Genomic DNA, 56,920 nt, shown 5'->3' with positions numbered 1-56,920 from the left:
GAGCGCGAAGAAGCGGGCGCCGCGGTCGGTCCAGAAGCGCGCGAGCCGACGCTGGAAGAAGTAGTCCGACCAGCCGTGCACGTACAGCACGTCCACGTCCTCGAGCAGCCGCGGCCGGCTCCAGAGCCGGCGCCGCGCGGGCAGGTGCCGGACCAGGGTGGCGACGACCTCGCCCTCCTCGTCCGCACCCAGCGGGAGGGTCCGCTGCTCGAACCCCTCGCCGAGGACGTCGGCGACCCACACATCGGACACGGGGTTCAGCCTACGAGCCCGCCGTCGTCACCAGCCCAGCCGGCGGGCGACGGCGTCGGCGGCCGCGCGGGGGAAACCGGGCCCGCCGTCGTCGAGCGCCTCGCGCGCGATTGCGAACAGCTCCCGCGCCGCGTCCTCAGCGGGAAGCGCGAGAGCGTCCGCGATGCGCGCCGCCCAGTCCGGGAAGTCCAGCTCGAACCGGCGCAGCGCGTCGATGCGGTCGCGCGCGTCGCTCGAGCGCTGCGGGAAACGCCCGCGGAGCGCGCGGGCCAGCGACTGCACCGCCCAGCCGCGGATGAACTGCCCGCCCACGAGCACCTCGCCCCGCCGCACGCGACCCACCCCGATCAACAGCTTCACGAGCACGAGGCGCGCCTCGTTGCCGACGTCGATGCGGTCGCCGGCCGCGGCATTCGCCCGGCCGCGCTCCACGAGCGCGGCCGTGGTGCCGTCCTCGTCGTCCACCGCGACGGTCGCCTCGTTCACGAGGGCGCCGACGAGCTCATCCGGCTCGGCGACCGCGAACTCCATGACGTGCCCGTCGTCGTACACCGCGACGAAGCCGATCTCGCCCTCGCGCGCGGTCAGGACGAGCGCGTCCTGGTCGGGCAGCCACGACAGGTCGGGCCGCACGGAGCGTCCCGCGCCCGGCCGCACGAGCGCGAAGAAGTCGTGATCCGACCACTCGTCGCGGCGCGCGACCGCCTCGTCAGAGGCCGAGCCGAGCAGCACCAGCCCGATGAGGTCGGGATGCGCGCGCACCGCCTCGGCGAGATCCGCGCTGCGGCGCTCGTAGCGGTCGTTCGCCGTGCTCACGCGGCACCGCCTTCCGGGACCGCGACGCCCGGGAGCGCCCAGGCCGCGAACGCCGGCCCGCCGGCGCGCACGACGCCGCCGTCGAGCTCGAGGTCGCCGTACAGCCGCTCGGCGCGCGCGAGCCCGGGCACGAGGGCCTCGTCCAGGGCGGCCTCGAACGATCCCGACGCAGCCACGACGAGGACGGTCTCCTCGGCCGACTCGCGTACGAACGCGAAGCCCTCGTCGCCGACGGCCAGGATGCGCAGGCCGCCCGTCCCGAGAACCGGGTGCGCGCGGCGCAGCGCGATGAGGTCGCGGTACAGCGCCAGTCGCTCGGCGGTGCCGGGGGCATCCTCGGTGCCCCACGGGATCGGGGTGCGCGCGATCTCGCCGTCCTCCCCCACCAGGCCGAACTCGTCGCCGGCGAACAGCACAGGGACACCCGGCAGCGTCATCGACAGGCCCACCGCGACCGGCACGACGTCGTCCGGCGCGTTCGTCGCGAACCGCGCGGTGTCGTGCGTGTCGAGCGCCTGCATGTTGCCGAGCCGGACGCGCCACGGGATGCCGGCCGTGAACCGCGTCATGGCGTCGACGAAGTCGCGAGCGCTGTAGCGCGGGATGCCGCCGATCGGCTGGCCGAAGAACCACGGCTCGGTGCGCTCGACGCCCTGCGCGTCGAGGTACGGCGCCCCGGTCGGCCGGCACAGCCAGCCCCACAGCGGGCGGGTGAACGCCGGGTACGTCATCGCCCCGTGCCATCCGTCGCCCTGCAGGTCGCTCGCGGCGTCGTTCGTGGACTCGCCCAGGAGCACCGCGTCGGGGTTGATCTCGAGCATGGTCTCGCGCAGCAGCTGCCGCACCTCGGCGTTCAGGTCGACGTCGCCGAGGCGGCCGGTCATGTTGGCCACGTCGATGCGCCATCCGTCGATCCCGAACGGCGGCTTGAGCCAGCGCGCGACGACCGAGTCGCCGTCCGTGATGAAGCGCTGGCGCAGCTCGATCGACGACCAGTCGAACTTCGGCAGGGTCGGCGTGCCGAGCCACGACTCGTACTCGGTGTTGCCCTCGTCGCGGAAGTAGTAGAACCGCTCGGAGTGGGCGCCCGGGTTGCCCAGCGCGTCCTGGAACCACTCGTGCCGATCGCCCGAGTGATTGCTCGTGAGGTCGCCGATCACCCGCATGCCGCGCGCGTGCGCGGCCTCGATCAGGCGGACGTACGCCTCGTCCCCGCCGAGCAGCGGGTCGACGCGCTCGAAGCTCGCGGCGTCGTAGCGGTGGTTCGACGCGGCCGGGAAGACCGGGGTGAGGTAGATCAGATCGACGCCCAGCCGCTCGAGGTGGTCGAGGTGCTCGACGATGCCGTCGAGGTCGCCGCCGTAGAACTGCTGGCTGCGGCCCGGCATCACGGGGTCGACGGGCTCGTCCCACGCCGCCGCGATCGCCCACTCGGGCGTCTCGCGCTCGTCGGCCGCGGCCGAGCGGGCGAACCGGTCCGGGAAGATCTGGTACATCACGGCGTCGTTGAGCCACGCCGGCGGGGCGGGGTACGCGACCAGCGCGAAGTCCTCGGCGTCGAGCGTCTCGATCCGGTGCAGACCGGTCTGGTTCAGCCACTCGACCGTGCCGTCCTCGTGCACGAGCAGCCAGCGATACCCGTGACGGCGGTTGCCCACCGTGACGGGCGCCTCCCACCACGTCCATCCGTCGGCCTCGCCGATCACCTCGGCGTCGGTCCACTCGGGCTCGTGGTCGGGGTTCGAGCGCGTGCGCACCGCGCGCAGCGGCCCGTAGCCCTCGGGCACGCGCAGACGGACGCGCACCACCTCGCCCAGCTCCGGGGCGGAGTTCGACACGTAGAGCGGCGAGCCGTCGTGGTGCGGCAGGAGGAGCGACATGCGGGGCCTTTCCGGGCGCGCGGGACGCGCCGAAGTGAAGCGGGCGGAGTCTCGGGAGGGTCGGGCGGGCGCGGCGGTCACTTCACCGAGCCGGCCGTGAGGCCGCCCACGATGAAGCGCTGCAGCGCCAGGAACAGCGCCACGGGGATGATGGCCGCGAGCACGGCACCGGCGGCGAACACGCTCCAGTTCCGCGAGGTCTCCTGCGAGATGAACTGATACAGGCCCACCGCGAGCGTCTGCTTCTCGGGGTCGACGAGGATGACCGACGCGATCACGAACTCGCTCATGGTGCCGAGGAACGACAGCAGGCCGACGACCGCCAGGATCGGCGCGACCAGTCGCAGGATGATCGTGAAGAAGATGCGCGCGTGCCCCGCTCCGTCCAGCTTCGCGGCCTCGTCGATCGACGCCGGCACGGTGTTGAAGAAGCCGTACATGAGGTAGGTGTTCACGCCGAGCGCGCCGCCGAGGTAGATCATGATCAGGCCGATCTGGCTGTTCAGGCCGAAGCCCGGGAAGATCTCGTCGATGGCCGACATGAGCAGGAAGATCGCGACCATCGCCAGCAGCTGCGGGAACATCTGCACCAGCAGCAGCGTGATCAGGCCGAACCGGCGCCCGGTGAAGCGCATGCGCGAGAACGCATACGCGGCGAGCGCGCCGAGCAGCACCGTGCCCGCGGCGGACACGAGCCCGATGACCAGCGTGTTGAGGAACCATGCGGCGTACGGCTGCTGCGGCCGGTTGAACAGCTCGACGTAGCTGCCGAGGCTGAGGTTCGAGAACAGCGCGTTCGCCGTCACGAGCGTGCCGCCCGGGTTGAGCGACGCCGACAGCACGTACAGCAGCGGGAACGCCGCGAACACGAGCATCGCCAGACCGATGATGTGGCGCCATCCGGTCTGCCTGAACCACACCTTGAACGGACGCTTGGGGTGCGGCGCGCCGCCCTCGTCGACCGTGGTCAGCAGGCGGGTGGCGTCGCCGCCGGCGGGAGCGCTCTGCGCGAGGTCGCGCGTGATCGAGATGTCGGCCATGTCAGTTCAGCTCCTCGAGCGTCTTGGTGCGGCGGAACGCGATGACCGAGATGGTCGCGACCAGGACGAAGATGATGATCGAGAACGCGCTCGCGAGCCCGTAGTCGCGGTTGGCGCCCACGAACGCGACCTTGTAGACCATCGAGATCAGGATGTCCGTGCTGCCCACGTTGATGCCGGCGGCCACGTCGCGCGGCCCGCCGCCCGTGAGCATGTAGATCAGGTTGAAGTTGTTGAAGTTGAACGCGAACGACGAGATCAGCAGCGGCGCGACCGAGACGAGCAGCAGCGGCAGCTTGATCATCCGGAACGCCTGGAACGGCGTCGCGCCGTCCATCTGCGCGGCCTCCGTCAGCTCGTCCGGGATCGACTGAAGCGCGCCGGTCGTCACGAGGAACATGTAGGGGAAGCCGAGCCACAGGTTCACGATGATGATGCTGAGCTTGGCCAGCCACTCGTTGGTGAGCCACGGCACGTCGGCGCCGCCGAGCAGCACCGTGTTCACGAAGCCGAACTCCTGGTTCAGCATGCCCGCCCACACCAGCGCGGACAGGAAGCCCGGGAAGGCGTACGGCAGGATCATGATCACGCGGTAGTACTTCTTGCTCTTCATGCGCGGATCGTTGAACACGATCGCCAGGAACAGGCCGAGCAGGAAGGTCGTCGCGACCGAGAGGAACGCGAAGACGAAGGTCCACACCGTCACGCCGAGGAACGGGCCGCGGATCGATTCGTCGCTGAACGCGCGCACGAAGTTGTCGACGCCGACGTTGATGCGCCATCCCGGCAGCAGCTCCGTGCCGTCCTCCGCCACGAACGCGCCCGTGCCGCGGTCGCTGTACACGGCCCCGGTCTGCGAGTCGGTCATGGTCTCGGCGGCGTCGTCGTAGACGTAGCGCGAGACGTAGGAGAACGCGGTCAGGCCGTCCTGCGTGCGCAGCGTGCCGTCGTTGGGGTCGTCGCTGAGCGGCACCGCGAGCGACGTGATGTCTCCCTGGCGGGCCAGCAGGCCCTGGAAGTCGAGGGACGTGTACCCGGGGGCCGCGACGGCCTTGCCGCCGTCGAACTCGGCGTCGGGCACCTCCTCCAGCGGCCGCTCGGCGCCGCCGAGCATCGCCTCGCCGTCCGGCGTCGTGACGAGGAAGGACAGCTCGCCCGCGAAGCCCTCGACGACCGTGAGCGGGTAGGAGGGCGAGTCGGGCACCCGATCCTGGTTCTGCAGCAGGATCGCCTCGACCGCGTCCTCCTTGGTGCTGTTGTGCCCCGTGCCGTAGTTCGTGAAGGCGACGTAGCCCGAGTAGAGCACCACGAAGATCTGGAAGACCAGCAGGAAGATCAGGCCCGGGATGAGGTACTTCGCCGGAAGGCTGCCGCGCCGGAAGTAGACGACGTTGATGAGGATCGTCGCCAGCACGACGATCGTGCCGACCACGACGTCGCCGCTCGCGAACAGCACGAGGGCCGCGTACACGGCGATCGCGTCGATGATGCCGAGCGCGATGATCTTGAACAGCACGAGCTTCCAGCCGCCGCTCGCCGCTTCGGCGATGCGGGCGGCGCGGCGGGAATCGCGCTCGCGGGTGGCGAGAGGGGCCGAGGTCATGCGGGTCTCCTGTGCCGAGGGATGGGGTGTGGCGGACGGATGGCGGGGCCCGTGGAGGCCCCACCATCCGGTCGATGCGCGCTGCGGCGGATCAGCCCGCGACGGCTGCGGCGATGTCGTCGGACATCTTCTTCCACAGCTCGGCCGGGTCGCCCTCGCCCTTGATGATGGCCGTCTCGGTGACGCCCCAGAACTCCCACACGGCACCCATCTCGGGGATGCTCGGCATGGGCACGGCCGCCGCACCCACCTGGCCGAAGCCCGCGACGATCGGGTCGTCGGCCACGGCGGCCTCGAACGCCGCCGTCAGCGCCGGAGCGCGTCCGCCGACCTCGTAGAGGGCCGTCTGGACCTCCTCGGAGCCCACGTAGTTCGTGAGGAAGTTGGTCGCCGCGACGACGTTCTCGCTCTTCGCGCTCAGGAAGAAGCCCTGCACGCCCACGAAGGGCTGCGCCGGGTTCGGGCCCGGAGCCGGGATCGGGTCGACCGCGACGTCGATGCCGGCCTCCTGCGCCGACGGGACGTTCCACGGGCCCGTGACGTAGAACGGGGCCTTGCCCGCGTTGAACGCCTCGCGGGCCAGGTCGCCGTCGAGGTTCGGGTTGAACACGCCGGCGGCGCCCTGCTCGGCGAGCCACTGGGCGAACTGCGTGCCGCCCTCGTTGCCGATCTGCAGGTCGTCGGCGTTGTAGGTGCCATCGGCGTTGGTGCCGAAGACGGGGGCGCCGAACGAGGTCTGGAACGGGTACATGTGGTACGGGTCGCCCGCGGCCGGGTCGAGGCCCACGAGCACCTTGTACTCGGTGCCGGCGGCCTCGGCCATCTGCACCATCTCGTCGAACGAGCCGGGCGCCTCGGGCGCGAGCTCGGTGTTGCGGATCAGGGCGATGTTCTCGATCGAGTACGGCACGCCGTAGACCTTGCCGTCGTACGTCCACGCGTCGGTGGCGACCTTCTCGAACTCCTCGGCCTTGTCGCCGAGCTCGATCGGGGCGACCACGCCGTTGGTGACGAGCGTGCCGAGCCAGTCGTGCGCGCCCACGGCGATGTCCGGGCCCTTGCCGGTGGGGACCTGCGACACGAACTGGTCGCGGATCTCGCCGAAGTCCTTCTGCACGAGCTCGACCTTGACGCCGGTCTCGGCCTCGAAGTCGGCCGCGGGGTCCGCGAGGACGCCGGCGCGGTCGGCGTCGACCCAGACGGTCAGCGTCGAGGTGGCTCCCCCGCCGTCCGCGGGAGCCGAGGTCTCGCCGCCCTGCGGCGCCGCCGACGAGCAGCCGGCGAGACCGAGCGTCGTCGCGACCGCGAAAGCCGCGATGGCGCGGCCCCTGCTGTTCACCTTCATTGGTGTGTGCCCTTCCTTTTCGCCCCGGCAGCCCTGCCAGGTTTCTGCAAGCGGTTACAGGGTTGCATGCCGTGGGGCGATCCGCAAACCACCGGATCTGCGCAATCGGCCGTTCGATACGGATTCGTGATGCACACCTGGGCGAACCTGAACTGCAAGCGTTTCCATACACCGGGAGTTTCCCGTAGAGTCCGATTCCATGACTTCCGTGGAACTCAGCGTCGAGTCGGCGCCGGCCGCCCAGGCCTCCCCCCGCGAGTGGTGGCGCACCGCCGCGATCTACCAGATCTATCCCCGCTCCTTCGCCGACGCGAACGGCGACGGGATCGGCGACCTGCCGGGCATCACGTCGCGCCTGGACGCGCTGCGCGACCTCGGCGTGGACGCCATCTGGCTCTCGCCCTTCATGACCTCGCCGCAGAAGGACGCCGGCTACGACGTCGCCGACTACTGCGACGTCGACCCGCTGTTCGGCACCCTCGCCGACTTCGACGCGATGCTCGCGGCGGCCCACGAGCGCGGCATCCGCGTGATCGTGGACCTCGTCCCCAACCACTCGTCCGACCAGCACGCGTGGTTCCAGGCCGCGCTGGCGGCGGCGCCCGGCAGCCCCGAGCGCGCGCGGTACATGTTCCGCGACGGCCAGGGCGAGGACGGCGAGCTGCCCCCGAACAACTGGCAGTCCGTGTTCGGCGGCCCCGCGTGGACCCGCATCACGGAGGCGGACGGCCGGCCGGGCCAGTGGTACCTCCACCTGTTCGACTCGTCGCAGCCCGACTTCGACTGGGCGAACCCCGAGGTCCAGGAGGAGTTCCGTCGCATCCTGCGCTTCTGGCTCGACCGCGGCGTCGACGGGTTCCGCGTCGACGTGGCCCACGGCCTCGTCAAGCACGACGAGCTGCCCGACTACATGCCGCCGGAGGACTCGGACTCCATGGGCGGTCAGGAGCCCGTGCCCTACTGGGGCCAGGAGGGCGTGCACGAGATCTACCGCGACTGGCACCGCCTGCTCGAGGAGTACCCGGGCGACCGGGCGCTGTGCGCCGAGGCGTGGATGCCGACGGCCGAGGAGACGGCCCTCTGGGTCCGCCCCGACGAGATGCACCAGGCGTTCAACTTCCCGTACCTGATGGCGGAGTGGGACGCCGAGCAGCTGCACGAGGTGATCGACGTGTCGTTCGAGGCATTCGGCGGCGTCGGCGCCCCCACCACCTGGGTGCTCTCGAACCACGACGTGATCCGCCACGCGTCGCGCCTTGCGCTCGGCGCCGAGCACCCGCAGGGTCACGGCATCGGCCCGCTCTCGAAGGGCAAGCCGGACCCCGTGGTGGGTCTGCGCCGCGCCCGCGCCGCGACCACGCTCATGCTGGCGCTGCCCGGATCCGCGTACCTGTACCAGGGCGAGGAGCTGGGCCTGCCCGAGGTCATCGACCTCCCCGACGACGCCCGCCAGGATCCGACCTGGTTCCGCACCAAGGGCGAGCGCTACGGGCGCGACGGCTGCCGAGTGCCGATCCCGTGGGAGGCCGACGCCCCCGCGTACGGCTTCAACGCGACGGGCGCGTCGTGGCTGCCGCAGCCGGCCGAGTGGCACGGCCTCGCGCGCGACGCCCAGGACGCGGACCCGGCGTCGACCCTCAACCTGTACCGCGCGCTGCTGCGCCTGCGTCGCGAGCACGGCGTCGCGGCGGCCGAGTTCTCCTGGATCGAGGACGCCCCGGCCGACACCGTCGCGTTCCGCAGCGGGCCCGTCACGGTGATCGCGAACCTCGGCGCCGAGCCGGTCGCCCTGCCCGCGGGAGCCCGCGTGCTGGTGTCGAGCGCGCCCCTCGAGGGCGACGCCGTGCCGACGGACACCGCCGTCTGGCTCGCGAACGACTGATCCGGAACGGGAGGGCGCGGGACATGAGCATCGCCGAGGTGGCACGGCTGGCCGGGGTCTCCACGGCGACCGTGTCGCGCGCCCTCTCCGGCCGCGGGCACGTGTCGGCCGCGGCGCGCGAACGCGTGGTCGCGGCGGCGCGCGAGCTCGGATACGTGGTCTCGCAGGCCGCGTCGAGCCTGGCCAGCGGCCGGACCCGCAACGTCGGGATCGTGCTGCCGTTCCTGAACCGCTGGTACTTCACGACCGTGCTCGAGGGCGCCCAGCAGCGCCTGATGCGCTCGGGCTACGACGTCACGCTCTACAACCTCGCGGGCGACGGCGACGAGCGGCGCACGGTGTTCGAGCACTTCCTGCTGCGCCAGCGGGTCGACGCCGTGATCGCGGTTTCGCTCGAGCTCACCGAGCCCGAGGTGACGCGCCTGCACACGCTGGGCAAGCCCCTCGTCGGCGTCGGCGGGCCCATCCCGGGCGTGCGCACGCTCGCGATCGACGACGTCGCCGTGGCGCGGCTCGCGACCGAGCACCTGATCGGCCTGGATCACCGCCGCATCGGGCTGATCGGCGGCGACCGCGCGTCCGATGCCGACTTCCACCTGCCCACCAAGCGCCGCCATGGCTGGGAGTCCGCACTGCACGAGGCCGGGCTCGACGCCTCCCCGCGCCTGATCGCGAACGCGGACTTCACCGTGCAGGGCGGCTACCGTGCCGCCAAGCAGCTCCTGGGGGCTCCGCTCCGCGACCGTCCCACCGCGATCTTCGCGGCGTCGGACGAGATGGCGTTCGGAGCGATGCTCGCCGCGCGCGACCTGGGGCTCAGCGTGCCTCACGACGTGTCGATCGTCGGGGTCGACGACCACGACCAGTCCGAGTTCTTCGGCCTCACGACCATCGCGCAGTTCCCGCGGGAGCAGGGCGCGCTGGCGGTCGACATCCTGATGGCGCAGCTCGAGCCGGGCGAGGACGACGCGGTCGCCTCGGACCTGCCCCTCCCCTTCGAGCTCCGCGTGCGCGACTCGACGGCCCGCCCGCGCGACTGACCGGGCGGCACGTCAGAGGCGAGGGGCTCAGCGCTCCACCGGCAGCCACTGCATCGGGTCGACGATCTGACCGTCCACGCGCACCTCGATGTGGAGGTGGTTCGCCGTGGAGTTTCCGGTCGAGCCCATGTAGCCGATGATCTGGCCCGCCACCACGCGCTGCCCGGCGCGCACCGGGGGCGTGTTGATCATGTGCGCCGAGCGTGTCTCGACGGGCTTGCCGTCGACGACGTGCCGGACGGTGACGAGGTTGCCGTAGCCGCCGGACCATCCGGTGAAGGACACCACCCCGTCCGCCACCGCGTGGATCGGCGACCACGCGGGCTGAAGCAGGTCGGCGCCGTTGTGCGTCTCGGTGATGGTGCGGCTGAGCCGGTACTCCCCCGCCAGGGGGAACACGACCGACGACTTGGGCACGGAGGTGGGCTGCGGGAGCGAGGAGGGGGCCGGCGGGGGCGCGGGCAGCGCGAGCCGCCACGTGCCGACGCCCACGTCCACGATCGACGGCCCGGCGGCGAGGGTGCCGGATCCGGATGCGGCGCGCACCCCCGTCACGACCGTGCGGCGCTCGTCCGGGTACAGCGGCGCGAGGGACCCGGCCGCCGGGCGCCGCGACACGTACTGGAGGACCTGTAGCGATCCGTCGGCCGAGTGCGTCGCGGTCAGCGCTCCGCCGTAGAGCGCGAGCTCGCTGCCGTCGCCGGCGCTCTCGAGCGCTTCGAGGGAGCTCACCGGGTGGAGCGTGACGACCCACGCGCCGGTCGACGAGATCCGGATGGAGCGCGCGTCGCCCCCGGCCGGGTCGCCCCACAGCGCCGTGCGGGCTCCGGCCACGCCCCCGACGATCCGCTGGGCGGTGCCGTCGGCCGCCACGACGTCGACCGTCAGGCGCGTGTCCGCCGACGCGATCGTGACGAGTCCTCGGCGCGCCGACGACGGCAGCGCGATCGTGCGGTTCCCGGATCCGATCGTGGTGGTGGCGCCGAACGCGCCGTACGTGCCGTCGGCCCACGACACCACGTTGGCCGCGGGGCGCGATCCGCGCCGCACGCCGAGCGTGTCGGCGCCGTCGCCGTTCCAGTCGCCCACGAGCGTGGCGTCGCCCGGGCGGCCGTACGTGAGCACGCGGTCCGCCTCGCCGCCAGTGAAGTCGTCCTTCACGAAGTACCGCGCCTCGCGGCGCACCGCCAGGGTGTCGACGCGGTCGCCGTTCCAGTCGCCGACGTAGACGACGTCCTCGGCCTTGCCGTACGGCACGCGGATGTCGGCCTCGCCGCCCGCGAGAACGTTGCGCAGGTAGAACACGTTGCCGCGCCGCACGCCGAGCGTGTCCCGCCCGTCGCCGTCCCAGTCGCCGACCAGCACCTGGTCGTCGGCCCGGCCGTAGCGGATCACCGCGCTCGCGTCGCCGCCCGTCAGCTCGTCGTTGAAGTAGTAGGTGTTGCCGCGCCGGACCGCGAGCGTGTCACGGCCGTCGCCGTTCCAGTCGCCGACCAGCGTCACGTCCGCGGGGCGCCCGTAGATGAAGCTGTGCGCGGGGGCCTCCACGCCGTGGCGGTCGGCGAGCAGGTAGAAGCTGCCGCGCCGCACGCCGATCGTGTCGACCCGGTCCCCGTTCCAGTCGCCGACGACGGCGCCGTCGCCGGGCAGTCCGTAGTCGTAGACCTGGTTGGCGGTGCCGCTCCAGCCGTCGTTGAGGAAGTAGTCGTCGCCATAGCCGCCGATCTCGGGGCCGGCTGCGGAGGCCGGGGCGGGGGCGAGGAGGGCGGCGACGACCGCGATCGCGGCGGCCGTCGTCGGGAGCAGGACGCGCATGGTCGACAGCCTAGGGGTGCGGAGGGGCGCGGCCGGGACCGGCTGCTCACAGGGCGCCCGCATCCCCGCGTGCTAGCCTGGCCACTGCGCGCGGATCTCGCGCGCATCGTCGTGTCTCGACAGGTCTCCCCGAGACCAGGGCGCGCCGGCCACGGCCCGCGCTCCACACTCCTGCCGCGGCGAACGGATCCGGCATCCGCCGAGTTCGCCTCCCACCGGCCCTGCAGCGCCTGACGGCGCCGCGCCCCTGCGCGCGATCCCGGCCGGCCCATCGGAAAGACAACACATGACCTCTGCGCCCACGCAGAACCCCACCTTCGCCGACCTCGGCGTCCCCTCGGTGCTCGTCGACGCGCTCGTCGCGATGGAGCGCCCGACCCCCTTCCCCATCCAGCGCGAGACGCTGCCGTCGACCCTCGCCGGGCGCGACGTGCTCGGCCGCGGCAAGACCGGATCGGGCAAGACGCTCGCCTTCGCGATCCCGCTGGTCGCGCGCCTCGCCGCCGCCCGCGTGACCCGTCGCGCCGGCACGCCCTCCGCGCTCGTCCTCGCCCCCACGCGCGAGCTCGCCACGCAGATCACCCGCACGGTCGAGCCCCTCGCGAAGGCGGCCGGCCTCACCGTCACCACGGTGTTCGGCGGCGTCTCGCAGAAGCCGCAGGAGGCCGCGTTCGCCCGCGGCGTGGACATCGTCGTGGCCTGCCCCGGCCGCCTCGAGGACCTGATCGGCCAGGGCATCGTGAAGCTCGACCGCATCGCCGTGACCGTCCTCGACGAGGCCGACCACATGGCCGATCTCGGCTTCCTCCCGGGCGTCACCCGCCTCCTCTCGAAGACGCCGGCCGGCGGCCAGCGGATGTTCTTCTCCGCCACGCTCGACAACGGCGTGGACAAGCTGGTCAAGAAATTCCTGTCGAACCCGGTCAGCCACGCGATCGATCCGGCGGAGTCGCCCGTCCCGGCGATGACGCACCACGTGTTCGAGTCGTCCTCGCCCGAGGCGAAGACCGAGCTGGTCAAGGCGCTCGCGTCGGGCACCGCCCGCCGCATCCTGTTCACCCGCACGAAGCACCAGGCGAAGAAGCTGGCCCGCCAGCTCACGTCGGGCGGCATCCCCGCGGTCGACCTGCACGGCAACCTGTCGCAGAACGCCCGCGACCGCAACCTCGCCGACTTCTCGTCGGGCGCCGTCAAGGTGCTCGTCGCGACCGACGTCGCCGCGCGTGGCGTGCACGTCGACGGCGTCGACCTGGTCGTGCACGTCGACCCGCCGGCCGAGCACAAGGCCTACCTGCACCGCTCGGGCCGCACGGCGCGCGCGGGCGCGGCCGGTGACGTCGTGACGCTGATGCTGCCGTCGCAGCGCAAGGACACCGAGGTGCTGCTGCGCCGCGCCGGCATCGGCGCCAAGCCGCAGGCGGTCACCACCACCAGCCCGCAGGTCGTCGAGCTGATCGGCGAGGTCGCCGAGCGCGTCGCTCCCCGCCCGGGCGGTCCGGGCGTGGGCAACGCGCCGGAGGCCACGGCTCCCGGCACGTCGCAGGGCGCCAACGCGCGCCGCAAGCGCGCCGCGCGCAGCGAGCGCCCCGGCGAGACCGCGGTCCGCCAGGGCGGCCGTCGCGGCGGTCAGGGCCAGCGCTCGGGCGAGCAGCGTCGCCAGGGCCAGGGCTCTTCCCAGGGCCAGGCGCGCGGCGGCCAGCCGGCGCCGATGTACAGCACGTCGACCGGCCAGGGCGCCCAGCGCCCCGCGTCGTCGGCGACGACCCCGACCCGCCGCGGCCCTCGCCGCGCGTCGTCCGCCGGCACCGCGCGCTGACGTCGCATCCGCCCGCGCGAGATCCCATGTGGCCGGCGACGTCACATCCGGATACGGGTGACGTCGCCGGTTCCGTGTGATCTCACCGGATGGAGGAAGCGCCCGGTTCCTGTGGAAGGGACCGGGCGCTTCGTCGACTCAGCGGATCACTCGCCGCGCGAGATCCGGATCATCTCGTCGCGCGGGACGACCTTGATGCGCGCGCGGCCCTCCGGCGCGCCCAGCGCGATCTCGTGCTCGTCGAGGCGGTGCCAGCCCTCGAGGTCGGTCCAGGCGATGCCGCGCTCGGCGAGGAGCCGCGGGATCGCCTCCTCCGACGGGTCGGCTGGCTGCCACCACGAACCCTGGCCGTTGACCAGGTGCTGGATGGTCTCCATCGCGTCCGACTTGGTGTGGCCGATCAGACCCACCGGGCCGCGCTTGATCCATCCGGTCGCGTACATGCCGGGGATGCGCTCGTTCGAGTCCGGCGAGAGCACCTGGCCCTCGTGGTTCGGGATCACGCCGTGGCGCTCGTCGAACGGGACGCCGGGCAGCGGCGAACCGAAGTAGCCGACGGCGCGGTACAGCTGACCCATCGGGATCTCGCGGATCTCGCCCGTGCCGACCACGCCGCCCTGGCCGTCGGGCCGGGTGCGCTCGTACACGAGCGCGGCCACGCGACCCTGCTCGTCCTTCTTCACCTCGAGCGGCTTGGCCCAGAAGTGCAGGTGCAGTCGGCGCGACGCCGTGCCGCCCGCGTTGTTGACGGAGTCGCGCTGGCGCCACGACTGCAGGATGCGGTCGATGACCTTGACCTGCTTGTTCGTCTCGACGGCGGCCTTCGACGCCTCGTCGTAGTCGAAGTCCTCGTCGTACACGACCATGTCGACGTCGCGCAGCTCGCCGAGCTCGCGCAGCTCGAGCGGCGTGAACTTCACCTGCGCGGGGCCGCGGCGTCCGAACACGTGCACGTCGGTCACGGGCGAGGCCTCGAGGATCTCGTAGACGTTCTGCGGCACCTCGGTCGGCAGCAGGTCGATCGCGTGCTTGGCCAGGATGCGCGAGATGTCGAGCGCCACGTTGCCGTTGCCGATCACGCCGACAGACGAGGCGGTGAGCGGCCACGTGCGCGGCACGTCGGGGTGGCCGTCGAACCAGCTCACGAAGTCGGCCGCACCGAACGAGCCCTCGGCGTCGATCCCCGGGATGTTCAGGTCGGCGTCGCGCACGGCGCCGGTCGCGAAGATCACTGCGTTGTAGTGGTGCTTGAGGTCGTCGAGCGTGATGTCCTCGCCGAAGCGGACGTTGCCGAAGATCCGGATGTCGCCCCGGTCGAGCACCTCGCGCAGCGCGTTGATGACGCCCTTGATCCGCGGGTGGTCCGGCGCGACGCCGTACCGGACGAGACCGTAGGGCGCGGGCAGGTGCTCGAACAGGTCGATCGAGACGTCGAACTTCCGCTCGGTCTTGAGCAGGATGTCCGCGGCGTAGATGCCGGCGGGTCCCGCGCCGACGATGGCCAGCCTCAGCTTGGTCATGGAGAGGTCCCTTTCGTGGATCTGCGTTCACAAGTCTCGCGCGGCCGGCTGAGCGGATGCCGCGCCGCGGGACCGGTCAGCTGCTGCGGTCGACGAGCGACTCGGCGAACCGCGTGAGCGCCTCGCGCACTCCCCCGCGGGGCAGCGGGGCGAGCGCCTCGATGGCCTCGCGGGTCCAGGTGAGCGCGAGCTCGCGCGTGCGGGCGGTGGCCTCGTGATCGCGCAGCGCGGCGAGCGGCTCGTCCAGGATCGCCGGGTCCTCGCCCGCGGCGATCCGGTCCACGCCCTCGTCGATGCGCTCGGTGAGCGAGCGGGCGTCGGCGCCCCCGTCCTCGGCGAGCAGGAGATACGGCATGGTCGGGACGCCCGCGCGCAGGTCGGTGCCCGGCACCTTGCCGGTCTCGGCCGGATCGGCGGAGAGGTCGATCACGTCGTCCAGGAGCTGGAACGCGACGCCGACCTTCTCGCCGTAGACGCGCAGCGGCTCGCGGTAGGCCTCGTCGGCGTTCGCGAAGATGGCGCCGGCCTGCGCCGAGGCGGCGATGAGCGATCCCGTCTTGTCCGCCAGCACCTGGATGTAGAACTCGATGGGGTCGTCGCCAGGCTGCGCCCCCACGGTCTCGTGCATCTGGCCGAGGACCAGGCGCTCGAACGTGTCGGCCTGCAGCGCCATGGCCCGCTCGCCGAGCCGCGCCATGATCTGGCTGGCGCGCGAGAAGAGCAGGTCGCCGGTGAGGATCGCGATGCTGTTGCCCCACACCTGATGGGCGCTCGCGACGCCGCGGCGCCGGTCGGCGCCGTCCATGACGTCGTCGTGGTACAGCGACCCGAGGTGCGTGAGCTCGAGTGCCGTGGCCGCGTCGATCACGGCCGGGATGGCGCCGTCGCCGAGCTGCGCGGACAGCATCGTGAGCATGGGTCGCACGCGCTTGCCGCCGGCCTCGTAGAGGTAGCGGCTCGTCGCGTCGACCAGTCGATCCGTGGATCGCAGCTCCTCGGCCAGCTGACGCTCGACGGCCTCGAGCCCGTCCTCGATCGTCGCGATGAGCTTCTTCGCTCCCGGGCCGGCGAACACGCGCTCGCTGAGGCCGAAGCGGCTCGCGATGCGCGAGCCCGGGATCGAGGGCTTCGCCATCGGCGAGCCCGGCGCGGATGGGCTCGGAGTCACGCGTCCAGCCTACCGGCGGGGTCCGCCCCCTGGTCGCCGTCGCCCGCGGACGCGGCGACCTCGGCGGGCTTGATCGCGCGGTGCAGCGCGACGATGCCGAAGCTCAGGTCGCGCCACGCGACGTCCGTCCATCCGGCGTCCCGGATCCAGGACGCGAGCGTGCGCTGATCCGGCCAGGCCCTGATCGACTCGTTGAGGTAGTCGTACGCCTCGGTGTTCGAGCTGATGGCGCGGGCGATCCGCGGCAGCACGCGGTCGTTGTAGAAGCGGTAGAGGCCGCGGAACGCGGGCCGCGGCGGGTGCGAGAACTCGCAGATCACGAGGCGGCCGCCGGGCTTGGTGACGCGCAGCAGCTCGGCGATGGCCTGCTTCGGCCGGTCGACGTTGCGGAGCCCGAACGACATGGTCACGGCGTCGAACTCCCCGTCGGCGAACGGCAGGGCCGTCGCGTCGGCCTCGACGAAGGTCAGGTTGCGCACCGCGCCGTGACGACGGCGGCCCTCCGCGATCATCCCGGGCGAGAAGTCGGCGGCGACGACCTGCGCGCCGCTGCGCGCCAGCGAGACGGACGACGCGCCGGTCCCGGCCGCGAGATCCAGGATGCGCTCGCCGGGCCGGGGCGCCACAGCCCGCGTCGTGGCGGCGCGCCACAGCTGGTCGTTGCCGACGCTGAGCACGGTGTTGGTGACGTCGTAGCGGGCGGCGACCTGATCGAACATGCCGCTCACGCGCGCCGGGTCCTTGCCGAGATCGGCGCGGTTGGCTGCGGGGCGGGGGTCGCGGTGCTTCACGCCCTCGAGTCTAGGCGCGGGCGGTCAGGCGGTTCATCCGTGGAGACGGCGGCCGCGGCATCCGGACGGCGCTCAGCGCGCGAGCCCTGCCAGCACCGCGAACCACCGTTCGGCGGTGGCGTCGTCGAACGGCTCCTCGTGCGCGCGCACGCGCGCCGCGAGGTCGTGCGCCGTGGCCTCGAGCAGCTCGATCACGCGCGCCGGGTAGCCGTAGCGGACGCGGTGCTCCTCCCACTCGTCCTCGTCGTCGATGTACACGCCGCGGTAGTCGAGGCGGCGCACCACGTCGAGGTCCATGTCGATCGCGACCGGCTGGTCGCCGTCGTCCCAGCCCACGGCCCACGCGATGTCGATGTACACGCGCGTCAGCTCCGGCTCGCCGTTGAAGGTCAGCACGTAGTCCTCGCGCCCGGCGGGGAGCAGGACGACGCTGGGCGCCCGCAGCGTGATCTCGCGCCCCGGGCGGAAGCTGTGCGACCCCGGAACCTGCCCCAGCCAGTCGCCGTACTCGTCGGCGCCGAGGTACACGCACTCGTGCTGCCAGTGGGGCGACCCGTCCCACTTGCGCCAGCGGAAGGTGAGCGGCGTGCCGGCGGCCGTACGGTCCATCCCTCGAGCCTAGGCCCGCGGGTGCCGAACTAAGCTGGGCAGGTGACCGACTCGCGCCCCGCTCCGCCGTCGGGCAGCGCGACAGCATCGAGCACTCCCCCGCGCCTCGTGGTCGAGACGCGCGAGATCGATGCGGTCGAGGACCTGCTGCCGTGGACCGACGCGCGGAACCCGCTGATCTGGCAGCGGCGCGGCGACGGCATGGCCGGCTGGGGCGAGGCGCTCGCGATCCGCGTCGACGGCCGGAGCCGGATCGCGACGGTGGCCGACGCCTGGCGCGAGATCGCCGCCGCCGCCGAGGTGCACGACGAGGTCCGGCTCCACGGCACGGGGCTGATCGCGTTCGGTGCGTTCGCCTTCGACGACTCGTCCGCGCTGCCCAGCACCCTGATCGTGCCCAGCGTGATCGTCGGGCGGCGCCGCGGCCGATCGTGGATCACGCGGATCCGGCGCGCGGAGGCCCCGGGGGATGTCGCGTTCGGGCCGACCGAGTACGGCGCGCACTGGTCCGCGACGCTCGGGCCGGGCCGGATGGATCCCGCCGCGCACGGCGACGCGGTGCGCGCCGCGCTCGCGGCGATCGAGCGCGGCGAGGCGCAGAAGATCGTGATCGCCCGCGACATCGCCGGCACGGTGCCGGCGCACGCCGACCTCCGCCGGCTCGTCCGCGCGCTGGCGACCGGCTACCCCGACACGTGGGCGTTCGCGGTCGACGGCATCGTCGGGGCGAGCCCCGAGACGCTCGTCACGGTGCACGGCGGCGAGGTCACGGCGCGCGTGCTCGCGGGCACCCGACCGCGGGGCGCCGACGCGGACGAGGACACCGCGATCACGTCCGAGCTCGCCACGAACCAGAAGGACATCGACGAGCACGAGTACGCGGTGCGGTCCGTCGTCGACGCGCTCCGCCCGCACACCTCCGCGCTCGCGGCCGCCGAGCAGCCGTTCACGCTCAAGCTGCCGAACCTGTGGCACCTCGCGACCGACGTCGAGGGCACGCTGTCGAACGGCTCCAGCGCGCTCGACATGGTGCGCGCCCTGCATCCCACCGCCGCGGTCGCCGGCACGCCGCGCGACGCCGCCATGGCCGCGATCCGCCGCATCGAGCCGTTCGATCGGGGCCGCTACGCCGGACCCGTGGGCTGGATCGACGCCGAGGGCGACGGCGAATGGGCGATCGCGCTGCGGTGCGCGCAGTTCGGCCCGGCGGACGCCGGCGCGCCGACGGACCCGTCTGCGACGCGATCCGTCACCGCCCACGCCGGCGGCGGCATCGTGGCGGGCAGCCTCCCCGAGGCGGAGCTGCTCGAGACCCGAGTCAAGTTCCGCCCCATCGTCGACAGCTTGAATTAGAAGACGGTCGCTTCGCTCCACGCTCGCTTCGCTCGCACATCCGTAGATGCCTGGGGGCGGTGCGCGCGGCTCCTCGGGTCAGAGCTCGTCGAGGAAGGACAGGTAGGGGTTGCGCAGGCGCCCCTCCGGGTCGAACTCGCGCGTGAGCGCGGCGAACTCGCGCAGGCGGGGCCACACGGCGGCACGACCGGCGGCGTCCATCGCGGACAGCTTGCCCCAGTGCGGACGCGCCTGGAACGGCGCCAGCGCCGCCTCGATCTCGGCGACCACGGCCTCGACCGCAGGCTGGTCCGGCAGCCAGGTGAAGTGCAGCCCGACGGCGTCCGTCTCGTAGGCCGGGCTGAGCCAGAGGGAATCCGCCCGCATCGAGCGGATCTCGGTGACCTGGATCAGCGGGGCGATCCGGTCGGCCAGCTCGCGCACGGCGCGGATCGCCGCGACCGCGTGCCGGCGCGGCACGAGGTGCTCGGACTGCAGCTCGGCGCCGGCGGAGGGCGTGTGGCTCAGCCGGAAATGCGCGAGCCGATCGAGCCAGCGGCCCGGCTCGCCGAGCTGCGGCGTGCACGCGGCAGGTGAGACGCCCGCCAGCATGTGAACCGGCCCGGCCGCCGGCGCCGGATCGCCCGGCAGCACGGGCGGCTCCGCGGAGCGCGATTTGGTCCATACCTGATCGACGACATCCCGGTCCCCCCACCGGAGGAAGAGGCTGACGCTGTAGGCGGCGCCCATCAGGGCGTCGAAGTCGGCCAGGGCGGTCTCGAGCGGGAGGTTCTCGTACACGCGCTGGCGCACCTCGAACGAGGGCTCGATGTCGAGCGTGATGGAGGTCACGACGCCGAGCGCGCCGAGGGAGACCACCGCGGCGTCGAACGCCGGATCGCCGCGGCGCAGCCGGACGACGTCGCCGCCGGGCACGACGAGCTCGAGCGCGGCCACCGCGGACGACAAGGTGCCCACCGCGTCGCCCGACCCGTGCGTCCCGGTGGCCACCGCGCCGGCGACGGAGATGTGCGGCAGCGACGCGAGGTTGGCGAGCGCCCAGCCCTCGGCCTCCAGGGCGCGGGCCAGCTCGCCGTAGCGGATGCCGGCCCCGACGGTGACTGTGCGGGACTGCGCGTCGACGACGGGCGCCGCGGCGAGGCCCGCGGTGGAGATCAGGGTGCCGTCGGTGTCGGCGATGAGGCTGAAGGAGTGCCCGCTGCCGAGTGCGCGGAACGGTCCCGGGCCCGACAGGATGGCGCACACGTCGTCGACGCTCGCCGGCGTGGCGATGCGCTCGGCGCGGAAGCGGACGTTGCCCGCCCAGTTGACCAGGTCCATCAGGACTCCCCTCGGATCGTGTGCGCGAGCCGCTCGCCCGCGTCCCTCAGCCAGCGCGCGGGCTCGGCCATCGCGGACTCCGCGGATCCGGCGAGCGCCGTCAGCGACAGAGCCTCGATCCCCGACGTGTCGGCGTCGTCGGCGATCCGGCCCGCGACGACCGCCACCCGGGCCCCGGCCTCGCGGCCCAGGCCGAGCACGAAGGCCGGCGTCTTGCCCGCGGCGGACTGGCCGTCGTAGGACCCCTCGCCCGTGATCACCACGTCGGCGCCCGCGATGGCGTCGGCCAGTCCGGTGAGCTCCGCGACCTCGGCCGCACCGGGAACAAGCTGCGCTCCCCACGCCAGGAGGCCGTAGCCCGCGCCGCCCGCGGCTCCTGCGCCAGCCGCGCCGGGATCGGCGCCCAGCAGCACGCCGAGGCGCACCAGCCCGGCGTCCGCGCGCGCGATGCCGTCGGCGTCCAGGCCCTTCTGCGGCCCGAACACCGCGGCCGCTCCGCGGCGGCCCGTGAGGGGGTTCGTGACGTCGGTGAGGACCAGCGCGCCGCCCTCGGGAACCGGGCGCAGGCGCGTGAGGTCGACCTTCGCCAACTCGTCGAGCCCGGCCGCGCCGGGCGCCACCGAGACGTCGTACGCGTCGGTGAACCGCGCGCCGAGCGCCGTCAGCAGCCCGATCCCGCCGTCAGTCGAGGCGCTCGACCCGATCCCGAGGATGAGCCGCGAGACGCCGTGGTCGATCGCCGCGCGCACGGCCTGGCCGAAGCCGAGCGTCGAGGCGTCCCGGCCGCGGAGCGCGTCGCCGAGCAGCTCGATCCCCGAGGTCGAGGCCAGCTCGACCACGCCGGTTCCTCCGGGGAGGCCCTCGGTCGGCGGCAGGAGCAGCCAGGCGGCGTCGATCGGCACGCCGGCGGGCCCCGTGACCCGCAGCGGCATCCGCTGCGCCCCCTCGACGGCCCGGGCGAACGCCTCGAGCGTGCCCTCGCCGCCGTCGGCCATCGGCCGCACCGCGACGTCCGCGTCGGGCTCGGCCCTCCGCCAGCCGGCAGCCACGGCCTCGCCGGCCGTCGCCGCATCGAGCGTGCCCTTGAAGCCGTCCATCGCCACCACCACGCGCGTCGCCATCCCCCCATCCTGGCCCAGTCGCGGGCTCGGCCCGTAACAGTGGCCCGGGCCGGCCGCGGGGCACGGGAGAATGAGGCCATGGACTGGCAGATCTCCGAGGACACGGTGCCGTCGAGCCTCGTCACGGAGGCCGACGCCCGGTCCATGGTCGGCCGGCCGCCCGCGTCCGGCGCGTGGCGCGACGGCGACCCCGCGGGCGACCGCCGGTTCGCGGGCTTCGGCGAGCTGCGCCTCGAGGGCGGCGGGGTGCTGCCGTCGTTCCGCCTCGCCTACGAGACCTGGGGCGAGCTGAACGCCGCGCGCGACAACGCCGTGCTGATCCTGCACGCGCTCACGGGCGACAGCCACGTGCGCGGTCCCGCCGGCCCGGGTCATCCGACCTCCGGCTGGTGGGAGGACATCGTCGGCCCCGGCGCTCCGATCGACACCGACCGCTGGTTCGTGGTCGCCCCGAACATGCTCGGCGGCTGCCAGGGCTCCACGGGCCCGGCCAGCATCCATCCCGACGGCGAGGAGTGGGCGTCCCGCTTCCCGTACCTGACCGTGCGCGATCAGGTGGCCGCGCAGGTACGCCTTGCCGACGCGCTCGGCATCGACGTGTGGGCGGCCGTGATCGGCGGCTCGATGGGCGGGATGCACGCGCTCGAGTGGGGCGTCGGGCACCCGGATCGTCTCGCGCGGCTCGCCGTGCTGTCGGCTCCCCCGGTCAACACGGCCGACCAGATCGCGCTCAACTCCGTGCAGCTCGAGGCGATCCTGATCGACCCCCGCTTCCGCGGCGGCGACTACTACGAGGCCGCAGACGGCGAGGGACCGCACCGCGGACTCGCGCTCGCGCGCCGCATGGCGCTGCTGAACTACCGCAGCCCCACCGAGCTGAACCAGCGCTTCCAGCGGTCGTGGCAGTCCGGCGTGAGCCCGCTCGGTCACGGCGGCCGCTTCGCGGTGGAGTCGTACCTCGACTTCCACGGCAACAAGTTCACGCGGCGATTCGACGCCAACTCCTACATCCGTCTGGTCGAGGCCATGGACTCGCACGACGTGGGCCGCGACCGCGGCGGCGTGGAGCAGGCGCTCGCCGCCGTGACCGCGAAGGCCCTGGTGCTCGGCATCGACACCGACCGCCTGTTCCCCGTGGACGGCCAGCACCGCATCGCGCGGGGCATCCCGGACACGCTCGACGGGGACGAGGCCGTGGTGCTCGCGAGCGACTTCGGTCACGACGGCTTCCTGATCGAGACCGCCGCCGTCGGCCGCCATCTGCGGCGCCTCCTGGACGCGGACGTCTGATGGACGCCGTCTGGACCGCGGCACTGCTGGCGATCGCGTCCGGCACCGCATCGGGCCTGCGCCCGTACTTCGTCGTCTTCACGCTCGGCCTGGTCAAGGCGCTCGTGCCCCTCGGCGCGGCCGGCCCGGCGGCCGGGGTCATCGAGGCGATCCCGCCGATGCTGGCCGAGCCGTGGCTGCTGATCGTCGTCGCCGTGCTCGCGATCGGCGACACCCTCGTCGACAAGGTGGCCTACCTCGACTCCGCATGGGACGGCATCCACGCCGTGCTGCGCCCGCTGTTCGCCGCGGCGCTGGGCCTCGGGATCGGCGCCGAGCACGGCACGGCGGTGGCGGTCGGCACCGCGGTCGCCGGCGGCGTCACGGCGGCGGGCGTGAGCCTCGGCAAGATGACGACCCGCGCGGCCGTGAACCTGCTGCCCGAGCCCGTCTCGAACGTGCTCGTCAGCCTCGGCGAGGACGCGACCGCGATCGTCCTGCTGGTGCTGGCATTCCTGCTGCTGCCTCTGGCGGCGATCCTGGCCGCCCTGCTGCTCGTCGGCGCGATCGTGCTGGTCGTCAAGCTCGGCGGGCGGATGCGCGAGTGGCGCCGCCGTCGGCGCCTCGCCGGCCGCGGCACGCCGGCGTAGAGCGGGTCACTGCGCCCCGAGCATGCCCTCGACGGCGCGAAGCAGCAGGTCGGAGCGCCGGGCCGTGTCGCCCCAGCGCACGAGAGCCTGGGCGTTGACGCCGTCGATCATGCCGAGCACCTGCCATGCCGCCTCGGCCGCGTCCGCGACGCGGAACGCGCCCGACGCGACGCCCGCCTCGACCACCTCCTGCACGAGCGCCTGCCAGTCGTCCATCTGACGCCGCACCGCGGCCGCGAGCGGCTCACTCCGGCGGCCCAGCGCCCACGCCTCGACCCACGTCCCCGTGACCTCGTCGCGCTCTCCGCCCGCGAGCGTGCGCACCATGGCCGCGAGCGCGGCCCGGGGTTCCGTCTCCGCGCGGACGATCGCCGCCACCTCGGCGAGCTCGCGCGCCACGATCCCCTCGAACGCCGCCGCCACGAGCGCGTCCATGCCGCCGTCGGCATAGTGCGCGACGAGGGCCGGGGCCACGCCCGCTCGCGCGGCGACCGCGCGCATCGTGACGGCGCCGAGCCCCTCGGCCGCCGCGACCGCGCATGCCGCGGCGAGGATGTCCGCACGCCGCTCCTCGGGGGCGCGGCGCGGGGCGCGGGGACGGCGCTCGTCGCTTGACACCCCCTCAGCGTAGCGGCTACCGTCGCACTTATTGATCAGGTGATCAATAGGAGGATGGGAGACAGCATGACGTGGCGGATGCCCGCGGAGACCGCACCGCACGAGCGGACCTGGATGGCCTTCCCGCGCGAGGGCCTCACTCTCGGCGGCACCGCGGCCGAACGCGAAGCCGGGTACGAAGCGTGGGCGGCCGTCGCCGACGCGGTGGCGCGCTTCGAGCCCGTCACGATGGTGGTCGACCCGAGCGAGACCGCCAGGGCGCGCCGCATGCTGTCGTCCGACATCGCGATCGTCGAGGCGCCGCTCGACGAGTTCTGGATGCGCGACTGCGGCCCGACGTTCGTGCTGGACGAGGACCGGCCGGGAGTGCTGGGCGCCGTCGACTGGGTCTTCAACGGCTGGGGCTCCCCCGCCTGGGCCGAGTGGACGCTGTCCGCCGGCATCGCGCGCATCGTCGCCGAGCACGCGGGCGCCGAGGTCGTGAGCTCGCTGCTCGTGAACGAGGGCGGCGGCCTCCACGTCGACGGCGAGGGCACCGTGCTGCTCACCGAGACCGTGCAGCTCGACCCGCGCCGCAACCCGCACGCGGACCGCGCTCGCGTCGAGGCCGAGCTGGCGCGCACGATCGGCGCCACGCACGCCATCTGGCTGCCGCGCGGGCTGACGCGCGACCGCGCGCTCGAGGGCGTCGCATCGACCGAGACGTTCGTGTACCTGAAGCTCGGAAAGCAGCAGTACACGTGGGGCACGCGCTGACGCGTCTCCCCCGCCGCGCGGCTCAGGCGGCCAGCTCGACCGAGCGTCGCTCGAGCGCGAAGCTGCCGAGCACGATGCCGACGCCCAGCAGCGCCAGGACGACGCCGAGCCAGGCCGGCGCCGCGTAGCCCCAGCCGAGCGCGATCACTCCGCCGCCGAGCGCCGCGCCGAGGCTGTTGCCCACGTTCATGCCCGAGTGGTTCAGCGCCGCGGCGATCGTGGGGCGATCGCCCGAGACGTCCATGAGGCGGGTCTGGACGGCGGGGCCCGCGAGCGCGCTGATCGCGCCGAACAGGAACATCGCGATCACGAGCGTGACCGGATGCGCCGTCGCCGCGCCCACCACGGCCGATCCGGCCGCGAGCAGCAGGAACGCCGCCAGCATCGCGCGGGCGAGGTTGCGGTCGGCGACGACGCCGCCCACGAGGTTGCCCACGGTCATGCCGAGGCCGGTCGCGACGAGCGCGATCGGCACGGCCCACTCCGGCGCGCCGGCGACCTCGGTCATGATCGGCGCGATGTAGCTGTAGACCGCGAAGAACGAGCCGAACCCGATCGCGCCCACGCCGAGCGTGAGCCACACCTGGCCGAGGCGGAAGACGCCGAGCTCGTGCCGCAGCGAGCGGGAGCCGTCACCCGGCATGGCCGGCACGATGAACGCGACCATGAGCGCGCCGAGCGCGAAGACGCCGACGACCACCGCGTACGAGACGCGCCATCCGGCCACCTGGCCCAGCCACGTGCCGAGCGGCACGCCGACGACGTTCGCGATCGTGAGACCGCTCATCACGATCGACACGCCCTGGGCGCGCCGGCCGGGGCCGAGCAGGTCGGCCGCGACGATCGCCGCGATGCCGAAGTACGCCCCGTGCGGCAGACCCGCGATGAGCCTCGCCAGCGCCACGGTCTCGAACGTCGGCGCCACGACGGTGAGGAGGTTGCCGAGCATGAGGGCGCTCGCGAGCGCGATCAGCACGCGATGCCGCGGGAAGCGCGCGGCGTACCCCGCGATGAGCGGCGCGCCGATCACGACGCCGAGCGCGTAGACGCTGATGAGCAGGCCGGCCTGCGCGATCGCGTCCTCCTGGCTGGACGCCCACGCGTCCGGCAGCAGGTCGCGGGCGATGCCCGGGAGCAGCCCCATGGAGACGAACTCGGTCATGCCGATGCCGAAGGAGCCGATGGCGAGGGAGAGGAGCGCCCACATCGCCGCCCCCCTCGACGCGGTCGAGGAGGTCATGGGTTCCAGCGTAGGGGCTCTCGGCTGAGTGGGCGCCGCGACGGCCCGGGCGCACGTGTCAGCGGCTCACGGCACCGACGGCAGTCCGGCCCAGGCCACCGACAGCGCCTCCACCGCCGTCTGCCAGGGCACGCGCTCCTGTTCGAGGCGCACATCCCCGGCAGCTCGAAGCGCCGCCAGAGTCCGCTCCTCGGACTCCGTGAGGTGAGCGAATCGCCCCCGGGCAGGCTGCGATTCGACCACCCACAGGTCGGAATGCGCGCGCAGCGTCTCCTCGTCCATCAGCACCGACCGGACGTCGTCATGGTGTGCCCTCAGCTGGTGGAGGATGGCGAAGCCGTTCGAATCCACGTCGCCCCAGTACACGACGGGCGTTCGCGCCAGCCACGGCACGTCCCGGAGCCGTCCGACGGCATATCCCGATCCGTGGATCGCGATCGCTCCGGGCCACGCCGGCATCGCCAGCACCGACTCGAGATTCTCGAAGACGAACGCGCCGCGCGGGGCCAGGGCGAGCAGTTGCAGCTGCGCCACCGGAGCAGCGAAATCGAGCGGACCACCGGGAAGCAGCGACGGATCGAGCACCCGCACGCGCACCAGGGGGTCTGCGTCCACGATGCCCAGATCGTCGACGCCGCTCGTCGCCGCGAGCGCGCTCACCACCGAGCGGTGCGCCCCGAACCACTTGCTGTCGACGCCGCGGATGGGAAGCTGCCGCGGGCGCAGTCCGCGCACGTGCTCGCCGATCACCCATGCCGCCGCCGCCAGGACCTGGTCGAACTCGCGGTCGCCGTAGCCGATGAGCGTCGCGGCATGCCGACGGATCGCGGTCGCGAGCGCCGCCGGATCCGCGCCGTGCAGGTGATCCCGGATCGTCGCCGCTCGATCCCTCAAGCGCGTCCACTCCGCGGCGGCCCGGCCGCCGACGAACGCCGCGACTGCGTCCGGATCGCGCAGGTGCAGACGCACCGGAAGGCGCTGCCGGCCCACCGTGCGCCACTCGCGCGACGCCCACTCGACGTCCGCCCCGTCCGAGACGGGCCACGTGAGCCACTCGCGTGCCCACGACTGCGCCGCCGCCTGGTCCGCCCGCGCCTCCCGTTCGCTCGGAGGCCTGAGGGGCACAGTGAGCACAGGGGCTTCCGAGGGCGGCTCGGTCGCCCATGTCGATCTGCGCGAGCCGAGTCGGGCCGACGCGATGGCCCGAGCTGCGGCGACGTCGATCACCGTCGACCTCGCCAGTCGACCTGCGAGAGCACGCTGCGCCGCCGGGTGGGGTTCTCGACGGAGGTCGCGGCCCCCACGTACGGCTCGATCGTTCGCAGCAGCTTCTGCGGCGTGGCGAGGATCATCTGGAAGCCGAACTCCACGAACACGTTCAACGCCATCTTCGTGTAGCCGCTGTCGGCCTTGTCGAACGCCTCGTCGAGCACGATCGTGCCGTAGCGGGAGAACGGCGCATCGGGATCCGCGAGCTGGTAGCGCAGCGCGGCCGCAAGGCAGAACACGACGAGCTTCTGCTGCTGCCCGCCCGACATCGCGGCACCCGAATCGTACGTGGCGTGCACGCGGTCGTGCTCGTCGACCTCGTGCGCCCGGAACGTGGCATGCAGGCGGGTGTCGAGACACTCCGCGTACCAGCGACGGTCGATGTGGTCGCTCGACCCGAACCGTCGCATCAGCTCGGCCAGGAGGGCGAAGCGGCGTTCAGCCGACGCGTCGTCCTCGTCGGTCCAGCTGTCGTCGGCGATGTCCTTCAGCTCGGCGAGGAAGCGCTTGACCGTCGCGCTGTGGACCTGCCGAACCTGGAGCCGGAGATAGCGTCCCTCGTCGAACGCGGAACGGCGCAGCGCGGCATTCACGCTGTCGATCCGATCCTGGATCGCGCGCGTGGCTCCCAGGATCTCGCCGCGCAGGTCCCCGATCAGGTCGCGCGAGCGATCCCTCAGCAGAGTCCGGAAGCGCGTCTCCTGCTCGGGCAGGCCGTTGGCGAGGATGCGGTCGAGCATGTCGATGAAGCCGCCGCGGTCGTCGATGGCGGCGATCCTCTCGGCCGATGCCTCCGGCCACCGATCGATGAACTGCGCCGCGAGTCGGGTCACGTCGTTGCCGGCGTGCGTGGCCCGACCGATCGCGGCATCCCGCTCGGCGATCAGCACACCGCCGACTCGCTGGCCGATCTCCGCCAGCTCGCGCCGCGTGAGCGTCCGCTTCACCGCGCGGAACCTCCGGGCGAGCTCCGCACGGGTCTGCTCGCCGACCTGCTCCACGAGCCCGGCATCGAACTCCGCCATGAGGCCGGCCTCGTCCTCAGCGGCGGCGGCCCGCGCCGCCCGGGACGCATCGAGCGCGACCTGCGCGGCGCGGTCGATGGCGGAGGCCTCATCTCGATCCCTCTCGGCGGCCTGGCACACGACGATCGCGTCGCGCAGCGCGCCATCGGCCTTCGTGAGCTCTGCGAGTCTCTGCTCGAGCGCGGCGACAGCCATGGCGGCGCCCGACCGATCGACGCTGTGCCAGGAGGCCTCCCGCAGCGTCGCGAGCGCCCCGCGCCGGCGCTCCTCGAACGCCCGGCGCTCCTCGGCGCGGTCGACATCCCGCTGTGCGGCGGTCACCTCGGCATCTGCCGTTGCGCGCAAGGCGATCAGCGCCTCCAGCTTCGCGGCGCGATCGCCCAGCACCCACGCGGCCCGATCACGGATCCTCACCCGGTCGTCCTTCTCGTAGCGGGTGCGGGACGACTTGATCTGGCCGTTGATCGTGACGGCCCGGACATGCTCGTCCATCCCGTCCGGGGTCTCGACGCACGCGTAGTCGAACTGCTCCGACAACCGCGCCGAGAGCCAGGTGCCGAACGGGCCCTGGGCCACGCGCACACGGTTGACGAGCGAGGTGCTGCTCGCGGCGGGCCGCGGCGGGCCCGCCGATCCGCCGGCTTCCTCGAACACCAGGCGCACCGCGATCTCGTTCGCGTCGACCCAGCGCCGCACGGCCGGGAGATGCTCCGGCCGCACCAGCATCGTGAGAGCAAGCGGACGGAGCACCCGCTCGATCGCGCCCGCCCAGGCGTCGAACTCAGGCCTGACCTCGAGCAGCTCGGCCGCGAACGGCAGAGCCGACGCCGGTACGCCCACGCCGGCCGCGATCTGACGCCGGGCCTCGAGCAGCCCCCGCGGCACGGTCGTGCCGCTCGTGCGCAGCGCGTCGATCTCCCCGTCGATCCGGCGCAGCTCGCGCTTCGCCACGGTGAGTCGTTCATGCTGCGGATGCGTGGCGCCTGTCGCGCTCGTCGCCTCGCCGAGTTCGCGATCGATGGCTGCGCGGAGCTCCGTGAACTCCTCGGCGGTCTCGGGCGCATGCTCGATGCCCACCGTCGCGAGCTGACGCGCGAGGGTCTCCCACCGTTCGCCCGCGTCACGAGCGGCACGCCGGGCGTCGTCGAGCCGCTGCTGCAGATGCTCGGCCTCAGCTCCCCCGCGTTCCATCGCCGCGTCGCGCGCGGCGAGGTAGGTGTCCTCGGCCCGCGCGGCGACAGCCCGCGCGCGTTCCGCGTCGATCTCGAGCTGCGCGATCCGCTCATCGAGGTCGCCGAGCTCCTCACGCACCAGTCGAAGCGCCTCGCCCTTCTGGTACGGCACGTTCGCGTCGATCAGGACCTGGGATCGACCGACATCGAGCTGCGCGGCGTCGAGCGCCGTGGAGGCATCTCGCAGCTGCAGAAGATGATCGCGCTGACGACGCAGGTCGACGACGCGATCATGGGCGTCCCGCAGCTCGCCGAACTGCTCGCGCGCGGTCTCCGCGATGTCGAACGTCGCGGGTCGGTCGAGCATGAAGTCGCGGAACAGCTGGTCCAGGCTGTCGAGGTTCTTGGCCGACTGAGTCTTGTGCAGGAGCTGCAGCGCGTTCTCCTGCGCGATTCCGAAGATGGACTGCAGCCGGGCGTAGAAGCGACCGTGGCTGCGGTTGGTGGTGATGAGGGCGTCGGGCCAGCGCGCCTGCGCCTTCCTCGCCTCGATGCCGCCGCGCGCGAAGTCCTCGAGGTCACGCAGGTCGACGGGTCCACGTTCGATCAGGCAGAGGTCCTGCAGGTCCGCGAGCGCAGAACCGCTCTTCTTGAGGAAGAACAGACGTGCAAGGCTCGCGGTACCGCCACCGCCGTCCTCGTACCGGAGGAGGATCCCGCTCCAGGTGGAACCGGGACGCAGGTAGGTGCTCACGACGCGCCCGTCGGTCGCATCCTCGGTGCGCGAGAACGCGCCGCGCACGTAGCTGACGAGCCCTCGCTGCTCGGTGCGCGCCCCGGCGCCCTGCGCGGCCTGGTTGAACCGCAGCCACTTGTCGGGGGTCAGCACGGCGGCGATGGCGTCGAGCAGGGAGGACTTGCCCGATCCGGAGGGCCCCGTGAGAAGGTGCCCCTGACGGGCGATCGGCACACGATGGATCACGCCGTCGAACGTGCCCCAGTTCGCGAGCTGCACCTCGGCGAGCCGCCACTGGCCGACGGCGAGCGCGCCGTCGGCCGCGGTGCGCAGCGCATCCGTGTCGGTCATGCCTTCTCCTCCACGTCATCGCGTCCACCCGCACCGGCGCCGGACGCGATGTCCCCATACACGACGGCCAGCGCGCGCACCCTCTCCTCGTCGATGAGGTACCGCACGACCGGCGAGATCTCGACTCGGTCGTCGCCGACGTCGTGGATGACCCGGAACCTGCTCTTCATCCGGGTCCACGCCGCGTTGAGGTTGCGTTCGAAGGTGCCCTCATCCGCGCCGGCACGATAGACCGCGAGTCGGTCGTACACCTCGTCGCGTCCCGCGATCACGCGCCGGTCGCCCATCGCCGAAAGCTGGATCTGCCGCAGGACGAGCAGCATGGCCGTATCGATGAAGGTCAGCGCCTCCGACCGCAGCGCGCTGGGCACGTCGATCTCGTCTGTCCGCACCTTTCGCACGAACGCGAACTCATCGACGGGATCGATGACGAGTTCGAGGAAGAGCTCGTGCAGCCGCGAGCGGATCGCGCGCTCGTCGGCGACCAGGGCCGCCCACAGCTGAGGCTGCTGTCGACCCGACAGGTACGGGCCTTTGAGCACCTCCAGCAGCGCCCGCCGGGACCGCTCGTGCAGCCGGCCGAGATCGCCGTGCCAGAGCCCATCCGACTCGAGGTGCTCCGCGGGATCCGCGTGTGCGTCCGTATCGGTCATGCCGGGATCTCCTTCGTGAAGACGTGACGTTCGACATCGGCGGAGCGCACCGCGCCGTCGGATCCGGTCCAGGTGAGCCGCTCGACGGCACCCCTGTCGATCGCTCCGTGGCGCGTGGCGAGCGACAGCAGGCCGATGACGCTCGCGAGGCCCTGGCTCGCCGGGTGGGCCTCGAGCACGTCCCCGACCGACGCCGGTTCGCCCCGCGCGACGACAGCGTTCACGGCCTCCGTCAGCTCGACGAAATCGATCTCGGTCTCCCGGGCGATCGCTGCGAGGCTTTCGAAGTCGATCAGACCCGGCTCGACGTCCTCGAGCGGTGCGCTCGGCTCGAACTCCGCGGGGTCGTGCGGCGTCAACTCACCCGCGCTCCGCAACGAGCTCGCCGTGAGCTCCAGCTCGATCCCCGCCGCGGTGTACGGCTTCACCCGTCGGCTCGCCGGGACGGCGGCGGCGAGCGCTTCCTGGATCGCGTCGCGCAGCGCGCGGTCGCGCTGGAACTCGTGGGACTGGACGTAGCGCCTCAGCCCCCGCGCGAACTCGGTCAGCACCACCTGCACCTCCCTGCTGCCGGACTTGAGCTGCCTCACGAGGGCGCGCAGTATCCGTCGCGCCTCGGGCGCGAGCGCGAGCGCGAAGTCCCGTGACAGCACCGCCGACAGGTCCGACTCGAGCTCGTCCGAGCGCTCGGCGTCGCGCACGAGAGCCGCGAACGCGGTGAACGTGCGCCCCTCGTCGGAGGACTCGATGAGGTCGACGCCGCGGAATACGTCGTCCAGCACGCTCCCGGGGGTCTTGCTCGAGTCGAGGATCCGTGCGCGCAGGTCGTGGTTGAGCGCTTCGAACTGCGCTCGCACACGTGCGAAGTCCGTGGGGAGATCCTGCGCCATCACGAGCACCTCGGTGGCGCGTTCTCTGGCACGGCGCTCGTCCACGGGCTCGATGTCCCCCGATTCGAGGCGCGCGATCTCGGCGTCCAGGCGGGCTCTCTCAGCCCGGAGCCCGTCGATTCGGCGCGTGACGTCGGGGTCGGTGTCGATCGCCAGCTGCCGCACCGCGGCCGCCAGGCTCACGAGCCGGGACTCGGTGAGGGCCGTCCGAGGCGCCTCGAGCTGCTCGAGCACCCGAAGCGCGTCGATGGCGTCGGGCGACAGTTCGTAGGTCTCGCCCCTGGCGTCGCTCGCCGCACGTCGCACGAGCAGACCCGCGGCACGCCAGTCGTCGCAGTACGCCTTGCCCGTGCGCTCCGGGAGCTCGAGATGAGGGCGCAGCTCCTCCAGATCGATGTCGAGCCGCTCGTGCAGTTCGGCTGTCGGGATCCTCGCACCCGGCGCCCCGAGGTGCGTGGGCAGCAGGGCACCCGCCAAGGGCAGGTTGGACGATCGCAGCAGACGCAGCGCGGCGTTGCCGCCCGCGGGATCGAGCAGCCGCCGGATCGCCAGCGCACGCGCGAGAACGGACATGCTCCTATCCTGCCGATGGCATCGGACACCGCGGCCCCGCGATCAGAGCGCGAGATGATGCAGGAGCGCCGCATCCAGCGCCGCCTGCTGCTCGGCGTCGAGCGATCCGCGCCGCCGGACGAGTCGGCGGATGTGGACGGCGCGCAGCTGCTCGGGTTGGGTCTTCGAATCCTTGGACAACCCGGTCGCGTCGTCGGCCGGGAGACGCGTCTGGAAGCTCAGGACATTGGCGGTGTTCGACGTGATGGGCACCACGACAATCACACCGCCCGCGCTGGCGCGGACTGCGGCCCGGTTCGCGCCGTCGTTGGACACGATCACCGCGGGTCGGGTCTTCGCGACCTCGCCGGGCTGGGCTGGATCGAACTCGACGTCCCAGATATCGCCACGCAAGCGAGGCACGTCGGCAATCACGCGCGCAGTCCGTCGCCGCTGACACCATCCCAGAGCTCGGCATCGCCGGATTCGCCGAACTCTTCGAACGCCGTCACGTACTCGCGCTCGGCCTCCGCCTCACGCAGGGCGCGCACGGCAGCTCGCAGCGCGGCCGACCTGCTCGCGAGGTGATGACGGCGTCCGTATGCCTCGAGGAAGGCGAGATCGACCTCGGGGAGGCTGCCGCTGAACGCCTTCATAGCGCTGCTCATAGTTCTGATATTAGTCCCGGCGCAGTGGGTTGACGCCCGGCGCAGCTCAGCCGGCGTCGCGCTCCGCGATCGCGGCCTCGAGCCGCTCGATCTTGCCGTCGAGCTCGCCCGTGTACCCCGGGCGGATGTCGGCCTTCAGCACCAGCGAGACGCGCGATCCGAAGGGCATCACGGCCTCGGTCGCGCGCTTGACGACGTCGATGACCTCATCCCAGGTCTCGCCCTCGATCTCGGTGAACATCGACGTCGTGCGGTGCGCGAGGCCGGATTCGCGGACGACCTTGACGGCGGCGGCGACCGCGTCGTGCACGGAGCCGTCGGGGTTTGCGGCGTTCGAACCGGAGGGGGCGACGGAGAAGGCGACGAGCATGAGGGGTCCTTTCGACGGGGCGATCAGGGGACGGAGACGACGGGGGCGTCCCGGCGCAGGCGGACCGGCACGCGGGCGACCCGCACCACCGCCCAGACCAGCAGGACGACGAGCACGAGATTGCGGGCGGTGAGCGCGGCGGCCGCGACGGGCTGCGCGGCGAGCAGCTCGCCGTACAGCAGCGGGTAGACTACCTGCGTCAGCGCGGCCGACAGCAGCGCGAGCGCCGCGAGCGGCCTCGCCCGGCGGCGGTCCAGCACGATCCACAGGACGAGCGGCGCGATGAGCCAGTCGTGGAACTGCGGCGAGCCGACCTTGTTCAGCGCGATGAGCGCGACCACGAGAGCGAGCGCGAGCGGCGGCAGGAGCCGCACGACCGGCGCCCCGCGTCGCGCCTTCACGGCCCCGAGCAGCAGGATGGCCCCCGCGGCGAGCGCGAGCGCGGGCGTCATCGCCGCGATCACGATGTCGACGTGCGGGCCGGTGACCTGGAAGGTCAGGATGTCGTCGTCGTAGAACAGCCACCAGCCGTCCACGTCGAGCACCGCACCCCACAGGTAGACGCTGCTCACGGGCGCCTCGAGCTGCAGGCCGCGGTCGGTCTGCGCCGTGACGAATCCGAGCAGGTGCGCGGCGCCGCCTGCGAGGACCACGGCCCCCGCGACGACCGCCGAGGTCACGAGCGCGCCCGCGACGATGTCGAGCCGGCGACGCACCGCGACGAACGCTGCCGCAAGCAGGGCGGCCGGCCACACCTTGATCCACGCGCCGGAGGCCAGGAGCGCGGACGCCGCCATCGGGCGCCGCGCCAGCCACAGCAGGCCCGCGATCGCAAGCGGCACCGTCACGGCGTCGATCCGGTACATCCCCACCGGACCGAGCAGCAGGACGAACGCCAGCCAGAAGCGGGCCGCCGCGCGCCGCCCCCGGGAGCGCCCGTCGCCCAGGAGCAGCCGGAACGCCGCGGCATCGCACAGCGTGACGAGCACCGCCCACGCCTGCGTGTAGCCGCCGAGCCAGGCGAGCGCGTGGGTGAGCATCATGGGCGCGAGCGCCAGGTGCGGGTACACCCACGGCTCCGTGATCCCGACGATCTCCGTGCCGCCCAGCGCGGCGGTCGACCAGGGCTCGTACACCAGGTAGACGTCGCCCATGGGCTGGTTCGGCAGGACCCAGCCGAGCCATCCGACGATCACGTGGACGGCCGCGAACGCGACCCACATCATGATCCGTCCGCGCACGCGTCCCATCCTAGGAACGCCGCTCAGGCGCTCAGCGCGAGGGCGAACGCGGCGGGCAGGTGCTCGGCGACGTCGAGCGCGGTGATCGGATGACCGGGGGCCTCCCCGTCCACGCCCGCCGCGAGCCGGCCCGCGGCGCCGTGCAGCCACGCGGCCGCCGCGGCGAGCGCGCCGAGCTCCTCGGCGCCGACGGGGCCCTCCGCCGCCGCGGCCGCGACGAGCGCGCCCAGCGCCCCCGCGAGCACATCCCCCGTGCCCGCGGTCGCGAGCCACGGCGTCCCCGCGCGCACGGCGCGCACGACGCCCGAGGGCGTCGCCACCACGGTCTCGGATCCCTTGCGCAGCACGACCCCGCCGAGCGCGGCCGCGGTCTCGGCGACGGCGCCGACGTCCTCCGCGGGGCCGTCGAGTCCCAGGCTCGCGCGCAGCTTCGCGAACTCTCCCGCATGCGGCGTCACGATGAGCGGCGCGGTCGCGTCCGCCACCAGGTCCAGCGCGCCGGCGTCCACGACCACCGGAGCGTCGCCCACGAGGATCTCGCGCAGCAGCGCGGCCTCCCCCGGCTCGCGCGCGTCCGGGTCCGTGCCCGATCCGACGGCCCACGCGTCGACGCGCCCGGGCGTCGTCACGACCTCGGGGCGGCGCTGCATCACGAGCCGGGCCACCTCGGCGTCGCCGAGCCAGCGCACCATCCCCGCACCGGCGCGCGCGGCTCCCTCGGCGGTCAGCACCGCGGCGCCGGGGTACGTCGGCGACCCGGTGCGCAGCCCCACCACTCCGCGGGAATACTTGTGGGCGTCCCCGGTTGGCACCCGGAGGACGGCCGCGGTGTCCGCCGCCGTCCACTCCCGGGCAACCGTCATGCCCGCCACGATAACGCCATCGCCCGTCCGCGGACCGGCGAGAACGGAGATCCATGAGCCTGCTGTTCAGCCCGCTGACCCTGCGCGACGTGACGTTCCGGAACCGGCTGTGGGTGGCGCCGATGTGCCAGTACAGCGCGCTGGACGGCGTGCCCAACGACTGGCACCACGTGCACCTCGCGCAGTTCGCCTCGGGCGGCGCCGGCCTGGTGGTCGCGGAGGCGACGGCGGTCGTGCCCGAGGGCAGGATCTCGCCCCAGGACGTGGGCCTCTGGAACGACGCGCAGCGCGACGCGTGGGCGCGCGTGGTCGCCGCGGTGCACGCGCGCGGCGCGCGTGCGGGCCTGCAGCTCGCCCACGCGGGCCGCAAGGCGTCGACCTGGTCGCCGTTCTCCGGCGAGCACGGCACCGTCCCGGCCGAGGCGGGCGGCTGGACCACGGTCGCGCCCTCCGCCATCGCGTACGAGGGCTACGCCGAGCCCGTCGCGCTCGACGAGGCGGGCATCCAGCGCGTCGTCGACGCCTTCCGGGCGGCGGCGCGCCGCGCGATCGACGCGCGCTTCGACGTGCTCGAGGTGCATGCCGCACACGGCTACCTGCTCCACGAGTTCCTGTCGCCGCTGTCGAACCAGCGGGACGACGCGTGGGGCGGCTCGCTCGAGAACCGCGCGCGGATCACGCTCGAGGTCGTGCGCGCCGTGCGCGCGGAGGTCGGCGAGGACGTGCCCCTGCTCGTGCGCTTCTCGGCCTCGGACGCCGCGCCGGGCGGCCTCGAGCCGGACGACATCGCCCAGGTGTCGCGCTGGGCGGTCGAGGCCGGCGCCGACCTGATCGACGTCTCGAGCGCGGGCCTGGTCGCCCACCAGGAGCTGAAGGTCGGGCCGGGCTACCAGGTGCCGTTCGCGGCGCGCGTGCGGGAGCTGTCGGACGCCCCCGTGGGCGCGGTCGGCATCATCACGACCGGCACGCAGGCCGAGGCCATCCTGCAGGCCGGCCACGCCGACGTGATCTTCGCGGCCCGCGAGTGGCTGCGCGACCCGCACTTCGGCCTGCGCGCCGCAACCGAGCTCGGCGAGGACCCCGAGGGCCTCTGGCCGCCGCAGTACCTCCGCGCCTTCCGCCGCCCGTCCTGACGCCCGATCCGGTGCGGATCGGCCCTTCCGAGAGCTCGAAGGGGCCGATCCGCACCCGGTCGCAGCGACGTCAGGGCCGGCGTCGCGTCGCGTCATCGATCTCGCCGATGAGCTCCTCGAGGATGTCCTCGAGGAACAGCACGGCGGTCGTGTCGCCCTGCGCGTTCCGCACGCGTGCCAGGTGACGTCCCGCGCGGCGCATCACCGCGAGGGCGTCCTCCAGGTCGGTGGTCTCCTGCACCGGCACCATGTGGTGGATCCGCTTGGCCGGGATCGGCCGTGTGAGCTTCTCGGGCAGGTCCTCGTCGCTCGCGGCGCGGAGCACGTCCTTGAGGTGCACGTATCCGACCGGCTCTCCCTCGGGATCCACGATCACGTAGCGCGAGTAGCCGTGCTTCGCGACCGCCCGCTCGATCTCCTCGGGCGTCGTGTTCTCGGGCAGCGACACGATCTCGGCGAGCGGCACCGCGACGTCGCCCGCCTTCTTGTCCGTGAACTCGACGGCCGCCGCGACCGCGCCCGACACGTCGTCGAGCACGCCCTCCCGGCGCGACTGCGCGACGATCGTCGCGACCTCGTCGAGCGTGAAGGTCGACGCCGCCTCGTTCTTGGGCTCGACCCCGAACAGCCGCAGCACGCCGTTCGCGATCCAGTTCAGGACCCAGATGACGGGGTGGAACACCTTCGACACCCACACGAGCGGCGGCGCGAGCAGCAGCACGGCGCGGTCGGGCACCGAGAACGCGATGTTCTTGGCGACCATCTCGCCGAACACGACGTGCAGGTACGACACCAGGATCAGCGCGATCGCGAACGCGACCGTGTCGACGAGTCCCTCCGGGAGGCCCGTCAGCCCCAGCGGCACCTCGAGCAGATGGTGGATCGCCGGCTCCGAGACGTTCAGGATCAGCAGCGAGCAGATCGTGATGCCCAGCTGCGAGGTCGCCAGCATGAGCGTGGCGTGCTCCATCGCGTACAGCGCGGTCTTCGCAGCCCGCGACCCGCGCTCCGCGAGTGGCTCGATCTGCGAGCGGCGCGCGGAGATGACCGCGAACTCGCCGCCGACGAAGAACGCGTTCGCGAGCAGCAGCACCACGAGCCACGCGATCCCGGCCCAGTCGCTCATCGCGCACCCCCCTTGCCGTTCGCGTCATGGCCGGCGCGGGACGTCCGCGGCTCGTTCTCGTTGCGGACGACGGGATCGGGCTCCGGCAGCGGGTCGGGTGTGAACCGCACGCGGTCGACGCGACGGCCGTCCATCCGCTCGACGGTCAGCACGCCGTCGTCGATGCGCACGGAATCGCCCACGTTCGGGATGCGCTCCAGGACGCTCATGATGAAGCCGCCGACCGTGTCGTACGCGTCGTCCTCGGGCACCTCGACCTCGGCGCGGTCGCGCAGCTCGTCGGGGCGCAGCTGGCCCGGGAAGGTGAGCGAGTCGCGATGGCGCACCACCCCGGCGAGGCGGCGATCGTGCTCATCCGACACCTCGCCGACGATCTCCTCCACGAGGTCCTCCAGCGTGACCACGCCCGCGGTGCCGCCGTACTCGTCGACCACCACGGCCATCTGGTAGCCGCGCGAGCGCAGCTCGGACACCAGCTGGTCGAGGTGCACGGTCTCGGGCACGCGCAGCGGCTCGGTCGCGAGCGCGGCGGCCGGGACGTCGGGGCGCCGGTCGCGCGGAACCGCGACGGCGGCCTTGAGGTGCACGATGCCGACGATGTCGTCCATCGAGTCGTCGAACACCGGGAAGCGGCTGTGGCCGGTCTGGCGCGCGAGCTCGATCACGTCATCGGCCGAGTCGCCCGCCGCGACGGCGTGCACGCGCGGTCGCGGCGTCATGACGTCGCCCGCCGTGAGCCGCGCGAACGTCAGGCTGCGATCCAGAAGCGTCGCGGTGTCTTCCTCGAGCACGCCGGCCATCGCCGAGCGGCGCACGAGCGACGACAGCTCCTCGGCCGTCCGCGCGCCCGACAGCTCCTCCTTGGGCTCGATGCCGAAGCCGCGCAGCACCGCGTTGGCGCTGCCGTTGAGCAGGGCGATCGCGGGGCGGAAGACGGTCGTGAAGGCGATCTGGAACGGCGCGACGACCTTGGCGGTCGCGAGCGGCAGGGCCAGCGCGAAGTTCTTGGGCACGAGCTCGCCGAGGATCATCGACAGGATGGTCGCGATCGCGACCGCGACGACCGTCGCGATGGGAGCGACCGCGCCCTCCGCGACCCCCCACGTGGTGAGCACGGGCTCGAGCAGGTGCGAGAACGCCGGCTCGAGCGTGTAACCGGTCAGCAGCGTCGTCAGGGTGATGCCGAGCTGCGCGCTCGACAGATGCGTTGACGTCTGGCGCAGGGCCGAGATCGTCATGGCGAGGCGGGACTCGCCCCGCTCCCGGCGGGCCTCGAGATCCGCGCGGTCCAGGTTGACCAGCGCGAACTCGCTCGCGACGAACAGGCCCGTGCCGACCGTCAGAAGCAGCCCCACGCCCAGCAGGATCAGGTCCATCTCGATCCACCGCCCCGGATCGGAGAGGTCAGGCTGTGGGGCGAACTACTGCAACTGGGAGGGTCGTCCATAGTGCTCCGAGTCTACGGGGGCCGGTTATGGATCCGCCGAACGGTTTCGCTCCGCGACGCGTCAGGCCCCCGGCTCGTCCCCCGCCGCCGTGACCGGCTCCGCCACGAGCGTCGCGGCCGGGGCCGGCGCCGCGACGGTGGCCGGGCGCATTCCCTCGCCGACCGCGCGGCCGGCGATGATCGCGGCCAGGTCGACGCCGGTCGCGGCCTTGACCGCGTCGAACGTCGCGCGCATGCCCACCGCCTGCTCGCTCGCGAGGTGCGCGGACGCGCCTCCCTCGCCGCCGAGCACCGTGATGGAGCCGACACGCTGGTAGCCCTTGGCGAACTCCGCCATCATCGGCACGACGGCCTCGATCGCGCGCTGTGCCATGAGCGCCGCCTCGTGCTCGGCGATCGCCGCGGCCTCGGCCTTGATCGCCGCGGCCTTGGCCTCGCCGGCGAGGCGGATAGCCTCGGCCTCGGCGCGGAACTTCGTGCCCTGCGCCTCCTGCTCCGCGGCGAAGGCCGCGGCCTCGGCGGCGGCGCGCTGCGCGGCGGCGTCCGCCTCGGCGGCCAGGCGCACGGTCTCGGCGTCGGCGGCGGCGCGGGTCTTCAGCTCGAGCGCCTTCTGCTCGGCGATCTTCGCCTGGGCCTCGGCCTCCCGGATGCGGGCGTACGCCTCGGCGTCGGCCTGCTTCTGCTGCTCGTAGGCTTCGGCGTCCGCGCGCTGCTGGCGCTCGTAGGTCGCGGCCTCGGCCACGCGCCGCACCTCGGCGTCGAGCTTGGCGGACTGGTTCATGGCGGCCTGCTCGAGCGTCTCGCGCGCCAGCTTCTCGGCGGCCTCGGCCTCGGCGTTCGCGCGGCCGTTCTCGGCCTTCGCGTTGGCCGTGTTCTTCTGGTACGCCGTGTACTCGACGAGGTTCTGCTCGTCGGTCGCGATCTTGTTGCGCTGCACCTCGCGCTGCGCCGTGATGCCCTGGATCTGGAACGAGTCGAGGATCAGGCCCTGCGCCTCGAGGTCGCCCTTGATGTTCTCCGCGATCTGGTCGCTGAGCTGCTGGCGGTCGCGCATGAGCTGCTCCACCGTGAGCATGGCCGCCACCCCGCGCAGCGAGCCCTCGAGCTGCTCGCGCGTGAACTGCTCGATCGCGCCGTCATGCGAGGCGAAGCGCTCGGCGGCCCGGCGCACCTGCTCGGGCTCGGAGCCGATCTTGAACAGCGCCACGCCCGTGACGTCGACCGTGACGCCGTTGGACGACCGCGCGGTCGGCTCGACGTTGATCTGCCGGGCGCGCAGCGCGCCCAACATATCGACATCCGTCGGGGGCGCGCATCCGTCCTGGGGAGGACCTGCGTACGCGGCCCCTCCGAGGAGAGGAGGAACCGATCTGGGCTAGGCTTTCAGGGCGTGCGCGCGTGACCGCTCGAGCGGTGCGCGGGTCAAGGATTTTCACCGATGAAAGAAGGCGAATCGGCCGTGTCGAGCCAGGGAACGGGCACCGGGACCACGAGCGACGGGGAGTTCGGAGCCAATCAGTGGCTCGTCGAAGAGCTCTACCAGCAGTTCAAGGCGGACAGGAACTCGGTGGACAAGGAGTGGTGGCCCATTCTGGAGGCCTACCAGCCCGAGACACCCGCGGCTCCCGCCGCCGCGGCTCCCGCGCAGGCTCCGGCCGGCCCGGCCGCCGCGCCCTCGGCCGCCCAGAACGGCCACCCGCCGACCGCGCCGGTCCCCGTGATCGGCCAGCAGCCCGTCGCGCGCACCACGGCCAAGCCGGCCGCGCCCGCGCCCATCCCGGCCGACGCGCCGCAGCAGGAGGCCGCGCCGGCCTCCTCGGCCGAGAAGCCGCAGGAGGACGTCGTCACGGTCCTCAAGGGCATGCCCAAGACCCTCGCCAAGAACATGGACGAGTCGCTCACCGTTCCCACGGCCACGAGCGTCCGGACCATCCCGGCGAAGCTGATGATCGACAACCGCATCGTCATCAACAACCACATGTCGCGCACGCGCGGCGGCAAGGTGAGCTTCACCCACCTGATCGGCTGGGCGCTCATCCAGGCGCTCAAGGAGTTCCCGAGCCAGAACGTGTTCTACGCCGAGATCGACGGCAAGCCGTCGGTCGTGGCCCCCGCGCACGTGAACCTCGGCATCGCGATCGACCTGCCCAAGCCCGACGGCACGCGCGCGCTGCTCGTGCCGAGCATCAAGAACGCCGACACGCTGTCGTTCACCGAGTACCTCGCGGCGTACGAGGACCTCGTCAAGCGCGCCCGCGGCAACAAGCTCACGGCGGGCGACTTCGCGGGCACCACGATCTCGCTGACCAACCCCGGCGGCATCGGCACCGTGCACTCCGTGCCGCGCCTCATGAAGGGCCAGGGCTGCATCATCGGCGCCGGCGCCCTCGAGTACCCGGCCGAGTTCCAGGGCGCGAGCGAGAAGACGCTCAACGAGCTCGCGATCGGCAAGACGATCACCCTGACCAGCACCTACGACCACCGCGTCATCCAGGGCGCGGGCTCGGGCGAGTTCCTCAAGAAGGTGCACGAGCTCCTGCTCGGCCAGCGCGGCTTCTACGAGGGCATCTTCGCGGCGCTGCGCATCCCGTACGCGCCCATCGCGTGGAACAGCGACGTCGCCGTCGACCTGGCGGAGCGCGTCGACAAGACCGCTCGCGTGCAGGAGCTCATCAACGCCTACCGCGTGCGCGGCCACCTGATGGCCGACATCGACCCGCTCGAGTACGTGCAGCGCCTGCACCACGACCTCGAGATCGAGTCGCACGGCCTCACCTTCTGGGACCTCGAGCGCGAGTTCGTGACCGGCGGCTTCGACGGCCGGCGCACCATGAAGCTGCGCGAGATCCTCGGCGTGCTCCGCGACTCTTACTGCCGCACGACCGGCATCGAGTACATGCACATCCACGACCACGAGCAGCGCGAGTGGTTCCAGCAGAAGCTGGAGATGAAGTACACCAAGCCCGACCACGACGACCAGCTGCGGATCCTCGGCAAGCTGAACGAGGCCGAGGCGTTCGAGACCTTCCTGCAGACCAAGTACGTCGGCCAGAAGCGCTTCTCGCTCGAGGGCGGCGAGTCGCTCATCCCTCTGCTCGACCGCATCCTGCAGGGCGCGGCCGTGGCGGGCCTCGAGGGCGCCGCGATCGGCATGGCCCACCGCGGCCGCCTGAACGTCCTCACCAACATCGCCGGCAAGACCTACGGCCAGGTGTTCCAGGAGTTCGAGGGCGCCCTGCCCGGCAACAAGCGCGGTTCGGGCGACGTGAAGTACCACCTCGGCACGCAGGGCACCTACGTCGCCGACGGCGGCGAGGAGCTCGCGGTCTACCTGGCCGCCAACCCGTCGCACCTCGAGACCGTGGACGGCGTGCTCGAGGGCATCGTCCGCGCGAAGCAGGACCGCCGTCCCGTCGGCTCGTTCACGTGGCTGCCGATCCTCGTCCACGGCGACGCGGCCTTCGCGGGCCAGGGCGTGGTCGTTGAGACGCTGCAGATGTCGCAGCTGCGCGGCTACCGCACGGGCGGCACGGTGCACGTCATCGTCAACAACCAGGTCGGCTTCACGACTCTGCCGCAGGATGCCCGCACCTCGGTCTACGCGACCGACGTGGCCAAGACCATCCAGGCCCCGATCTTCCACGTGAACGGCGACGACCCCGAGGCCGTCGTCCGCGTGGCCGAGCTCGCGTTCGAGTACCGGCAGCGCTTCCACCGCGACGTCGTGATCGACCTCGTCTGCTACCGCCGCCGCGGTCACAACGAGGGCGACGACCCGTCGATGACGCAGCCGCTCATGACCAACCTCATCGAGGCGAAGCGCTCGACCCGCCGCCTCTACACCGAGGCGCTCGTGGGCCGCGGCGACATCACCGAGGAGGAGTACGAGCAGGCCAAGCGCGACTTCCAGGAGCGCCTGGAGATCGCGTTCGCGGAGACGCACGCCGCCGAGACCGGCTCGCACCCCGTGGTCGACGCGGAGGCGCCCGAGGTCGAGGTCGCGGGCGAGCCCGAGACGACGGGTGTCGCGGTCGAGGTCATCCACCAGATCGGCGACGCGCACGCCAACAAGCCCGACGGCTTCACCGTGCACCCGAAGCTGCAGCAGCTGCTCGACAAGCGCGTGCAGATGAGCCGCAGCGGCCAGATCGACTGGGGCTTCGGCGAGCTGCTCGCGTTCGGCTCGCTGCTTCTCGAGGGCACCTCGGTGCGCCTGGCCGGTCAGGACGCGCGCCGCGGCACGTTCGTGCAGCGCCACGCGACGTTCCACGACCGCGTGAACGGCCAGGAGTGGCTGCCGCTCGTGAACCTGTCCGAGAACCAGGGCCGCTTCTGGGTGTACGACTCGCTGCTCAGCGAATACGCCGCCCTCGCGTACGAGTACGGCTACTCGGTCGAGAACCCCGACGCGCTCGTGCTCTGGGAGGCGCAGTTCGGCGACTTCGTCAACGGCGCCCAGTCGGTCATCGACGAGTACATCTCGGCGGCCGAGCAGAAGTGGGGCCAGCAGTCGAGCGTGGTCATGCTGCTCCCCCACGGCTACGAGGGCCAGGGCCCCGACCACTCGTCGGCCCGCATCGAGCGATTCCTCCAGCTGTGCGCCCAGGACAACATGACGGTCGCGCGGCCCTCGACGCCGGCGTCGTACTTCCACCTGCTGCGCCGCCAGGCCTACGCCCGCCCGCGCCGCCCGCTGATCGTCTTCACCCCGAAGGCGATGCTGCGCCTGCGCGGCGCGACCAGCGAGGTCGAGGAGTTCACGTCGGGCCGCTTCGAGCCGGTGCTCGACGACAACCGCGGCGTCGACAAGGGCGCGGTCAAGAAGGTCCTGCTGCACTCGGGCAAGATCCACTGGGATCTGCGTGGCGAGCTCGACAAGCGCCCGAACCCCGAGATCGCCCTCGTGCGCCTCGAGCAGTTCTACCCGGCCCCGGTCGGGCAGCTGAACGCGGTGCTGGCCGAGTACCCGAACGCCGAGCTGGTGTGGGTGCAGGACGAGCCCGAGAACCAGGGCGCCTGGCCGTTCATCTCGTTCGAGGTGGCGTCGCAGCTCGGCCGCGAGATCCGCGTGGTCTCCCGCCCGGCCTCGGCCTCGCCCGCCACGGGCTCGTCGAAGGTGCACGCGGTCGAGCACGCCGAGCTCATGAAGCGCGCGCTGTCCTGAGCCCGACTCACGCGAAGCGGCCGGTCCTCCTCGGAGGGCCGGCCGCTTCGCATTGCGCGCCTTCACAGGAGATCGCGGGTTCTCAGGACCGGAACCGCCCTTCCCGCCCTGAGAAGCCGGGATCCCCTGAGCTGTCGCGCGCGGGCGCGAGCCTCCGGGATCAGTACACGATGCTGAGGAACGGCGCGCGGGGCACGCGCAGCGCCGCGTCCAGCGCCGTGATCGCGGCATCGGAGCCCTCGACGCGGCCCGCGGCGCGCAGGACCGGCAGCGCGAAGCCGCCCAGGTAGGCCGAGCCGAGCTCGACCCCCGAGAGGGACACGTCGGGGTCGCCCTCGTCGGGCGTGACGGACGCGCGGCCGTCCGCGATCGAGACGCGCCAGGTGCCCTCGGCATAGCCGAGCGGATCCGACACCCGCAGCGTGAGGTCCGCGTCGGCGGCATAGGAGCGGGCCTCGAGCACGGCGGGCACGTCGAGGATGCGCAGCCAGCCGTGGTCCTTGATCGACGACACCGCGACCCGCGGGTCCGAGATCAGCCACGGGAGCGGCTCGTCCACGGGGCGCATGTGGGCGACGACGCGCCCCACCAGGTCGTGCTCGAGCGCGAAGCGCCAGAGCGCGCCGAGCGCGGCGTCGTCCTCGGCGATCAGGTACTGGATGGTCAGCTCGCCGCGTCCGTCGTCCTCGGGATCCCCCTCGATCGCGTACGCCATGGCGCCCCGCGGCTCCCCCGCCGCGTCGACGTAGCGGACCGTGCGCACCCCGTCGTCCTTGTGCTCGGCCAGGCCGACGCGACCGCGCCAGCGGCGCGGCCAGCCGGGGATCTCACCCAGCCGCTGCGACAGCGTGCGCTCGTGCAGCTCGCCGATCAGCAGCGCGGCGTCCTCGCGGTCGAGGTACTGCACGCGCCCCGGCGCCTCCGGGCCGATCCACTCGGCGCGGCGCGCGTCGACCTTCCACGTCGCGACCAGCGTGGCCGGCGCGAAGCCGTAGCGGCCGTAGATCGTCGCCTCGCTCGCCGTCAGCCCGGCGACGGGCACCCCCGCCGCGTGGGCGTCGCGCAGCTCCGCCTCCAGCATCCCGCGCGCGATGCCCCGCCGGCGATGCGTCGCCGCGACCGTCACGGTGCTGATCGCCCACAGGGGCAGCGTGCCGCCCGGGATCGTCGTGGGGGTGGCCCACGAGCTCGCGGTCGCGACGGGCCGGTCGCCCTCGGGGCTCGCGGGGTCGTAGACGCCCGTGACGCGCCGCCACGACATGGGCTCGCGCCACTCCGCGATCTCGTCGGCCGAGAGCTCCGGGCCCGCGAACCCACGCCGGACGGCGTGGCTCCACGCGTCCATCACGGCGGCGCGGTCGTTCTCGATCAGCCGGTACTCGAGGCCTCGCTCCGCGAGCGCGGCGCGCGTGGTCTCGTCGAGCGGGAGGGTGCGGACGTCGGGGTACTCGGCCATGCCTCCGACCCTAGCGAGGGCGCCGGGCGGGCGGCCGACCCTTGACTCGGCGGGGGCGGGGCCTCAGTGGGCCGCGGCCTGGGCGTCGCGCAGCCGCGCGAGCACCATGTTCTTCAGCTCCTCGGGAGCCGTCTCCTTGCACGCGCGCGCAACGACCTCGGTGAGGGTGCGGGCCACGAGGGCCTCGTCACGGCACGACTCGCACGTGTCGAGGTGCTCCTTGATGTCGGTGTGCTCGGTCTTGCAGACCTCGTTGCGGAGGTACTCCTCGAGATCCTGCCGCGCTTTCTCGCAACCGCAATCGGTCATTTCTTGCTCCTCGGGGCTTTCTCAGCGGTGGCGGCCTGGATTCCTCGCTCGGCCGCGTAATCCTTCAGCAGGTCACGCAGAAGACGCCTGCCGCGGTGCAGGCGGCTCATGACCGTGCCGATGGGGGTCTTCATGATGTCGGCGATCTCCTGGTAGGCGAAGCCCTCGACGTCGGCGAGGTACACCGCCATCCGGAAGTCGTCGGGGATGGCCTGCAGGGCGTCCTTGACCGCGGATGCAGGCATGCGGTCGATCGCCTCGGCCTCGGCCGACCGGCTGCTCGTCGCCGTGGTCGACTCGGCGCCGCCGAGCTGCCAGTCCTCGAGGTCGTCGATCGTGCCCTGATACGGCTCGCGCTGCCGCTTGCGGTACGTGTTGATGTACGTGTTCGTCAGGATGCGGTACAGCCACGCCTTGAGGTTCGTCCCCTGCGTGAACGACGCCCACGAGGCGAACGCCTTGACGAAGGTCTCCTGCACCAGGTCGGCCGCATCGCTGGGGTTACGCGTCATGCGCATGGCCGCGCCGTACAGCTGATCCATGTAGGGCAGCGCCTGCTCCTGGAACTGGTCGCGCGTCTCGGCCGCGGTGAGCGGCGAGCCCGTCCGCGCGCCCTCCTCCGCCGGCTCCTCGCCCTCCAGGGGCCGTACGTCGTCGGTGTCGGGAAGATCGCGCTGGTCGTCCATCACGCGCCAGTCTAGGGCGGCCCCCTGTGACCGGACCGCGCGCGGGGGCCGCGGGCGGGCGGCGTCCGCCGCGGGTCGCAGGACGACCGACGCGGGACGCGACAGCGTGGCGATCATCCGGCTCCTCTCATGGTTCGCGGGCCCGTCCGGATCCGGCATTCTCGGCCGGATACGCCGGGGCGGCGACGGGGACGTTCAGTAGGGTAGGAACCGATGAAAGCGCGCGTGTATTCCCCCGAGGCCCCGCAGGGCGAGTATGCCGCGCCGGCCGCGGCCGGCCCGCTCGACGCGGTCCTGACCGTCCCGGGCTCGAAGTCGCTCACCAACCGCGAACTGATCCTCGCGGCGCTCGCGGAGGGCCCCAGCCGCCTGCTCTCGCCGCTGCAGTCCGACGACTCCCGCCGCATGGTCGAGGGCCTGCGCGCGCTGGGTGTGGAGGTCGAGGAGGTGCCGGGCGACGGACCGTTCGGTCCCGACCTGCTCGTGCACCCGGCGTCGCCGTTCACCGCCCCCGCGACCGTCGACTGCGGCCAGGCCGGCACGGTCATGCGCTTCCTAGCCCCGCTGGCGGGCTTCGCGTCGGGCGACGTGCTGGTCACGGCGCACGAGAGTGCGCTGCACCGGCCCATGGCCGAGATGATCCGCGCGCTGCGCGACCTCGGCGTCGACATCGACGACGGCGGCCACTGGGCGCTGCCGTTCACGGTGCGCGGCCACGGGCACATCCGCGGCGGCGAGATCGCGATCGACGCGTCCGCGTCGAGCCAGTTCGTGTCCGGCCTGCTGCTGGCCGCGCCGCGCTTCGACGTGGGCCTGCACCTGCGGCACACGGGCGCGCGGCTGCCCAGCATCCCGCACATCGACATGACCGTCGAGGCGCTCGCGCGCCGCGGCGTGCACGTCGAGCGCCCGCGTCCGGGCGAGTGGATCGTGCCGGCCGGGCCTCTCCGCGCCAAGGACATCGCGATCGAGCCCGACCTCTCCAACGCCGCGCCCTTCCTGGCGGCCGCGATGGTAACGGGCGGTTCGGTGACCGTATCGGGATGGCCTCCGCACTCCACGCAGCCCGGTGCGCAGCTGGTCGAGATCCTGCAGCTCATGGGCGCCCGGGTGAGCCGCCGCGGCGGCGCGCTGACGGTCGCCGCCGGGCGCGGCATCCACGGCCTGGAGCTCGACCTGTCGGCGGTGAGCGAGCTCACCCCGACGCTGGTGGGCCTGGCGGTGTTCGCGGACTCCCCCACGACCTTCCACGGGATCGGGCATATCCGCGGCCACGAGACCGACCGCATCGCGGCGCTCGCGCAGAACGTCACGGCGCTCGGCGGCGTCGCCGAGGAGATGCCCGACGGCATCCGGATCACGCCGGCCCCGCTCACCGGCGGCACCTGGAAGGCGCATCACGACCACCGGATGGCGACCACGGGCGCGCTGATCGGGCTGCGCGTGCCGGGCATCGTGGTCGACGACATCGGGACGACCGCCAAGACCCTGCCCCAGTTCACCCAGCTGTGGGACGAGATGCGGGGCGTCCGCCCGTGAGGGCTCGGGGATGAGCTGGCTCGACGATCCGCTCGGGGAGGACGACGACCTCGAGTACGACGAGAGCGACGTGCGCGTCCGCCCCAATCCCAAGGCCAACCGGCCGCGCACCAAGCGCCGCCCCGCGCACGAGGACGCGACGATCGCGCGCGTTCTCGGCGTGGACCGCGGCCGCTACTCCGTGCTCGTCGGCGAGGACACGCCGGACGAGCGCCAGGTGACCGCGGCGCGCGCCCGCGAGCTGCGCAAGACGCCGATCGTGACGGGCGACCGCGCCCGCGTGGTCGGCGACACGAGCGGCGCCGAGGGCACGCTCGCCCGCATCGTCGGGATCGAGGAGCGCACGTCGCTGCTGCGCCGCAGCGCGGACGACACCGATCAGGTCGAGCGGGTCATCGTCGCGAACGCGGACCAGATGCTCATCGTGGTGGCCGCGGCCGACCCCGAGCCGCGCCCCCGGCTGGTGGACCGCTACCTGATCGCGGCGCTGGATGCGGGCATCCGGCCGCTGATGGTCGTCACCAAGACCGACCTCGCGGACCCCGCGCCGTTCCTCGCGCACTTCGCGGGCCTCGACGACCTGCGGGTCTTCACGAGCGCGCGCGACGAGGCCCCCGTGGACGCCATCGGCGAGGCGCTGGTGGGCCACAGCACGGTGTTCGTCGGGCATTCGGGCGTGGGCAAGTCCACGCTCGTGAACGCGCTCGTGCCGGGCGCGCGGCGCGCGACCGGGCACGTGAACGAGGTGACCGGCCGCGGCCGCCACACGTCGTCCTCCACCGTGTCGCTGCGGTACCACGGGCCCGCCGGGTCGGGCTGGGTCATCGACACCCCCGGAGTGCGCTCGTTCGGCCTCGGGCACGTCGACCCGGCCAACATCATCCGGGCCTACAAAGACCTCGAGGCGGTCGCCGAGCAGTGCCCGCGCGGCTGCACGCACCTGCCGGATGCGCCGGACTGCGCGCTCAACGAGGCGGTCGCGGACGGCCGCCTGCCCGCCGAGCGCGTCGACTCGCTGCAGCGCCTCCTGGCGACGTTCAAGGACCGCACCGACTACTGACGCTCCCGCGAACGTAGGCTGGTGGGGTGACCACGACGCGCCTCGAACCCGGTACCCCCGCCCCCGACTTCACCCTGCTCGACCAGGATGGCCGCGAGGTCTCGCTCGCGGACTTCCGCGGCGGCAAGGTCGTGCTGTACTTCTACCCGGCCGCGATGACGCCCGGCTGCACGACGCAGGCGTGCGACTTCCGCGACAGCATCGGCTCGCTGGCCGCCGCCGGATACACGGTGCTGGGTGTCTCGCGCGACGAGCCGGCCAAGCTGGCCGAGTTCCGCGAGCGCGACGCGATCCCCTTCGAGCTGCTGAGCGACCCCGACGCCGCCGTGCACCGCGCGTACGGCACGTGGGGCGAGAAGATGAACTACGGCAAGGTCGTCGAGGGCGTCATCCGCTCGACGTTCGTGCTGGACGAGCAGGGCGTCGTCACCCACGCGCTCTACAACGTCAAGGCCACCGGCCACGTCGCGCGGCTGCGCAAGGACCTCGGCATCGGCTGATCCCGCTCCCGCGACACGCAGAACGCCCTCCCGTCCGAGAGGGCGTTCTGCGTGCGCGGCCTCAGTCCTCCTGCGAAGCGCGGCGAGGTGATCCTCTTGGCGATACACGACGTGATCGGCGTACTCCGGATGTCAGGCGATCGTCGCGATCACGGAGCCGAGCGGCACCTCTTGGTCCTCCGCGGCGACCAGCGTGATCACCCCCGAGGCGGGTGCGAGCACCTCGGCGTCGACCTTGTCGAGAGCGACCTCGGCGATGAGCGCGTCCTCTGCGACGGTCTCGCCGCTCTGCACGAACCAGGTGACGATCACCCCGGTCGCATCCGGCCGATCCGACATCTGCGGGAACAGCACGTCCGTCATGCCATCGCCTCCCTCACCGCCGCCTCGATGCGCGCCGGCGTCGGCAGCACGGCGTACTCGAGCTCACGCGCGTAGGGGATGGGCACGTCCGGCACCGCGACCCGCGACGCGTGGGTCAGCAGGCCCGGCTCGCGCTCGGCGACCGTCGCGATGATCTCGCCCGTGAGGCCGAACGACTGGTAGTCCTCGTCGACGACGATCAGCTTCCGGGTCTTGCGCACCGACTCCAGGATCGCGTCGCGATCCAGCGGCACGATCGAGCGCAGGTCGACGACCTCGATGTCGATGCCCTCGCCAGCGAGCTTCTCGGCGACGTCGAGCGAGTGGTGCACCGAGAGCGAGAGCGTGACGATCGTGATGTCCTTCCCCTCCCGCGCCACGCGCGCCTTGCCAATCGGCACCTCGTACTCCTCCGCCGGCACCGCGCCGATCGAGCGCGGGTTCTTCTTCATCCAGCCGAGGCCCATCACGCCCTTGTGGAACATGTAGACGACCGGATCGTCGGAGCGGATCGCGGCGGTCATCAGACCCTTGGCGTCGTACGGGTTCGACGGCACCACGACCTTCATGCCGGGCAGGTGCGCGAAGGTGCCCCACAGCGACTGGGAGTGCTGCGCGCCGTCCGAGTAGCCGCCGCCGGTGGCGGTCATGAGCACCATCGGCACCCTCACGTTGCCGCCCGACTCGTAATGGATCTTCGCCATGTGGTTGTAGATCTGGTCGAAGCAGACGCCGAAGAAGTCGACGAACATGAGCTCGATCACAGGGCGCATGCCCTCGACGGCGGCGCCGATGCCGAGGCCGATGAACGCGGTCTCCGAGATCGGTGTGTCGAGGATGCGCTGCGGACCGAACTCGTCGATCAGGCCCGTCGTGGACGAGAAGATGCCGCCGTAGGGGCCGACGTCCTCGCCGGCGACGAACACGCCCTCATCGGCGCGCATCCGCTGGGCGAGCGCCTCCTGGATCGCCTTGGCGGTGGACAGGCGGCGGGTGCCGGGCTCCGGCTCGACGGGCAGTGCGGTGTCCTGGACGCTCACGATGGTCATGCGCGTGCTCCTTCGGCGAAGACGTACTTCAGCGCGTCGTCGGCGGATGGCACCGGCGACGCCTTGGCGTAGGCGACGGCGTCCTCGACCCGGTCGGAGGCCGCGGCGCGGATGGCCTCCGCGTCTCCCTCGGCGATGACGCCGTCTGCGATGAGGGCGTCCCGGTAGGTCGGGATCGGGTCGTGGCCTGCGACCTCGGCGAGGTCGCTGCGGTATCCCTGCGCGTCGCCCTCGAAGTGACCCCACAGCCGGAGCGTGTGCACCTCGATCAGGCTGGGCCCCTCCCCCGCGCGGGCCCGGCCGATGGCCTCGCCCGCCGCCTGCCACACGCTCTCGACCGCGTTGTCCTCGACGCGCACGCCCGGGATCCCGTAGGCCGCCGCGCGGTCGGCGTTCGACGGCACCGACGTCGACGCGGCGCGGGGCACCGAGATGCCCCAGTCGTTGTCCTCTACGACGAACACGACGGGCAGCTTCCACAGTGCCGCGAGGTTGAGCGACTCGTGGAACGCGCCCTGGTTCGCGGAGCCCTCGCCGGTCACGGCGACCGCGACGCGGTCCGTCGCGGCCCGCTGGAACGCGAACGCCTGTCCGAGCGCCGGAGGGAGCCCCTCGGCGATGATGCCCGAGCACGAGAAGTGCGTCTTCGGGTCGAACAGGTGCATGTGGCCGCCGCGGCCGCGACCGAGCCCGGTCTCACGACCGAAGATCTCGGCGGTCATCGCCCGCATGTCCACGCCGTGCGCGATCGCGATGTGGTGCGGGCGGTGGGTGGCCGTCACCGCGTCGTCCGTCGTGAGGTGCGCGGCCACGCCGACCGCGACCGGCTCCTGTCCGGCCGAAAGGTGCATCTCTCCGGGCACGAGGCCCGCACCGATATCGAAGCCGGGCGACTTGTCCGCGTGATACTCGCGGAGCATCGCCTCTTCGAAGGTGCGGATCAGCACCATCATCTCGAACAGCTCGCGACGCTGATCAGCGGCGAGCGCGGTCTGGGTCGTCATCGACGCCTCCCTCGGGTCACGCACGCATCGTCGCGTGCGTGACCACGGTAGGTACGACCGGATCCCTCGCGGAATGAGCGGGATTTCACATGGTGAAACCGAGTCGGATGGGGGTCTCAGAGGCCGAACTGGCCATGCCGCCGCGGCGACTCCGCGCCGAGCTGCAACGACAGGCGGGCGGCGGTGCGCCCCAGCTGTCGGGCGACCTCCGCGGGCGCCGTGCGCTGCAGGGTCTCGCTGGGCATCGCGACCGCGAGCGCGGCGACCACACCCGGCGCCCGCACCGGCACGGCGACGCACGTGACGCCGATCGCGTACTCCTCGCGGTCCAGCACCGGACCGGCGGAGCGCTCCAGCTGCTCGAGCAGCATCCGGCGGTCCCGGATCGTGTGCGGCGTCAGATCGTCGAGCCTGTGGCGGGCGAGGTAGTCCAGACGATCCTCGTTCGGCAGGGCGGCCAGGATCTGCTTGCCCAGCGCCGTCGCGTGCGCCGCCTCGTGCAGGCCGACCCACAGCTCCAGACGCGGCGCGCCCTTCGCGTCGACGACGTCCACGAGGTGCACCTCGCCGTCCGTATACCGGGACAGGTAGGCGGTCACGCCCAGCCCGTCGGTCACCTCGTGCAGAGCCGAGCGGATCCGCGCGGAGACGACGCCCTCCGCCGATCCGGCGCTGATCGCGGGAAAGCGCGAGCCGAGCATGAACCCATCCGGCTCGCTCGACAGATACCCCTCGTGCACGAGCGTGCGCGCGAGGTTGTAGGTCGTCCCGAGGCTCAGCCCGCTCGCCGACGCGAGCGCCTTCGCGGTGACAGGGCGGGGCGAGTTCGCGACGATCTCGACCAGTCCGAGCGCGCGCTGAACCGACGCGATCAGGGTGCGATCGCCCGGGTGCTCCACGGTTCGGGTCATCATCGGCTCAGGGAGAAGGATAGCCGCCCGGCCCCGCTCAGGGGTGCGGAGGGCGCGCACTCCCTGCGCTCGTCGATGACGGCAGCAACGCCTGAGCGATCAGCCGTCCGCGCGAAGGAACTCCACACCCGCGTGGCGGAAGTCGCGTGATCCCGGCGCGTTGAAGTGGTGCCGGCCCGGCACCTCCACGAACGTGCCGTTCGGCACGGCCGCGGCCAGGCGGCGCGAATCCTCGAGGATCGCGTCCTCGGTGCCGGTCGCGAACAGGATGCGCTGCTGCGGCGGGTGGCCGAGGTCGGGGTCCGCGTCGCCGAAGCGCATGCCCTCCGCGAGCGCGATGATCGCCCGGAGGTCGTTGCCCGGCACCCGCTCGGCGAGCGTGATGTAGTTGCGCGTGACCTTGTCGGTCACCTCCTCGCCGCGCTCGGCGAAGGCGCGGGCCTGCGCGAGGTCCAGGCGCCCCAGCGGACGCCCGTCCGGGATGCCGCCGAGCACCGCCCGCTCGATGCGGTCGCCGAGCTCGACCGCGACGTGCCACCCGACGCGGGCGCCGAGCGAGTACCCGAGGTAGCGCACGGTGTCGATCAGGTAGGTGTCGAGCACGACCTCGATGTCGCGCACGAGCGCGTCCATCGTGTACTGCGCGGCATCATGCGGCCGGTCGCTGGCGCCGTGGCCGCGCTGGTCCACGCCCAGGACGCGGAACCCCGCGCCGAGCAGCTCGCGCACCCAGCCGGTGTTGACCCAGTTGTCGCGGCAGCTCGACGCGAAGCCGTGCACGGCCAGCACGACGGGCGCGTCATCCTCTCCCCACGAGTAGGTCGCGATCCGGTGCCCCTCCTCGGACATCACGAACTGCGGATCCGGCATCTCGGTGATCAGCGGCACGCCCATGCCCGCCATTCTGCCGGTCGCCACGCCGGAACGACGAAGAGCGCCCCCGGAGGGGCGGAAGGACATATTCACCTCTCCCGAATGGAACTGCGCCGGGTGATGCTGTCAGGACGCCCTGTCGCCCCATCCGGAGGTTGCTTGCCGATGACCGAAGCCTGGGCGGCGCGTTGGCCGGAACTCTTCGCGCTTCTGGTTTCGGCCGTCATCGCGATCGGGGTCATCGCGCCGACGCTCCTCATGTGCCTCGCCCGTCCGAGCAGCGGCGTGTCGCGAGTCGAGAGACTCCTGGCACACGCCCCCGAATGGCTGAAGCAAGTAGGCGGCCGATCCGCCGTTCCGGAGACGCTCGCCGCGGAGCCTGATCAAGCGGTCCGGCGGAGCGCACACATTACGTGGGACGCCCACCGCACAGCGCTGGCCGCGCTGTTCATCTTGGCTTCACTTGTTGCCATTGCGGCTGTCGCGCAATTCGTCTGGACATGGATCGCATTGGCGTCGCGAGGAGACGTGACCACTTCCTTCCTGCTCTCGGGATTCGCGGCGACCCTCGCGATGACCGTGGTTGCTGGAATCGCGCTGCTCGGCCCGATCATCTGGTGGCGACGCGCGCCCTTCCGGTGGCAGGTATGGGTCAACCTCAGTCGGCTCGAGGCAGCTGACACCGATAACGACTCGCTCTACGCTGAGTTGCGTTCACTCGAGATGACGTTCGTGTGGCGGCGGTTCAGCGCCCGGCTGCCTTCCGGGCTGGTGAGTCGGCTGAGGTGGCAATCGGTCTGTGCGCAGATGGCAGTCCTCGTATCCGATGCGACGCTCCGATCCGACCTGACCGAGGCGGACCGCGCACACCTGGTCCGGGCTATCGCCCAGCTGGCAGTATCCGGAGCGCCGCCGAACCCCGCCCCGGGAGATCGCTCGCTGGAATCCGCATTAGGCGCTCATCGGCGACTTCCGCCTGCATACATGACGAGGGGTCTGGTTCTTACAGCGCTCGCAATCATGTCGATTTCCTTGTACATAGGCGCCCGCGTGATCGCCTGGAGTGGCGTCCCGCATAGTGGTGTAACCGTTCGGTGGTCGGCCTCGTTGTGAACGTGGGCGCGGTCACCGTGTGATCCTTCGAGGAATCTCCTACAACCCTCTCGAATGGAGTCATCACGATGACCNAGTGGCGTCCCGCATAGTGGTGTAACCGTTCGGTGGTCGGCCTCGTTGTGAACGTGGGCGCGGTCACCGTGTGATCCTTCGAGGAATCTCCTACAACCCTCTCGAATGGAGTCATCACGATGACCGCTCCTCACATTGTCGACCCTGCTGGCCTGCTCGGTGAAGCCCTCGCCGAGGCGTCGCCGGATCTGATGCGTCAGCTGCTGCAGACGATGATCAACGCGCTGCTGTCCGCGGACGCGGACGCCGTCTGCGGCGCCGAATGGGGCAAGGCGTCCCCGGACCGGGTGACGCAGCGCAACGGCTACCGGCACCGCGAGCTGGACACCCGCGTCGGCACGATCGACGTCGCCGTCCCCAAGCTGCGTAAGGGAACCTACTTCCCGGAATGGCTGCTCGAGCGCCGCAAGCGCGCCGAGGCCGCGTTGATCACCGTCGTCGCCGACTGCTACCTCGCCGGCGTCAGCACGCGCCGCATGGACAAGCTGGTCAAGACCCTCGGCRTCGACTCGCTGTCCAAGTCGCAGGTGTCCCGCATGGCCGCGGACCTCGACGAGCACGTCGACCAGTTCCGCCACCGCCCCCTCGGGGATGCCGGGCCGTTCACATTCGTCGCCGCAGACGCCCTCACGATGAAGGTCCGCGAAGGCGGGCGGGTGATCAACGCGGTCGTCCTGGTCGCCACCGGCGTCAACGCCGACGGCCGCCGCGAGGTCCTGGGCATGCGCGTCGCCACGGCCGAGACGGCGTCGGCTTGGAACCAGTTCTTCGCCGATCTCGTCGCCCGCGGCCTCACCGGAGTCCGCCTCGTCACCTCCGACGCCCACGCAGGACTGGTCGAGGCGATCGCCGCGAACCTGCCGGGAGCGGCCTGGCAGCGCTGCCGCACCCACTACGCCGCGAACCTGATGTCCGTCACCCCGAAGTCCCTCTGGCCCGCGGTCAAGGCGATGCTGCACTCCGTCTACGACCAGCCCGACAAGGACGCCGTCAACGCCCAGTTCGACCGGCTCCTCGACTACGTCGAAGACAAGCTCCCCGACGCCTTCTCGCACCTCGACGAAGCACGGGCGGACATCCTCGCGTTCACCGAGTTTCCCGAAGGGCTCTGGTCACAGATCTGGTCCAACAATCCCAACGAGCGTCTCAACCGCGAGATCCGCCGCCGCACCGACAGCGTCGGCATCTTCCCCAACCGCGACGCCATCGTCCGCCTCGTCGGCGCCGTCCTCGCCGAGCAGACCGACGAATGGGCCGAAGGCCGCCGCTACCTCGGCCTCGACATCCTCGCCAAGTCCCGCCTACGCCTCCTCCCCGACACCGGGGCAGAGGAGGTGACAGACAGCATCCTCGAACTCAGCGCCTGACCCAGCACCGAAGGATCACGACACGGCTACACCACTACCGGGGACTTGACC

General features: G+C 72.3%; 49 protein-coding genes (1 of these 49 cut by a window edge). 14 read left to right on the top strand and 35 right to left on the bottom strand.

Features of this window, described 5'->3' with window-relative positions; translation table 11 throughout:
• The 6 genes from ASD19_RS11140 to ASD19_RS11115 all read right to left on the bottom strand — a co-directional run.
• Window positions 1-252, bottom strand: partial view of an alpha/beta hydrolase gene (locus ASD19_RS11140; RefSeq protein WP_055992654.1) — the 5' end (the start) only. The gene continues 744 nt to the left of window position 1, outside the view; only the first 252 of its 996 coding nucleotides appear in the window; its start codon is at window positions 250-252; its stop codon lies beyond the left edge, outside the window.
• A 27-nt stretch (window positions 253-279) separates the two neighbouring features.
• The gene (locus tag ASD19_RS11135) at window positions 280-1,068 is read right to left on the bottom strand and encodes a hypothetical protein (RefSeq protein WP_055992651.1); all 789 of its coding nucleotides are present in this window, start codon (window positions 1,066-1,068) and stop codon (window positions 280-282) included.
• Window positions 1,065-2,948 carry a glycoside hydrolase family 13 protein gene (locus ASD19_RS11130; RefSeq protein WP_055992648.1) on the bottom strand — a complete coding sequence of 628 codons (1,884 nt, stop codon included), beginning with the start codon at window positions 2,946-2,948 and terminating at the stop codon, window positions 1,065-1,067. Before ASD19_RS11130 ends, ASD19_RS11135 begins: the two co-directional genes overlap by 4 nt.
• Window positions 2,949-3,025: 77 nt before the next feature.
• Window positions 3,026-3,988, bottom strand: coding sequence for a sugar ABC transporter permease (locus ASD19_RS11125; protein ID WP_082543157.1), 963 nt, complete (start codon window positions 3,986-3,988; stop codon window positions 3,026-3,028).
• 1 nt (window position 3,989) lies between these two features.
• The gene (locus ASD19_RS11120) at window positions 3,990-5,591 is read right to left on the bottom strand and encodes an ABC transporter permease subunit (protein WP_055992645.1); all 1,602 of its coding nucleotides are present in this window, start codon (window positions 5,589-5,591) and stop codon (window positions 3,990-3,992) included.
• Window positions 5,592-5,682: 91 nt separating this feature from the next.
• Window positions 5,683-6,936, bottom strand: a complete 1,254-nt coding sequence (locus ASD19_RS11115; protein WP_055992642.1) for a sugar ABC transporter substrate-binding protein — start codon at window positions 6,934-6,936, stop codon at window positions 5,683-5,685.
• A gap of 199 nt (window positions 6,937-7,135) precedes the next feature.
• On the opposite strand from ASD19_RS11115, the gene ASD19_RS11110 reads away from it, so the two are divergent.
• A complete protein-coding gene (locus ASD19_RS11110; RefSeq protein ID WP_055992639.1) occupies window positions 7,136-8,818 on the top strand; it encodes a glycoside hydrolase family 13 protein in 1,683 nt (560 codons plus the stop codon).
• Window positions 8,819-8,841: 23 nt separating this feature from the next.
• A complete protein-coding gene (locus ASD19_RS11105) occupies window positions 8,842-9,858 on the top strand; it encodes a LacI family DNA-binding transcriptional regulator (RefSeq protein ID WP_055992636.1) in 1,017 nt (338 codons plus the stop codon).
• A 27-nt stretch (window positions 9,859-9,885) separates the two neighbouring features.
• Here the strand turns inward: ASD19_RS11105 and ASD19_RS11100 are convergent, their stop codons facing one another.
• Entirely contained in the window at window positions 9,886-11,673 is a 1,788-nt protein-coding gene (locus ASD19_RS11100) for a M23 family metallopeptidase (RefSeq protein ID WP_055992633.1), read from the bottom strand.
• A 286-nt stretch (window positions 11,674-11,959) separates the two neighbouring features.
• On the opposite strand from ASD19_RS11100, the gene ASD19_RS11095 reads away from it, so the two are divergent.
• On the top strand, window positions 11,960-13,489 hold the full coding sequence (locus ASD19_RS11095; RefSeq protein WP_055992631.1) for a DEAD/DEAH box helicase: 1,530 nt from the start codon (window positions 11,960-11,962) through the stop codon (window positions 13,487-13,489).
• Window positions 13,490-13,635: 146 nt separating this feature from the next.
• Here ASD19_RS11095 and ASD19_RS11090 read toward each other — a convergent pair whose 3' ends face one another.
• The 4 genes from ASD19_RS11090 to ASD19_RS11075 form a co-directional block, all read right to left on the bottom strand.
• Window positions 13,636-15,009, bottom strand: coding sequence for an FAD-dependent oxidoreductase (locus tag ASD19_RS11090; RefSeq protein ID WP_055992628.1), 1,374 nt, complete (start codon window positions 15,007-15,009; stop codon window positions 13,636-13,638).
• Between the two features lie 76 nt (window positions 15,010-15,085).
• Window positions 15,086-16,144: a polyprenyl synthetase family protein gene (locus ASD19_RS11085; protein WP_055992625.1), complete on the bottom strand. Its 1,059-nt coding sequence runs from the start codon at window positions 16,142-16,144 to the stop codon at window positions 15,086-15,088.
• A 29-nt stretch (window positions 16,145-16,173) separates the two neighbouring features.
• Window positions 16,174-16,968 carry a demethylmenaquinone methyltransferase gene (locus ASD19_RS11080; RefSeq protein ID WP_055992622.1) on the bottom strand — a complete coding sequence of 265 codons (795 nt, stop codon included), beginning with the start codon at window positions 16,966-16,968 and terminating at the stop codon, window positions 16,174-16,176.
• 72 nt (window positions 16,969-17,040) lie between these two features.
• Complete coding sequence (locus ASD19_RS11075; RefSeq protein ID WP_055992619.1) at window positions 17,041-17,577, bottom strand: DUF402 domain-containing protein; 537 nt, start codon at window positions 17,575-17,577, stop codon at window positions 17,041-17,043.
• A 108-nt stretch (window positions 17,578-17,685) separates the two neighbouring features.
• On the opposite strand from ASD19_RS11075, the gene ASD19_RS11070 reads away from it, so the two are divergent.
• Window positions 17,686-18,930, top strand: a complete 1,245-nt coding sequence (locus ASD19_RS11070; RefSeq protein WP_055992616.1) for an isochorismate synthase — start codon at window positions 17,686-17,688, stop codon at window positions 18,928-18,930.
• A gap of 78 nt (window positions 18,931-19,008) precedes the next feature.
• On the opposite strand, the gene ASD19_RS11065 is transcribed toward ASD19_RS11070, so the two are convergent.
• Together ASD19_RS11065 and ASD19_RS11060 are read right to left on the bottom strand one after the other, a co-directional pair.
• Window positions 19,009-20,250 carry an FAD-binding protein gene (locus ASD19_RS11065; RefSeq protein ID WP_055992613.1) on the bottom strand — a complete coding sequence of 414 codons (1,242 nt, stop codon included), beginning with the start codon at window positions 20,248-20,250 and terminating at the stop codon, window positions 19,009-19,011.
• A complete protein-coding gene (locus tag ASD19_RS11060; protein ID WP_055992610.1) occupies window positions 20,250-21,371 on the bottom strand; it encodes a glycerate kinase in 1,122 nt (373 codons plus the stop codon). The genes ASD19_RS11065 and ASD19_RS11060 overlap by 1 nt, the downstream gene beginning before the upstream one ends.
• A gap of 78 nt (window positions 21,372-21,449) precedes the next feature.
• On the opposite strand from ASD19_RS11060, the gene metX reads away from it, so the two are divergent.
• Entirely contained in the window at window positions 21,450-22,661 is a 1,212-nt protein-coding gene (gene metX / locus ASD19_RS11055) for a homoserine O-acetyltransferase MetX (protein ID WP_055992607.1), read from the top strand.
• Entirely contained in the window at window positions 22,661-23,290 is a 630-nt protein-coding gene (locus ASD19_RS11050) for a DUF4126 domain-containing protein (RefSeq protein ID WP_055992604.1), read from the top strand. The genes metX and ASD19_RS11050 overlap by 1 nt, the downstream gene beginning before the upstream one ends.
• A 6-nt stretch (window positions 23,291-23,296) precedes the next feature.
• Here ASD19_RS11050 and ASD19_RS11045 read toward each other — a convergent pair whose 3' ends face one another.
• Window positions 23,297-23,908 (bottom strand): TetR family transcriptional regulator C-terminal domain-containing protein, encoded by a 612-nt coding sequence (locus tag ASD19_RS11045; RefSeq protein WP_055992601.1) that lies wholly within the window; start codon window positions 23,906-23,908, stop codon window positions 23,297-23,299.
• Between the two features lie 54 nt (window positions 23,909-23,962).
• On the opposite strand from ASD19_RS11045, the gene ASD19_RS11040 reads away from it, so the two are divergent.
• Window positions 23,963-24,664, top strand: coding sequence for an agmatine deiminase family protein (locus ASD19_RS11040; protein ID WP_442922538.1), 702 nt, complete (start codon window positions 23,963-23,965; stop codon window positions 24,662-24,664).
• Window positions 24,665-24,686: 22 nt separating this feature from the next.
• On the opposite strand, the gene ASD19_RS11035 is transcribed toward ASD19_RS11040, so the two are convergent.
• The 10 genes from ASD19_RS11035 to ASD19_RS10990 all read right to left on the bottom strand — a co-directional run bounded on the left by ASD19_RS11035 (window position 24,687) and on the right by ASD19_RS10990 (window position 35,694).
• Window positions 24,687-25,904: an MFS transporter gene (locus ASD19_RS11035; protein WP_055992598.1), complete on the bottom strand. Its 1,218-nt coding sequence runs from the start codon at window positions 25,902-25,904 to the stop codon at window positions 24,687-24,689.
• Window positions 25,905-25,970: 66 nt separating this feature from the next.
• A complete protein-coding gene (locus tag ASD19_RS11030) occupies window positions 25,971-27,038 on the bottom strand; it encodes a Wadjet anti-phage system protein JetD domain-containing protein (RefSeq protein WP_055992596.1) in 1,068 nt (355 codons plus the stop codon).
• Window positions 27,039-27,127: 89 nt separating this feature from the next.
• On the bottom strand, window positions 27,128-30,457 hold the full coding sequence (locus tag ASD19_RS11025) for an ATP-binding protein (RefSeq protein WP_055992593.1): 3,330 nt from the start codon (window positions 30,455-30,457) through the stop codon (window positions 27,128-27,130).
• Complete coding sequence (locus ASD19_RS11020) at window positions 30,454-31,110, bottom strand: DUF4194 domain-containing protein (RefSeq protein WP_055992590.1); 657 nt, start codon at window positions 31,108-31,110, stop codon at window positions 30,454-30,456. The genes ASD19_RS11025 and ASD19_RS11020 overlap by 4 nt, the downstream gene beginning before the upstream one ends.
• Window positions 31,107-32,573, bottom strand: coding sequence for a DUF3375 domain-containing protein (locus ASD19_RS11015; RefSeq protein WP_055992587.1), 1,467 nt, complete (start codon window positions 32,571-32,573; stop codon window positions 31,107-31,109). The genes ASD19_RS11020 and ASD19_RS11015 overlap by 4 nt, the downstream gene beginning before the upstream one ends.
• Before the next feature lie 42 nt (window positions 32,574-32,615).
• Window positions 32,616-32,987, bottom strand: a complete 372-nt coding sequence (locus ASD19_RS11010) for a type II toxin-antitoxin system PemK/MazF family toxin (protein ID WP_235563038.1) — start codon at window positions 32,985-32,987, stop codon at window positions 32,616-32,618.
• On the bottom strand, window positions 32,984-33,220 hold the full coding sequence (locus ASD19_RS11005; RefSeq protein ID WP_200941110.1) for an antitoxin: 237 nt from the start codon (window positions 33,218-33,220) through the stop codon (window positions 32,984-32,986). Before ASD19_RS11005 ends, ASD19_RS11010 begins: the two co-directional genes overlap by 4 nt.
• Window positions 33,221-33,266: 46 nt before the next feature.
• A complete protein-coding gene (locus ASD19_RS11000) occupies window positions 33,267-33,590 on the bottom strand; it encodes a thiamine-binding protein (protein ID WP_055992580.1) in 324 nt (107 codons plus the stop codon).
• Between the two features lie 23 nt (window positions 33,591-33,613).
• On the bottom strand, window positions 33,614-34,831 hold the full coding sequence (locus ASD19_RS10995; protein ID WP_156377188.1) for a glycosyltransferase 87 family protein: 1,218 nt from the start codon (window positions 34,829-34,831) through the stop codon (window positions 33,614-33,616).
• Between the two features lie 23 nt (window positions 34,832-34,854).
• Window positions 34,855-35,694, bottom strand: coding sequence for an NAD(P)H-hydrate dehydratase (locus tag ASD19_RS10990; protein WP_055992842.1), 840 nt, complete (start codon window positions 35,692-35,694; stop codon window positions 34,855-34,857).
• Window positions 35,695-35,747: 53 nt separating this feature from the next.
• On the opposite strand from ASD19_RS10990, the gene ASD19_RS10985 reads away from it, so the two are divergent.
• Complete coding sequence (locus ASD19_RS10985; protein ID WP_055992574.1) at window positions 35,748-36,827, top strand: NADH:flavin oxidoreductase/NADH oxidase; 1,080 nt, start codon at window positions 35,748-35,750, stop codon at window positions 36,825-36,827.
• Window positions 36,828-36,897: 70 nt separating this feature from the next.
• On the opposite strand, the gene ASD19_RS10980 is transcribed toward ASD19_RS10985, so the two are convergent.
• The 3 genes from ASD19_RS10980 to ASD19_RS10970 form a co-directional block, all read right to left on the bottom strand.
• Complete coding sequence (locus ASD19_RS10980; protein ID WP_055992571.1) at window positions 36,898-37,953, bottom strand: hemolysin family protein; 1,056 nt, start codon at window positions 37,951-37,953, stop codon at window positions 36,898-36,900.
• Window positions 37,950-39,329: a hemolysin family protein gene (locus ASD19_RS10975; protein ID WP_082543156.1), complete on the bottom strand. Its 1,380-nt coding sequence runs from the start codon at window positions 39,327-39,329 to the stop codon at window positions 37,950-37,952. The genes ASD19_RS10980 and ASD19_RS10975 overlap by 4 nt, the downstream gene beginning before the upstream one ends.
• Window positions 39,330-39,461: 132 nt before the next feature.
• Window positions 39,462-40,691 (bottom strand): SPFH domain-containing protein, encoded by a 1,230-nt coding sequence (locus tag ASD19_RS10970; protein WP_055992568.1) that lies wholly within the window; start codon window positions 40,689-40,691, stop codon window positions 39,462-39,464.
• Between the two features lie 168 nt (window positions 40,692-40,859).
• Between ASD19_RS10970 and ASD19_RS10965 the strand changes: the two genes are divergently transcribed.
• Window positions 40,860-44,564 (top strand): multifunctional oxoglutarate decarboxylase/oxoglutarate dehydrogenase thiamine pyrophosphate-binding subunit/dihydrolipoyllysine-residue succinyltransferase subunit, encoded by a 3,705-nt coding sequence (locus ASD19_RS10965; RefSeq protein ID WP_200941111.1) that lies wholly within the window; start codon window positions 40,860-40,862, stop codon window positions 44,562-44,564.
• Between the two features lie 160 nt (window positions 44,565-44,724).
• Here ASD19_RS10965 and ASD19_RS10960 read toward each other — a convergent pair whose 3' ends face one another.
• The 3 genes from ASD19_RS10960 to ASD19_RS10950 form a co-directional block, all read right to left on the bottom strand.
• Window positions 44,725-46,020, bottom strand: coding sequence for a GNAT family N-acetyltransferase (locus ASD19_RS10960; RefSeq protein ID WP_055992562.1), 1,296 nt, complete (start codon window positions 46,018-46,020; stop codon window positions 44,725-44,727).
• A 63-nt stretch (window positions 46,021-46,083) separates the two neighbouring features.
• Window positions 46,084-46,329 (bottom strand): zf-HC2 domain-containing protein, encoded by a 246-nt coding sequence (locus ASD19_RS10955; protein WP_055992559.1) that lies wholly within the window; start codon window positions 46,327-46,329, stop codon window positions 46,084-46,086.
• Window positions 46,326-47,132 carry a sigma-70 family RNA polymerase sigma factor gene (locus ASD19_RS10950; protein ID WP_156377187.1) on the bottom strand — a complete coding sequence of 269 codons (807 nt, stop codon included), beginning with the start codon at window positions 47,130-47,132 and terminating at the stop codon, window positions 46,326-46,328. The genes ASD19_RS10955 and ASD19_RS10950 overlap by 4 nt, the downstream gene beginning before the upstream one ends.
• 96 nt (window positions 47,133-47,228) lie before the next feature.
• Between ASD19_RS10950 and aroA the strand changes: the two genes are divergently transcribed.
• From aroA to bcp, 3 genes are read left to right on the top strand one after another with little or no spacing between them, the layout of a single operon-like run.
• Window positions 47,229-48,554 (top strand): 3-phosphoshikimate 1-carboxyvinyltransferase, encoded by a 1,326-nt coding sequence (gene aroA / locus ASD19_RS10945; RefSeq protein ID WP_055992556.1) that lies wholly within the window; start codon window positions 47,229-47,231, stop codon window positions 48,552-48,554.
• Window positions 48,555-48,564: 10 nt separating this feature from the next.
• Window positions 48,565-49,614: a ribosome small subunit-dependent GTPase A gene (rsgA, locus tag ASD19_RS10940; protein ID WP_055992553.1), complete on the top strand. Its 1,050-nt coding sequence runs from the start codon at window positions 48,565-48,567 to the stop codon at window positions 49,612-49,614.
• Between the two features lie 26 nt (window positions 49,615-49,640).
• Window positions 49,641-50,114 (top strand): thioredoxin-dependent thiol peroxidase, encoded by a 474-nt coding sequence (bcp, locus tag ASD19_RS10935; protein ID WP_055992550.1) that lies wholly within the window; start codon window positions 49,641-49,643, stop codon window positions 50,112-50,114.
• 132 nt (window positions 50,115-50,246) lie between these two features.
• Here bcp and ASD19_RS10930 read toward each other — a convergent pair whose 3' ends face one another.
• The 5 genes from ASD19_RS10930 to ASD19_RS10910 form a co-directional block, all read right to left on the bottom strand.
• Window positions 50,247-50,477: a biotin/lipoyl-containing protein gene (locus ASD19_RS10930; protein WP_055992547.1), complete on the bottom strand. Its 231-nt coding sequence runs from the start codon at window positions 50,475-50,477 to the stop codon at window positions 50,247-50,249.
• The gene (locus ASD19_RS10925) at window positions 50,474-51,526 is read right to left on the bottom strand and encodes an alpha-ketoacid dehydrogenase subunit beta (RefSeq protein ID WP_055992544.1); all 1,053 of its coding nucleotides are present in this window, start codon (window positions 51,524-51,526) and stop codon (window positions 50,474-50,476) included. Before ASD19_RS10925 ends, ASD19_RS10930 begins: the two co-directional genes overlap by 4 nt.
• Window positions 51,523-52,530 (bottom strand): thiamine pyrophosphate-dependent dehydrogenase E1 component subunit alpha, encoded by a 1,008-nt coding sequence (locus ASD19_RS10920; protein ID WP_055992542.1) that lies wholly within the window; start codon window positions 52,528-52,530, stop codon window positions 51,523-51,525. Before ASD19_RS10920 ends, ASD19_RS10925 begins: the two co-directional genes overlap by 4 nt.
• A gap of 116 nt (window positions 52,531-52,646) precedes the next feature.
• On the bottom strand, window positions 52,647-53,444 hold the full coding sequence (locus tag ASD19_RS10915) for an IclR family transcriptional regulator (protein WP_235563037.1): 798 nt from the start codon (window positions 53,442-53,444) through the stop codon (window positions 52,647-52,649).
• Window positions 53,445-53,540: 96 nt separating this feature from the next.
• Window positions 53,541-54,335, bottom strand: coding sequence for an alpha/beta fold hydrolase (locus ASD19_RS10910; RefSeq protein ID WP_055992539.1), 795 nt, complete (start codon window positions 54,333-54,335; stop codon window positions 53,541-53,543).
• A gap of 144 nt (window positions 54,336-54,479) precedes the next feature.
• Here ASD19_RS10910 and ASD19_RS10905 point away from each other — a divergent pair, with 144 nt between their 5' ends.
• Both ASD19_RS10905 and ASD19_RS10900 read left to right on the top strand, forming a co-directional pair.
• Window positions 54,480-55,427, top strand: a complete 948-nt coding sequence (locus ASD19_RS10905) for a hypothetical protein (protein ID WP_055992536.1) — start codon at window positions 54,480-54,482, stop codon at window positions 55,425-55,427.
• A gap of 194 nt (window positions 55,428-55,621) precedes the next feature.
• On the top strand, window positions 55,622-56,869 hold the full coding sequence (locus tag ASD19_RS10900; RefSeq protein WP_055992533.1) for an IS256 family transposase: 1,248 nt from the start codon (window positions 55,622-55,624) through the stop codon (window positions 56,867-56,869).
• Window positions 56,870-56,920: the final 51 nt, after the last annotated feature.

It is taken from the genome of Microbacterium sp. Root53 (assembly GCF_001426925.1).
Taxonomy (GTDB): Bacteria; Actinomycetota; Actinomycetes; order Actinomycetales; family Microbacteriaceae; genus Microbacterium.
Note: the sequence above shows the minus strand (reverse complement) of the source record. Positions and strands in the feature narration are given on the sequence as shown.

Bases quoted from the DNA above. Each gene is read 5' to 3' on its own strand.
- ASD19_RS11125 (WP_082543157.1), bottom strand. From the start codon at position 3,988: ATGGCCGACATCTCGATCACGCGCGACCTCGCGCAGAGCGCTCCCGCC.
- ASD19_RS11075 (WP_055992619.1), bottom strand. From the start codon at position 17,577: ATGGACCGTACGGCCGCCGGCACGCCGCTCACCTTCCGCTGGCGCAAG.
- ASD19_RS10960 (WP_055992562.1), bottom strand. From the start codon at position 46,020: ATGGCCGAGTACCCCGACGTCCGCACCCTCCCGCTCGACGAGACCACG.
- ASD19_RS11015 (WP_055992587.1), bottom strand. From the start codon at position 32,573: ATGTCCGTTCTCGCGCGTGCGCTGGCGATCCGGCGGCTGCTCGATCCC.
- ASD19_RS10925 (WP_055992544.1), bottom strand. From the start codon at position 51,526: ATGACCATCGTGAGCGTCCAGGACACCGCACTGCCCGTCGAGCCGGAG.
- ASD19_RS11000 (WP_055992580.1), bottom strand. From the start codon at position 33,590: ATGCTCGTCGCCTTCTCCGTCGCCCCCTCCGGTTCGAACGCCGCAAAC.
- ASD19_RS11060 (WP_055992610.1), bottom strand. From the start codon at position 21,371: ATGGCGACGCGCGTGGTGGTGGCGATGGACGGCTTCAAGGGCACGCTC.
- ASD19_RS11090 (WP_055992628.1), bottom strand. From the start codon at position 15,009: ATGACCAAGCTGAGGCTGGCCATCGTCGGCGCGGGACCCGCCGGCATC.
- ASD19_RS11130 (WP_055992648.1), bottom strand. From the start codon at position 2,948: ATGTCGCTCCTCCTGCCGCACCACGACGGCTCGCCGCTCTACGTGTCG.
- aroA (WP_055992556.1), top strand. From the start codon at position 47,229: ATGAAAGCGCGCGTGTATTCCCCCGAGGCCCCGCAGGGCGAGTATGCC.
- ASD19_RS11110 (WP_055992639.1), top strand. From the start codon at position 7,136: ATGACTTCCGTGGAACTCAGCGTCGAGTCGGCGCCGGCCGCCCAGGCC.
- ASD19_RS10970 (WP_055992568.1), bottom strand. From the start codon at position 40,691: ATGTTGGGCGCGCTGCGCGCCCGGCAGATCAACGTCGAGCCGACCGCG.
- ASD19_RS10910 (WP_055992539.1), bottom strand. From the start codon at position 54,335: ATGGGCGTGCCGCTGATCACCGAGATGCCGGATCCGCAGTTCGTGATG.
- ASD19_RS11105 (WP_055992636.1), top strand. From the start codon at position 8,842: ATGAGCATCGCCGAGGTGGCACGGCTGGCCGGGGTCTCCACGGCGACC.
- ASD19_RS10920 (WP_055992542.1), bottom strand. From the start codon at position 52,530: ATGACGACCCAGACCGCGCTCGCCGCTGATCAGCGTCGCGAGCTGTTC.
- ASD19_RS11120 (WP_055992645.1), bottom strand. From the start codon at position 5,591: ATGACCTCGGCCCCTCTCGCCACCCGCGAGCGCGATTCCCGCCGCGCC.
- ASD19_RS10975 (WP_082543156.1), bottom strand. From the start codon at position 39,329: ATGGACCTGATCCTGCTGGGCGTGGGGCTGCTTCTGACGGTCGGCACG.
- rsgA (WP_055992553.1), top strand. From the start codon at position 48,565: ATGAGCTGGCTCGACGATCCGCTCGGGGAGGACGACGACCTCGAGTAC.
- ASD19_RS10950 (WP_156377187.1), bottom strand. From the start codon at position 47,132: ATGATCGCCACGCTGTCGCGTCCCGCGTCGGTCGTCCTGCGACCCGCG.
- ASD19_RS11035 (WP_055992598.1), bottom strand. From the start codon at position 25,904: ATGACCTCCTCGACCGCGTCGAGGGGGGCGGCGATGTGGGCGCTCCTC.
- ASD19_RS10915 (WP_235563037.1), bottom strand. From the start codon at position 53,444: ATGATGACCCGAACCGTGGAGCACCCGGGCGATCGCACCCTGATCGCG.
- ASD19_RS11050 (WP_055992604.1), top strand. From the start codon at position 22,661: ATGGACGCCGTCTGGACCGCGGCACTGCTGGCGATCGCGTCCGGCACC.
- ASD19_RS11100 (WP_055992633.1), bottom strand. From the start codon at position 11,673: ATGCGCGTCCTGCTCCCGACGACGGCCGCCGCGATCGCGGTCGTCGCC.
- ASD19_RS11005 (WP_200941110.1), bottom strand. From the start codon at position 33,220: ATGAGCAGCGCTATGAAGGCGTTCAGCGGCAGCCTCCCCGAGGTCGAT.
- ASD19_RS10980 (WP_055992571.1), bottom strand. From the start codon at position 37,953: ATGAGCGACTGGGCCGGGATCGCGTGGCTCGTGGTGCTGCTGCTCGCG.
- ASD19_RS11040 (WP_442922538.1), top strand. From the start codon at position 23,963: ATGGGAGACAGCATGACGTGGCGGATGCCCGCGGAGACCGCACCGCAC.
- metX (WP_055992607.1), top strand. From the start codon at position 21,450: ATGGACTGGCAGATCTCCGAGGACACGGTGCCGTCGAGCCTCGTCACG.
- ASD19_RS10955 (WP_055992559.1), bottom strand. From the start codon at position 46,329: ATGACCGATTGCGGTTGCGAGAAAGCGCGGCAGGATCTCGAGGAGTAC.
- ASD19_RS11065 (WP_055992613.1), bottom strand. From the start codon at position 20,250: ATGGACCTGGTCAACTGGGCGGGCAACGTCCGCTTCCGCGCCGAGCGC.
- ASD19_RS11025 (WP_055992593.1), bottom strand. From the start codon at position 30,457: ATGACCGACACGGATGCGCTGCGCACCGCGGCCGACGGCGCGCTCGCC.
- ASD19_RS11115 (WP_055992642.1), bottom strand. From the start codon at position 6,936: ATGAAGGTGAACAGCAGGGGCCGCGCCATCGCGGCTTTCGCGGTCGCG.
- ASD19_RS10930 (WP_055992547.1), bottom strand. From the start codon at position 50,477: ATGACGGACGTGCTGTTCCCGCAGATGTCGGATCGGCCGGATGCGACC.
- ASD19_RS10985 (WP_055992574.1), top strand. From the start codon at position 35,748: ATGAGCCTGCTGTTCAGCCCGCTGACCCTGCGCGACGTGACGTTCCGG.
- ASD19_RS10905 (WP_055992536.1), top strand. From the start codon at position 54,480: ATGACCGAAGCCTGGGCGGCGCGTTGGCCGGAACTCTTCGCGCTTCTG.
- ASD19_RS11095 (WP_055992631.1), top strand. From the start codon at position 11,960: ATGACCTCTGCGCCCACGCAGAACCCCACCTTCGCCGACCTCGGCGTC.
- ASD19_RS10990 (WP_055992842.1), bottom strand. From the start codon at position 35,694: ATGACGGTTGCCCGGGAGTGGACGGCGGCGGACACCGCGGCCGTCCTC.
- ASD19_RS11085 (WP_055992625.1), bottom strand. From the start codon at position 16,144: ATGGCGAAGCCCTCGATCCCGGGCTCGCGCATCGCGAGCCGCTTCGGC.
- ASD19_RS11020 (WP_055992590.1), bottom strand. From the start codon at position 31,110: ATGACCGATACGGACGCACACGCGGATCCCGCGGAGCACCTCGAGTCG.